Source organism: Kangiella marina (assembly GCF_039541235.1).
Classification (GTDB): domain Bacteria; phylum Pseudomonadota; class Gammaproteobacteria; order Enterobacterales; family Kangiellaceae; genus Kangiella; species Kangiella marina.
In genome coordinates this window covers 460,207-517,877 of record NZ_BAABFV010000002.1, presented here as the reverse complement: position 1 = coordinate 517,877, position 57,671 = coordinate 460,207, and the positions used below count along the sequence as shown (strand labels likewise).

Sequence of the window (57,671 nt, the reverse complement as noted above, 5' to 3'; positions counted from 1 at the left end):
CCGTCATCTAATTCGTCATCATCAACATCAAGCTCTACAATTCGCTGCAAGCCGACCAATGTTTCACCGTCATCGAGACGAATAAGACGAACACCTTGCGTGTTACGGCCCATAATTCGGATATCATCAACACCGGTACGAATCAAGGTTCCACCCTTGCTGATCAACATCACCTCATCGCCTTCAATGACCGGTACAGCCGATACGACTTGACCATTACGCTCACTCATCTGAATCGAGATCACGCCCTGACCACCGCGGCCACGTAAAGGATGGTCTTCAACAGTTGTTCTTTTACCGTAACCATTTTCAGTAGCAGTTAGAACCGAACAGTCATCTTCAGCAACCAGCATTTGAATAACTTTTGCATCGTCAGGCAACTTCATACCGCGAACACCGCGTGCGGTACGGCCCATGGCACGTACGGCATCTTCACCGAATCGAATCACTTTACCAGCATCACTAAAGAGCATGATTTCATCTTCGCCTGAAGTTTCAGCCACACCGATTAACTCATCATCATCAGCAATGGTTAATGCAATAATACCGTTGGCACGTGGGCGCGAAAATTGCTCAAGCGAGGTTTTCTTAACCGTACCATTTGCTGTCGCCATAAACACAAAACGGTCCTCTGAGAACTCGCGAATTGGCAAAATAGCGCTAATTTTTTCATCTTTTTCTAACGGTAAAACATTCACAATCGGTTTACCGCGAGAGCCGCGCCCAGCATTCGGTAACTCGAATACTTTGAGCCAGTAAACTTTACCGCGAGACGAGAAACATAAAATCATGTCGTGCGTCGAAGCCACCAATAGGCGGTCGATAAAGTCCTCGTCCTTCATTTTGGTCGCAGATTTACCACGACCGCCACGACGTTGTGCTTTGTAATCTGATAACGATTGATACTTCACATAGCCTTCATGAGACAGTGTCACAACCACATCTTCTTCAGTGATTAAATCAGCAATCGTAAGGTCTAACTTACTTTCTAGAATCTCTGAGCGACGCTCGTCACCAAAGATTTCCTTCACTTCTTCTAACTCTTCACGAATCACTTCAAGCAGACGTTCTTTGCTCATCAGGATGTGAAGCAACTCTTCGATCAAGCCTAGCAAGTCTTTGTATTCACTGATGATTTTGTCGTGCTCAAGACCTGTTAATTTGTGTAGGCGTAATTCAAGAATCGCTTTCGCTTGCTCTTCAGATAACTTGTAATAGCCATCATGGAAACCAAACTCAGCCGCCAAATGTTCCGGGCGGCAAGCTTCAGTGCCGGCTCGCGCCAACATGTCCGCAACTTGTCCAGGCGCCCACTGACGGTCCATCAATTCTTCTTTTGCATCCTTTGGCGTTGGCGACTTTTTAATAAGCTCAATGACTTCATCAATATTGGCCAAAGCAATCGCTAAACCTTCTAAGACGTGAGCTTTTTCACGCGCCTTGCGCAGATCAAAAATCGTACGACGTGTCACCACTTCACGACGGTGAGTAACGAATGCATCCAGCGCATCTTTTAAATTAAATAAGCGCGGCTGACCGTTATCCAGAGCGACCATGTTGATGCCAAAGACATTTTGCATCTGAGACTGCGCATAAAGATTATTCAAGACCACTTCTGGTACTTCACCCTTACGCAACTCAATAACCATGCGCATACCATCTTTATCAGACTCGTCGCGCAGGCCGGTAATGCCTTCTATTTTTTTGTCTTTAACTAACTCTGCTATTTTCTCAATAAGGCGTGCTTTGTTAACCTGATAAGGTAGCTCAGTAACGACAATCGAGTCTTTACCATTCTTTTCATCAGTTTCAATGTGGCTACGAGCACGAAGGTAAATCTTACCGCGGCCCGTGTTGTAAGCATCGATGATACCAGCACGACCATTAATGATCGCAGCGGTTGGGAAATCAGGCCCCGTCACATATTCCATCAACTCTGAAATAGTGATGTCAGGGTTTTCAATAAGGGCTAAACAGCCATCAATAACTTCATTAAGGTTGTGTGGCGGTATATTCGTCGCCATACCAACTGCGATGCCCGAAGAGCCATTGACCAATAAATTGGGAACTCGAGTCGGTAGTACCGTCGGCTCAGATTCAGAACCGTCATAGTTATCTTCAAAATCTACGGTTTCTTTATCAAGATCGGCTAAAAGCTGATGCGCCAATTTCATCATACGGACTTCCGTATAACGCATCGCAGCCGCCGAGTCGCCATCAATGGAACCGAAGTTACCTTGACCATCGACCAACATGTAGCGTAAGGAGAATGGTTGCGCCATACGAACAATGGTGTCGTAAACAGCAGAATCACCGTGAGGGTGGTATTTACCAATTACATCACCGACCACACGCGCAGATTTTTTATAAGGCTTATTAAAATCATTACCCAATACATTCATCGCGTAAAGAACACGTCTATGTACAGGCTTTAATCCATCCCTGACATCCGGGAGTGCACGACCAACGATAACGCTCATAGCGTAGTCCAAATAGGACGTTTTTAACTCATCTTCGATGTTGACCGGCAGGATCTCTTTGGCAAGTTCACCCATTCTGAAAAACCCTTTAAATTCTGATAGTTATAGTTAGAAAGTCAAAGACATTATGCTTCGATTTAAGCAGATAATTCTAACACAGGCCTCTTTTTTACGCTAATTTTTATCTTCCTATCCGTATGTTTTTTGTACGATTTCTCAATATATTTTTGTTCGGTTAGGAATTCGACTTTTGTTGGGTATAATAACGCCAGTTAACCCCTTGAAATAACAAGTGAGAGTGCTTTGAGCAACAGCGTCGAGCAAATCATCAGTCCTGAGTGGATTATCCCAGTTAGCCACAACGGTAAACGCCAGTTAGAGCCTTTGCAGGACTATTCTGTCGCGATTGATAAGCACAAGATTGTGGCTATCAAGCCGACCAAAATTCTACTTCAAGAGTATCAGTCAGAAAGCCACCTATCGTTACCCGGACAAGCGCTAATTCCAGGCTTCGTAAACTGCCACACTCATGCCGCTATGAGCTTGTTTAAAGGGCTTTCCGACGACTTGCCGCTTATGATGTGGCTCGAAAACCATATTTGGCCTGCCGAAAAAAAGTGGGTTGACGATAAGTTTTGTGAAGATGGCGTTACCTTAGCCATTGCCGAGATGTTGCTTTCAGGCACCACCTGCTTCAATGATATGTACTTTCAGCCCAATATGACGGCGAAAGTGGCGCAAACGGTAGGCATGAGAGCCATGGTTGGGATGCTGGTTTTCGACTTCCCATCCGTTTGGGGTTCTGGCTGGGAAGCTTATCTCAAAAAAGGCTTAAGTCTTAGAGATGATTACAAACACAGCGATTTACTCAGTTTTGCCTTTGCTCCACATGCGCCGTATACCGTGTCTGACGAGCCACTGAGTAAGATTGCAACATTGAGTAACGAGCTGTCGATCCCTGTTCATATGCACATCCATGAGACAGCCCATGAAGTAAAAGAAAGTTTATCTGAGTACGGCAAACGTCCACTGAAACGCTTGCAAGAGCTGGGGCTAGTTAACCCCAATCTTATCGCTGTTCATATGACGCAACTACAACGCAATGAAATCGAAATGATTGCCAGCCATGGCGTCTCTGTTGTCCACTGTCCTCAATCCAATATGAAGTTAGCCAGTGGAATCAGTCCAATTCAAGACCTGTTAACAGCTGAGGTCAACGTAGCTCTTGGCACCGATGGCAACGCCAGCAACAACGATCTCAATATGTTCTCAGAAATGAAGACGGCGTCATTGCTCAGCAAAGTTTACACTGGCTCAGCACAAGCTTGTTCCGCCAAGGAAACACTCTACGCAGCGACCATGGGCGGTGCTAGAGCGCTAGGACTTGAAGAGACTTGCGGTTCAATTGAAGTCGGCAAAGCAGCCGACTTAACGGCAATCAATTTAGACACGTTACAGGCCCAACCGATGTATGATCCTGTGTCACAAATCGTTTATACTGCCGGGCGTGAGCAAGTTAGTCATGTCTGGGTTAATGGCAAACTGCAAGTTGCCGAAGGCAAGCTGACCACTATGGAGCACCAAAAGCTGCTCCACATGGCGAAATCTTGGCGCAATAAAATTCAAACCTCTTAAGGCCGATCCTATGTCACAAACAGAACATCAAGACGCACCTAAAGCAAACGTTGATCCCCATGAGATCAATAAATTTGAGCAGATGGCTTCTCGCTGGTGGGACAAAGAAGGTGACTTTAAACCGTTACACGACATTAACCCGCTTAGACTAAAGTTCATCATGGATCGTGTCGGTACCTTACACGGCAAAAAAATTCTCGATGTTGGTTGTGGCGGTGGTATCTTGTCTGAGTCACTAGCTAAAGAAGGCGCCATCGTTACCGGTATTGATATGGGCGAAATGCCGCTGCAAGTTGCCAAACTTCATAAGCTAGAGTCTGGCGTAGAAGTCAATTACTTGCAGACAACCGCGGAAGAGTTCGCTGAACAGCATGCGGGAGAGTTTGATCTAGTCACTTGTTTAGAAATGCTTGAGCATGTTCCTGACCCAAGTTCAATTATTCAAGCATGCCGCAAACTGGTTAAAGATGATGGCGATGTGTTCTTCTCTACCATTAATCGCAACCCTAAAAGTTTCTTATTCGCGATTGTTGGCGCTGAGTACTTATTGCAAATGTTACCGAAAGGGACTCACGACTTTAAAAAATTCATCCGCCCTTCTGAACTTGAAGCCTGGAGCCGACCTCAAGGTTTAGAGTTCAAAAGTATTGAGGGTATGCACTACAATCCACTGACTAAAAAATACTGGATGAGTGATAACGTGGATGTTAACTATATCGTTCATACCGAGCCAAAACTACAACCATGAAGCCACTGATTAAAGGGGTGCTGTTTGATCTTGATGGCACGCTTCTGGATACGGCTCCAGACATGGCGCTGGCGCTTAATATTCAAAGAGAGCTTCATAACTTAAAGCCGCTCGCATTTTCAGACGTTAGACCTTTCGTTTCTCATGGCGCTTTGGCCATGCTAAAGATTGGCTTTGGTATCATTCCTTCCGATAAAAACTTTGATGCGATGCGCGAGCAGTACCTTCATATTTACAGTGAAAACCTCGCTGTCAAAACAACTTTGTTTGACGGTTTGGAAGCGTTTCTAAAGCAGCTGAAAGCGCAGTCTATAAAATGGGGGATTGTGACCAATAAACCGGCCTTTCTGACTCAACCATTGGTTCAGGCATTAAAGCTCGATCAGTCAGCTTCCAGCGTTATCAGTGGCGATACCATAGAGCCGAGAAAACCCAACCCCGCCCCGCTCTTTGCAGCCTGCAAAGAAGCAGGTTTAGTTCCCGCACAGTGTATTTATATCGGTGATGCCGAGCGAGACATTGCCGCTGGGCGTGCAGCAGGTATGAAGACTATCTTGGCAAACTGGGGTTATATTACTCCGCAAGACTCGCCCGAAAAGTGGCAAGCAGATACCAGTATTGAAAACTCAACGGAGCTGGCTGACTACTTTTGGCAGAACTTCAGTTATTGACCCGACTCATGAGTCGGCATCTTTCAATGCTTTGAGATCAATATAGCCCTGCTCAATAACTGGCTTGAGCGTTTCCGCCGTAACAGGACGGCTGAAAAGGTAACCTTGAGCCAAATCACAGTCAAACTCTTTGAGTAACTCAAGCTGCTCAACGGTTTCCACCCCTTCAACCAATGAGGTCAGATGAAAGCTTCTCGCTAAACGAATAATATTTTGGATAATCAATCGACTATCATGCTTTGCATCTTGAGGACGCTTATCAAACTGTCGAATAAACGACTGATCAATTTTAACGATATCAACGGGCAATGAGGTTAAGTGGCTTATTGACGAATAACCTGTTCCAAAGTCGTCTAAGCTAACAGACATGCCCATCTCTTTAACTGATTGTAGTAGCGATATCGACTGCTCAGTATTGACCATTGCAGCGCTTTCGGTAATCTCTAAGTCGAGTAGCGTTGCATCAACATGATAACGGCTCAATGTATCCGAAACTTTTTGCTGCAAATCATTACGCATCAAATCTTTTACCGATAAGTTGATGGAAACTTTAATCTCTAAACCTTCTTCACGCCATTGCGCAATTTGCTTTACCGCCTGAGTCACAACCCAATCCGTAAGACGATATATCAAATTGCTCTCTTCAGCGATGCTAATCGCAAGTTGCGGCGAGACAGGCCCCTTATGAGGGTGATTCCAGCGTAAGAGCGCCTCTAAAGAGTCTATCCTACCACTTGCCACTTCAACCTTAGGTTGATAATGCAGCTCCAAAGAGTCGCTCTGAATAGCGTTTACTAAGTCTTTTTCGAGCAATAACTTATCTCTAGCAGCTCGTGTATCGGTCTCTTGATAAAAAGCAAACTGAGTAGCAATCGATTTTACGTGTCTTGTGGTAATTTCAGCTTTGTTAATCAACTCTTCGGCATTATTACCATCTTCCGGATATCTGACGATTCCTGCACGGATCGAAATTTTCACTTCAGCGTCGCCAAAACGTATCAGTGAATCGAATTTTTCGACAATACTTTCAACAAGCTTTGTGGCCTCAAACGAATCTTTTTGATTCAAAACTACCGCAAACTCATCATCGCCGGTTCTGGCAATAAAATCGAACTCTTCAGTATGACGTTGCAACTGCTCGACAATATAAAGCAAAACCTTGTCGCCAATTGAGTGCCCCCAGGCATTATTAATTAAGTTGAGCTGTGTTACGTCAAAATAAATTAATGTTAAGAAACCTTGGAAAGCCTTAGCTTGTGATATGTAACGACGTAATTGCTTTTTTAGGAAACCCCGATTTGGCAGTTCCGTTAAACTGTCGTAATTGGAGATGCGGTATAGTGATTGCTCTGATGACTTTCGTTGACCAATGTCTCTAAAGTTACTGATAATTCCCGCAACATTCCTATCGTCGAGTAAGTTAATAAAGGTGTTTTCTACCCAGATAGACTCACCCGTTTTGGTTAACAATCTATAATCTGGAATACGGTACACTTCCCCCGGGTGCTCAAGTAGCCAGCGCCAGGCATTGATCGCTAGGTCCGCATCCTCTTTATGCACAAAATCCAGACCGTGCATTGTTAAGACTTCCTCTTCGGTATAACCCAGAAGTTTTGAAGCACTGCCTGAACAAAACGTGACACAGCCTTCGGCATCATAAAGCGCAATACCATCAAACGCATTCTCGACCAGTGCTCTATAGTAGTTTTCACGTCGAGCTAGCTTGCTTTTTAATCGGTTTTGTTCGGTAATGTCACGAAGCGAACCTAGCTTTGACACTGGACTTTGGTCTGGGTTTCTCTGAAAAATCAAACTACGGCTTTGTATCCATCGATAATCACCATCGACATGCTTGAGTCTAGCCTCAACTATATGCAGACGTCCTTCCTGACACTTAAAGACATCATCCACATGCTTTTTTATGGCTGCGACATCGTCAGGGTGGGCTAGCTTCGCGAAGTCTTCAAATGAGTCAAACTGCTCATCTTCATTGTCATAGCCGAGCAGTTGCGAGAGACGCGCTCGACCAATCATCAGCTTGCCTTTTAGAAAGTCATAGGCATAGATGACGTCTGGTGACGTTTTAATGACTTCTTGTAAGAATTTCTGACTGTCCTCAAGCTCCTTAAGAACGGTTCTCCTCGCCGAAATATCGCGTGCTACCGCAATGATATTATCGTCTTCCAAGCAAGCCATCTTAATTTCAACGAAGAAACGCGAGCCATCCTTTCGAGTATGGATACCTTCAATAATTAAAGGGTCATTGTACTTTATGGTTCTGTAGATCAGCGCTGAGTTCTCTGCATTGATTATTTGCTCAAACTTCTGGGCTCTATGTCCGATAAGCTCGCTCTTAGCATAGCCTAACGATAATACCGCACTTTGATTAAGGTCTATGACTTTTCCTGACGGGCTTAAAATAAATACGGGGTCACCCAGTTGCTCAAGAACCTTAGAAAAATATGAATCTTTGCTTTTAGCGCGCTCTTCAGAGTAATCAACCTGTTCCAGTCTAAATAATCGGTGTTCACTTAAAATCTGTTGCTCTAAAAACTTGCCGACCAATAAGGCGACTTCTTCAATGCAGTGTTGCGCTTCTTCGCTGAAAAACCCTTCTCTATCATCTTCAAGATCTATAACGCCAATTAACTCGCCATCCACCACTACCGGTACTGTTAGCTCAGATGTATTAGATTCATTATACTCAAGCCAGTAGTCACACTCTTCTTTACGAGTAATGCGCTGAGTCTCTTGTTGCTCTGCAGCATGGCCAACAACACCGACGCCAATCTCTATAGGTCTTAACTTAAACGAGCTCAAACCTTGTGCTTCTCGACTGGCATAAGAAATACAAATCAGCTGGTTATGTGAAGGTTCAAAGCGAAAGAAAGCACAATCAAAGCTTTTTATATGTGAGTATAAAGCTTTGACGATAATATCAGCCGTCTGCTCAACGTTTTCGCTTTTTAATAAGTTTCGCGAAATATCAAACAGCAACTCTTGAGATGATGAGACGTAATTTACTTTATCCATTAAGCGTTCCTCACACCATCATAGTTGAGTTGGCTCAATCGGTAAAATATTTATTTTTCCAGCTAATAACAATACTGACTCCACCCTGATCATTATGATTCTTTGCAACGATGTGCCCATTATGGAAGTTAGCAATAAGCTTTGCTAAATATAAACCCAAGCCTAGATGCCCCCCTGAATTTTTTCGACTTGAATGCATCAAACTAAAAACTGATTTAAGTGCCTTATGCTCAATCGGAGTACCTCGATTACTGACCTCAAACAGCAACCGCCCCTCCTCCAAGGCAAGTTTAAGTCGAATCGGTTGCGATTGATCATCAAAGTCAACAGCATTGGTAATCAACTTATCAACCATCTGGACAAATAAATCGCGAGACCCTTTCAATTCTACCTCATCAACATTCGTCTCAAACTCAAACTGGTGTTCAGGCCAATTAGTAGCATAAGCGCGCGTCAAATCTCTAAGCACCACGACAACATCAAAGTTATGTTTATCAGCGCTTTTTATGGCTTGCTCCAAGCGGGTTGCTTCGCTCAAACGACTTAACGTCTGACTCATCCTACTCGCACCTGACTGAGCCGTATGCAGCATTTGCGCATCGAGCTCGGATAAGTTTTCAACGCTTAAATTATCCAGAGAACTTCGAATAATCGCGATGGGCGTGCGTAACTCATGATTCAGTCTCGCTACCAGCTTTTCTTGATAGTCATGGTGCTGTTTTAATCGAGTCGTTAGGTGTGAAAAAGTATTGGTTAAATCTGCAACTTCATCATCATAATACTCTTCTCGCTGTATGACATGACGAATTTGTCCCTGCTCAGAGACAGCCTCTTCCGTAATATCACGTAACTCAACAATGCGTCGGCTATAATCTTTACTGGAACGGTATAGCCACCACACCATTAAGACCCAAAACAGTAGCATCAATAGCAACATACGGAGCCAAAAGTCACGCAAGTAAAGTTTTTGATTAATCGCTGACGACTCAATAATCAAAGCACCAACTACTTGCTCTCCGTCATACAAAGGTTCCAAAATTCTTGAGTAGGCGGTTAACAGTCCTTCGTCAACCAACTGTTCTTGAGCTTTACCTATCAAGGTTTGATCTAGCTCATCACTAGAGAGGCTGACTTTACTGCCGCGGGTTTGAATCGGGCTCAAATCACTCAACCAGAGTCGATTCCGCCAGTGGCCCTTGATGTCTTGGTGAGGCTGACCATATCCATAAACAATATCACCACTTAGATTGGTGATCATCACACGGTAATCATCTGCGCTAAGTCTCGACAAGGCTCCGACACTGAGCATGCTGTTTAGAGCGACTTGCTCAAAGTTGGTGAATGAGTATAGCCCTTGCAGCACAGGAGCTGAATTTACATTCTTATCAACATCATGAATCTCGGCGCTGAATAGAGTACCAATTTGATTACGCGGTATACGTATTTCGAGCTGGTATCCTTCTGTTAACTCCTGCCATACGGCATAAACTGAAGCGACCTCTCGAAAACCATTACTGGTTTGTCGCAATGCGGCCACTCTGCCCGGAGCCAGTGGTGCAAACTGTAACCGATATCCATCCAGTTGTAACTCAACCTTATCGGACATGCCTGTCATATCGAGATTTTGTCGATAAGCAATATCATCATCCTCAACCGTCACCAGTAAAAACATATGTTTTTGGTCTTCAACTAAGCTGAGCTCAGCCGTTTGTCCGAAGTTTTGAATGCGCTTGGTAAAACCATGGTAGGGATACCATTCATCAGAAAACCCATCAACCAAGATCCCTGTTTCACGCAGTGCAACTTGCAGCGTGGGTTTAACACCGTTGGTATCCAATTTCTGTCTAAAGTTATTATCGTGCTGAATGAGCTGCTCAAAAAAGCTGCGAAGATTGTTTGCTTGCTGAACCGTTTGCTGGAAGTTATCACGCTCTAAATCACTTTCAAATTTACTATCAATCAACCAACTTGCGAGTGGAATGAGCAAAAACACGCAGCTGATCAGAAGAATTCGCCATTTGAGTGATAACGACTTCATAGCGGTTTACTAAGCCTGATTCCAGCGATAACCCATACCATAAACCGTTTCAATAGAATCAAACGTTTGATCAATACGCTGGAATTTTTGACGTATCCGCTTAATATGTGACGTAATGGTGCTGTCATCAACCACAGCTTTTACCGCCTGCATCAGTTGCTCCCGGTTTTTAACATGGCCTGGACGGGACACTAAAGCATTCACAATCCAGAATTCACTGACGGTTAAATCGACTAATTGACCATTCCACTTGACGCTCAAACGCTCATTGTCAATTTCTAGCGAACCCACTTCATGGATAGCGTTTGCGTTAGGCGACGTTTGTAAGGAATCTAAACGTCTGAATAATGCAGAAATCCGCGCTAATAAATGCGGCAAGCTGATATCCTTGGTTAAATAATCATCAGCGCCAAGCCTGAGACCGGAAATAATATCCAGATCACTGTCTAAAGCTGTTAAGAAAATAATCGGCAGCTGGGTCGACTTCTGGCGCAAGCTACGACAAATTTCAAACCCCGCTTCCTGCTCATTTCCTAGGCCAATATCAAGTAACACCAGATCGGGTAAGCGATTAGCAAAGGCTTTTTCCGCCTCTTGCTTGGTTTCATAAACCACAACTTCATAACCAGATTTTTTTAGTGCCATGCTGTAGTTTTGTTGCAATAGTGGCTCATCTTCTACAACTGCGATTCGCTTGCCCATGAATTGTCCTATTGTTATTTATTGACTCATTAACCAATTTGCTAATTACCTCCACCTCAATAGGCTTTCGAGGTACTTTGGCCAAAACCTGGCCGAAGGAAATAGCGATTTTCTTGCTAAAATCAATAGCGCGGTATAAAGTTGCCTGAATCTACTTTTTATAAGTAGATTGGGTATACGCCCTAAGTAAGGTAAAATATCTTTACTGAATAATCCAACCATTTTAAGACTTTTTTGATGCAAAACTACCAACCAAACGATAATTTTCTTAACGATAAAATCATTCTAGTGACCGGTGCAACCGACGGTATAGGCAAAGAAGTGGCGTTAGAGTACGCAAAATATGGCGCTACCGTGGTTTTATTATCCCGCGACACTCGCAAGTTGGAGAAGGTCTACGATGAAATAGAAGCACTGGGTTACCCTCAACCAGCACTTTTACCGGTCAACTTGCAGGATAATAACCCAGAGACCTATCAGCGCGTCGCAGACGTTATTGAGGAAGAGTTCGGTCGTTTAGATGGTCTCTTGCACAATGCTGGGGACTTAGGCTTGCTAAGCCCTTATGAGCACTTTGATGATGAGACTTGGTTCCGAGTCATGCAGATCAATGTTAACGCACCGTTTTTACTCACAAAATACTGCATTCCTCTACTCAAAAAGTCACAAAGCTCATCGCTCGTATTTACCTCTTCAGGCGTAGGACGACAAGGTCGTGCCTATTGGGGCGCTTATGCCGCATCAAAATTCGCTAACGAAGGTATGATGCAAACACTCGCTGATGAACTGGAAAACAGTGTTATCCGAGTAAACAGTATTAACCCCGGTGCAACTCGCACTAAGATGCGTGCTAACGCTTATCCTGGAGAAGATCCTGAAACCTTACCAGCGCCTAAAGACCTGCTGCCCGCATACTTATGGTTGATGGACTCAGCGTCTAAAGAAACCAATGGGCAAGCGCTTAATGCTAGAGATTTTATACAACAATCTTAAGTCATACCACCAAGGATTCGTGCTTGAAGAACCTCAAATCAACTAACGTCGCAGCCATGGGTTCCCAGACCTCGGAACCGATGACTCCGGTTCAATTTGCTGCGATTGATTTAGGTTCTAACAGCTTTCATCTTGCCATTGCGGAGTTCGATGGCCATACGCTTAGAGTAATTGGTCGTTTAAAGGAAAAAGTTCAGCTAGCAGCAGGCCTTGACAACAACGATGTCTTATCTGAGGAAGCTATCCAAAGAGGACTCAACTGTCTACAACTGTTCGCAGAAAGAATCCAAGATATTGATCATCAATTCGTAACTGTCGTTGCTACCTACACCCTACGTAAAGCGGTCAACGCCTCAGACTTTGTCAAAAAAGCTGAAAAAATCCTCAATCATGCTATTGATATTTTACCTGGCCGTGAGGAAGCACGTCTTATTTATGATGGTGTCTCCCATAATCACCCCGACTTACAGAGAGCCTTAGTCATTGATATCGGCGGTGGTAGTACTGAAGTTATTCTTGGCGAAAAGTTTGAGCCAGAAGTACTCGATAGTTTATCGATAGGCTGCGTCACGACAAAAAAGTTTTTCCCTGATAACAAAATTACTGAAGAATTTTTTAACCAAGCCGTCATCAATACATCGATTGAAGTTTCTGAAGTTAAAAAGTTCTATCGTGCTGGTAACTGGGAACACTGCTTGGGATCTTCCGGTAGTATTGAATCGATTTATAAAGTACTGTCGAATCTCAATTTAGCGCAAGGCTGTATAACTTTCGAGCACTTAAAGTTCCTCAAACAAAAGCTTATCGATATTGGTGACTTTGAGGGAGTAAATTTTTCAGGGCTAAGTGATAGTCGAAAGAGTACTTTTACTTGTGGTGTCGCGATTTTGTACGGTCTATTTGAGACATTAAACATTGAGAAAATGCACATCGCAGACGCATCGTTACGCGAAGGCATTTTACTGGAGCTCGCTGAAGAACTTAAAGGTAATGACATTCGCCATCAAACCTCGGTGAGTTTGATGAAACGTTTTAACGTTGATTTTGATCACGCTCAACAAGTTCAACTCAGTGCGCAATCCATTTTTGATCAAACTGCTGATAAATGGGGAATCTATGATCCAATTTATAAAAACTACTTGGATTGGGCTTGCCAGCTCCATGAAGTGGGCTTATCCATTAGCTTCTCTAAACTCAGAATGCACAGCGCTTATATAGTGCAATATGGTGATATGCCAGGGTTTAGCCAGCAAACCAAAGATTCGCTTGCAGCTATCATTGCCAATCAAAAAAAGAAATTGTTTATCGAACAGCTCGATAATAAATATGACCCACAGGCAGCGCTCTTATCAATTGTACAAATTTTACGGTTAGCTATTCTGTTTAACGTCAAAAGAGACCCACACAATATTGAGCCTCTGACATTCACCGTTCTTAAAGGACATGACTTGAAGGTTTCTATTCCCAAAGAGTGGGCCAACGAGCATCAACTCATCCTCGCTGAATTACAACGTGAAGCGGCCTATCTGGACTATCATGGAATCAAGCTCGAAGTTGAGCTTGTTTAAAGCTTAAGAGTTAAAGCTTAAAGGTGTCATTACCGCGAAAGGCGGTCCAATAAAAGCTGCTGTACTTTCTGCTTAGGCTTAGCGCTAGATTGAATTTGATACTCTCCGTTCGGCTGCAAGATCCAACTTTGCTCGGTGTCTTCCAGCATCATGTTCAACTCTTTAAGCATTCTCGCCTTTAGGTCGTTTTGCAAAATAGGAAAGCATGTTTCAACTCGATGATACAAGTTCCGTTCCATCCAGTCAGCCGAAGCAGCATACAACTTTTCATCGCCATCATTATAAAAATAATACACTCTAGAGTGCTCTAGGAAACGACCAATAATGGAACGAACTCGAATATTTTCCGATACACCCTCGACGCCTGGAGACAAGCAACAAACACCGCGCACGATTAAATCAATACTGACTCCAGCAATTGACGCACGATACAGTGCCTCGATTAAAGACTGATCGGTAAGTGAATTCAGTTTAATGATCATACGAGCTTTTTTGCCGGCTAAAGCATTCTTAGTTTCGCGATCGACGGCTTTGAGTAAATTTTTGTGTAAGGTAAAAGGTGCATGCCACAACTGATTGAGTTCATACACTTTCCCCATTCCTGTAAGCTGCTGAAAAACCTTATGCACATCTTCACAGATTTCTTGGTTAGCCGTTAGCAAGCTATAGTCAGTGTACAAGCGGGCATTTCCCGCATGGTAATTTCCCGTCCCAAGATGCACAAAGCGCATCAGTTTTTTGCTTTTTTCTTCTTTACGAACGACCAGTGTCATCTTGGCGTGTGTTTTATAGCCGACCACACCGTACACCACTAAAACCCCAGCCTCCTGAAGTTTTTGTGCTAACTCAATATTATCCGCCTCATCAAATCGTGCTCGCAGCTCAACCACGGTCGTGACTTCTTTTCCGGCGTGAGACGCCTCAATCAAGGCCTCTACAATAGCCGAATGACTCCCCGACCGATAAAGGGTTTGTTTGATCGCCATCACAGCAGGATCTGCCGCAGCTTGTCTAATCAAGTCTACAACAGGCTGGAAGCTTTGATACGGATGATGGAGCAAAACATCCTTTTCACTGATAACTTCAAAAATCCCTCGACGAACCATATCCGCAGGGACTTTAGGCGTAAAACCACTGAACTTCAGATCCGGCCGCTCGACCAGCTCAGGCAACGACATTAAGCGATTTAGATTGACCGGGCCATCAACGCGATACAACTCATCAGCGGTTAAATTACATTTTTGTAGTAGGAAGTTTACAATCTTATTGGGGCAAGACTTCCCAACCTCTAATCGAACCGCTGCTCCAAAATTACGAGACTGCAGTTCACGCTTAAGCGCGCTGGCTAAATCTTCAATCGAGTTTTCTTCGAGCAGCAAATCACTATCTCGAGTCAGGCGAAACTGATAACAACCGTGGATTTCCATCCCCGGAAACAAGTCTTCGGCAAACTCCGAAATCACCGATGATAAATAGACAAAATTATGCGCTTTAGTGCCACCGACATTGTCTGGTAACTCAATGATTCGAGGCAATGAGCGAGGCATATGAAGCACTGCATACTCTAAATCACGGCCAAAAGCGTCATTGCCATGGAGATGCAAAAGAAAGTGCAAACTTTTGTTTACCAACCGCGGAAATGGATGCGTTAAATCAAGGCTGATAGGACTAATTACTGGCATCACTTGATGCTTAAAATACTTTTTTAGCCACTTATACTGATCATCGTTCCATTCATGAGACGGCAAAAACTGAATCGACTCTTGGGCTAACTTGGGCAACAGCTCTTCGTTGAAAATCCGGTACTGCTCGTCTACTAGCTCATGCGCTCGAATATTAATCTCACGTAATACTTGTTCAGTAGAAGCACCATTAAGGCTGGGCTTTGTATCGCCGCGCGCTAAATTGTGGCGCAAGCCTGCGACACGAACTTCAAAGAACTCGTCGAGGTTGTTGCTACAAATAAAGATAAAGCGAATCCGTTCCAGTAAAGGAATGCTCGGATCGAGAGCTTGCTGTAACACACGCCAGTTGAATGCCAATAGGCTCAGCTCTCGATTGAGATAGTGCGTAGGATTAGTCAGATTCATCCCCGTAAGCTTATCAAACGTTAATTCCCTGCTCTTAGCCGGTATAGCTTGCTGTGAAGGTCGTGCTAAAGCTTTATTCATCGAGATCTGCCGCTTCAAAAATGACTTATGAATATAGCAAATCTGCATTACAGCCACGTCTAGCTAATGTGACAGTTTTGTGACTTTAGCCTCTACCCCTTTTTCCAAATATTTTTGCGTTTGCTGCTACTTGGCTTTGGTTGGGCTTTTCTCGGCTTAACTTCTAATTGCACCAAGTCAGCAACTTTCTTTATCTGCTCTTCATTCAAATCCATCCAACGGCCTCGGCTCAGACTCTTAGGAAGCTCCACGGGGCCGTACTCGATCCGAATGAGGCGAGAAACATCAACCTCTTGCGACTGCCACAATTTTCTGACCTCGCGATTCTTACCTTCGGACAGACCAACTTCATACCACTGGTTAGCGCCTTCACCACCGCCCGGTTGAATGTAATTGAATTGGCACATATCACCATCAATCAAAACACCGTCTTTCAAGTTCTTAAGCATTTCATCGGTGACTTCACCATGAATTCTCACGGCATATTTACGCTCCACTTGGTAGGACGGATGCATCAGTCGATGAGCCAGCTCGCCATTGTTGGTAAATAGCAGCAATCCCGTGGTGTTAATATCAAGACGGCCAATACTAATCCAGCGGCCAAAGCTGGTTCGTGGTAATTTATCAAATACTGTCGGCCTGCCCTCAGGATCTTTCTGAGTAGACACTTCGCCCAGAGGTTTGTGATACGCAATCACTCGAGTATAAACCTCCTCCGATGGCATAATCTTAATCACCCGGCCGTCTACGCGGATCGTGTCTTTGTCAGTGGCGCGTTCACCCAATTGAACAATCGAACCATTAACACTCACGCGGCCATCAGCAATCCACTTTTCAATTTCACGACGTGAACCGAGTCCCGCATTGGCTAGGATTTTTTGTAACTTTTCTGACTTGTCATTTTTGCGCTGTGAGTCAGCTCTCTGTTTAGACATAACGGCCTTAAAACATGAATATTGGTACAATTTTAGGGGTTTAGAGACGTGCAGTCGAGTATAACTGCACTTATTTTGGTGTTTAACTAAGAGGCTAGGCGTCGAATGCGCTTATCCAAGCCAATAAAATTTTCTAATCGATGGAACACTTCATAGCGCGAGAAAGGTTTTTTCATAAAATCATCGGCACCAATACGTTCCGCATAATACTTTTCTGTCGCTAGAACGTTACCGCTGATCATGATAACCGGAATATTCTTAGTTCTATTATCCTTGCGCAGCTCTCTTAAAACCTGGAAGCCATTGATTCCAGGAAGCACGATGTCTAGGAAAATCAAGTCCGGCTGATGCTCTAAAGCCAGTTTTAGTCCCGTTTCACCATCAAGCGCGACTCCGACTTCATATCGATTCTGAATCAGCATTTTCTTCAGCAAAGTACAGATCGTTTTAGAGTCATCAATGATCAGCATCTTTGTGCCTGGACGGGCATTAATACGCTTATTTCTTCGGCGCTCTCTTGTAACTTCATCTTGCTCCGCTTCATCATCGACACGAGATGTCGACAAGGATGAGCGGATTTTATCAAATATACTCAAGCCAACCCCCATAGTTACATCTTAGGTAATATCGTTATTATCGATTAATTATATAAAAATCAGTAAATCAATACCTAGATGGGCTTTGCAAATATGTTCTTTTTTATAGGTTTTACTAATGAAGCTCTGTAGGCTTTAAGCTAGACTCGCTTTCTTCCTCGCCTTCAGAAGAGCCCGTTTCCTGCTCATCAGTATCAGCCGGAAACTGCTCTGGCTGCTCAGCTGCCTCGGATTCTAATTCGGCTTTATCGTCGCTAGTTAATTCTTCTGCCTCACTAGACTCTTCACTAGCATCAGCTCCATCTGCATCGCTGTCTTCTTCGACAGAAGCAGACTCCTGCTCTGAATTTTGTTCAGGTACTTCTACGCCATCTTGAGCGGCTGAACTTTCATCGTCAGCAGTCTTATTCTCTTCAACAGTATCTTCATCACCATCAAACTTAAGCTCAGGATTTAAGTTGTCTAAATCTTTAATTTCAGCCAAAGACGGCAATTCATCCAAGCTCTTTAAACCAAAGTAATCTAGGAAGTATTTGGTGGTAGCGTAAAGCGCTGGCTTGCCCGGAACATCACGATGCCCAACCACCCGAATCCACTCACGCTCAAGAAGCGTTTTAACAATCGAGGAGCTAACGCCAACACCGCGCACCTGTTCAATATCACTACGAGTCGTCGGCTGGCGATAGGCAATCAATGATAAGGTCTCAAGCAAGGCCCGTGAATAGCGTGATGGGCGCTCTTCCCATAATCTGGCTATCCACTCGGCGTAATCTTGTCTCGCTTGATACCTGAAGCCGGTAGCAACCTCAACCAACTCTACACCACGCCCAGCAGTTTCCTGCTCTAACATCTCTAAAGCTTTGGTGATATCAGCGGTCTTCACTTTTTCTTCTTCCGCAAACAACTCCACCATTCGATCTTTCGATAAGGTACTACCTGCGGCTAACAAAGCAGCTTCAATGATGCATTTGATCTTGTCTATATTCATACTCATGCTTGATCACTTGTGGTTTCAACTTCAGCCAACACGTCCTCGATATCCTCTTCACCTTCGAGACTTCCGCTAGTTTTCGCTCTAACATGGATAGGACCATAATTGTCGCTTTGAATGATTTCTAGCAACGACTCTTTTGCCAACTCCATAATGGCCAAAAAGGTCACCACCACGCCTGCTCTCCCCTCTTCCGGGTCAAATAGCTTAGCGAAATCAGTAAACGTTTGTGCCGAAATTCGGTCGAGCACCTTACCCATACGCTCACGCACAGACAAAGCTTCAAATTTAACCTGATGGCTTGAAAACATTTCAGCACGCTTAAGCACATCTCTCAATGCAAGCAGAAGCTCTTTCATCTCAACTTCAGGCTCAGGCTTGATGATGTTCATATCAGGTTTTTTGGCACTAACCTGATAAGTGTCGCGCCCCATTCTAGGTAATTCGTCAATATCCTCAGCAGCTTGTTTGAACTGCTCATACTCTTGGAGGCGGCGAATCAAATCCGCACGAGGATCATCTTCTTCCTCTTCATTAGAAGGCGGTCTCGGTAACAAGACGCGACTTTTAATCTCCGCCAACATGGCAGCCATCACCAAATACTCTGCTGCAAGCTCAAGGTGTAACGCCTTCATCAACTCGACGTACTCCATGTATTGCTCAGTAATATGAGCAATAGGAATATCACGAATATCGACATTCTGGCGCTTGATTAAATACAGAAGTAAGTCCAAAGGCCCTTCAAATGCCTCTAGAAACACCTCCAACGCATCGGGCGGGATATAAAGATCCTGAGGAAAATCTTCAACTTGCTCACCGTCAACTAAAGCAAACGGCATCTCCTCCTGAACATGGTCAGCACTAGGATGCTGCTCTTGCTCAGTCGTTTTAACCTGTTCTTGGCTTTCGCCGTTTTGCTCAGTCATTATCGGTTCTCAATATGTAGAATTACTTGTACGAAAGCCCCATGGCTTGGCGGACATCATCCATCGTCTCGCGAGCCACATCACGGGCTTTATCACAGCCCTCCGAGACAATATTGCGAATAATCTCTGGGCTCTCTTCATATTCTTTTGCACGCTCTAGGAATTGCTGCTGCTCTGCACAAACGCCATCAATCACAGGTTGTTTACACTCAACACAACCAATGCCCGCAGAAGTGCAGCCTTTTTTCACCCACTCTTTCACTTCGTCAGAAGAATAGATTTTATGGAACTCCCACACAGGACACTTCTCAGGATCACCCGGATCATCGCGGCGAACACGTGCCGGATCGGTTGGCATCGTACGAATTTTCTTTTCCACAGACTCTCTTGGTTCGCGCATTGAAATAGCGTTGCCGTAAGACTTCGACATTTTCTGTCCATCGAGCCCTGGCATTTTCGATACTGGTGTTAGCAGAGCTTTCGGCTCAGGCAATATAACTTTTCCTGCGCCATCTAAATAGCCATACAGGCGCTCACGATCGTTCAACGAAATATTGGCCTGACTTTCCACTAAAGCTTGAGCAGTTTCTAAAGAAGACTGATCGCCTTCCTCTTGGAATTTCTTGCGTAAGCTTTTGTATAACTTAGCATTTTTCTTGCCCATTTTCTTGATGGCTTCGATGACCTTTTCTTCAAAGCCCGGCTCTTTACCAAAGAAATGATTAAACCGGCGAGCTGCTTCACGCGTCATTTCAACGTGCGGCACTTGATCAGCCCCTACTGGAACATTGCCAGCGCGATAAACCAAGATATCAGCCGCTTGTAATAATGGGTAGCCAAGGAAGCCATAAGTCGATAAGTCTTTATTTTGAAGCTTTTCCTGCTGCTCTTTGTAAGTCGGAACTCGCTCTAACCAGCCCAAAGGAGTCGTCATCGACATGAGCAGATGCAGCTCAGCATGCTCCGGCACCTTCGACTGCACGAAAATAGTCGATGCACTCGGATTAATCCCCGCCGCCAGCCAATCAATCACTGTGTCCCAGACATAGCCTTCAATTTTCGACGTATCATCGTAATTGGTGGTCAAGGCATGCCAATCAGCAACCATGAAAAAGCACTCATACTCATGCTGCATTTGTGCCCAATTCTTTAAAACCCCATGGTAATGCCCTAAATGTAATGGTCCCGTAGGACGCATGCCGGATAGAACGCGCTTTTGGCCAACAGATATAGAACTCAATGGATATCCTTTGAAGTAACTTTTTATATAAATTTATAAGACTGTCCATTATAACGAGAACATTCCAAAACGCTATATTTCTGTATTTCAACAGGTTTAAATTCAACTAAACGTCAACCTGATTGCAAATATTGATTATAAAACAATCAATTCTTGACATAAGCAGATGCGTGTATATACACTTAAAAAATGAATAGTCCCTCTAATCCCGAAATGCCTAAGTTTTATGAAACGAAGGATTGCTACTGCTTAGAAGCTCGACGACAAGCTAGAGCCATTACACGCTTGTATGAAGAAAAGTTAAGGCCTCACGGTCTTCGAGCAACACAGTTTTCAGTGCTGGCGACGTTAAAGCTTAAGGGTCCAACACCAGTCACTGAGTTGGCGGACTTTCTGGTTCTGGAGCGTACCACGATGACGCGAGGAGCCGCTGTTATGGAAAAGAAAGGCTGGATTGAGCCAGCGGCCACAGACGACGCAAGGGTCAGGGCGTGGCAGCTTACGCAGTTAGGCAAAAACAAGTTGGAGGAAGCGTATCCTTCTTGGAAAGAGGTACAGCAATCCCTCAAAAACCCTGGGACAGTGCAAACAGACAAGGAGACACCATGAAACTGTATTACGAACAAACCGCAAATTGCTACAAAACCTGTGCCGTGGCTAAATACCTACAGTTGCCCGTTGAATTTATCCGAGTTGATCTCGGTCAAGGAGAGCATAAAAAGCCTGAGTTCTTAGGTAAGAATCCGAACGGTAAAGTACCGCTATTAGAAACTGATGATGGCTTTCTTTGGGAATCCATAGCCATCATGTGTTACTTCGCTCGGCAGGCTAATTCTGAATTGTGGCCCACTGATGAGCGTCAAGTCGAAGTGTTACGCTGGCTCAGCTGGGATATGGCTCACTTCTTACCGGCAACTGGCGTTTACTACTTTGAAAATATCATCAAGCCTAAATACGGTCTCGGAGAGCCCGATGCCCAAGCTATCCAAAACGCAGGAAAAGATTTTAAATACTACGCCACCATTCTTAATGACCATTTACACGATAAAGAATACCTTGTCGGTAATGCATTAACATTGGCTGACTTTTCGGTGGCAGCGTTACTTCCCCTCGCTGACCAAGCACAAATCCCACTTGATGATTTCCATGAGATCCAACGTTGGCACAACACTATGATGCAACTGCCAGCGTGGCAAGAACCTTTCCCCAAAACGTAAACAAAAGGAGTACTACTATGTCACTTTATATTGATGGATATGTTTTACCAGTCCCCAAAGATAAGCTCGACGAGTATATCGAAATGGCGCAACGTGCCGGAAAAGTCTGGAAAGAATACGGGGCATTAAAAGTTGTCGAAGCAAAAGCCGACGATGTTCCTGATGGAAAAGTCACATCATTCGGTCAAAGCGTTCAACTCAAAGACAACGAAATCGTCATCTTCTCATACATTCTTTATGAATCTCGCGAAGCGCGTGATGAAATAAATGAAAAAGTCATGAAAGATCCTCGGCTCGCTGACATGATGGATCCCAAGAATTTGCCGTTCGATGGGATGCGTATGTTCTGGGGCGGCTTTACTCCAATCGTTGACATGTAAGGAGTGAGTGATGAGTGATGAAAAAATTGAGTTAAAGGCTCCGATCGCGCACCTTGTTTGCGATCCATGTTCAGAAGCTATCGAGTTTTATACAAAAGCTTTCGGAGCTGAAGAGTTACAAAGAGTTCCGGGGCCTAATGGCGAAAAAATCATGCATGCCTGTTTGAAAATTGATGATGGCTACATCTTCTTAGTCGACGATTTCCCAGAGTTTAACCCTGACGGAAAATCACTCTCACCAAAATCATTAGGCGGCAGCCCGGTGACCATCCATCGTTATGTTGAAAACTGTGATGATGCGTTTAAGCAAGCGATTGATGCCGGCGCGATCTCTAAAATGGAGCCACAAGATACGTTTTGGGGTGATCGCTACGCAGCTTTTGAGGATCCTTTCGGTCATAACTGGTCAATCGCACACCGCGTAAAAAATGTGAGCGATGAAAACCTTAAGAAAGCCATGAAAAATGAGTTCAACGGCGAGAAATGTTAAGCCAGTGATACCGCGGGTTAACTGCGGTATCCGGCTTTTCAAGTATTACTCAAAAACTTCAGTGTCTCCAGCACCATCACGAACCACTTCGGGGTATCCTGAAGTTAAATCAATTACGGTGGTCGGCTCGTGGCCGCAATATCCACCATCAATGACTACGTCCACACGCCCATTGAGTAATTCATGTATTTCGTAGGGCTCAAGAATCTCACCATCTTCCTGCTGTGGCAAAATCAAACTCGAACTCATCAAAGGCTCGCCCAAGTCTTCTAGCAATGCCTGTGTAATAGGCGTTTCGGGGACCCGGATACCAATGGTTTTCTTTTTAGGATGCTTTAAACGATTCGGCACCTCGTTAGTCGCACGTAAAATAAACGTATAAGGCCCAGGGGTATTGTTTTTAATTAAGCGAAATGCCGCGTTATCCACGCGCGCGTAGGTGGCTAACTCCGATAGATCACGGCAGACTAACGTAAAGTTGTGAGACTTATCTAAGTTGCGGATACGTCGAATACGATCTAGGGCGTTTTTGTCACCAATATGGCAGCCCAACGCATAGCCAGAGTCCGTTGGATAAGCAATCAATGCCCCTTGACGGATCTTTGCTACTACCTGACTAATCAGTCTTGGTTGTGGCGTTTCATTATGAATTTCAATCAGTTGTGTCATATTTTTATTTTATCCGTTATGCATGATTTAACCTGCACTCGACTTCCAAGCAGTCGACTCCCACACAGGGGTGACTCGCTCTGGTAGTGGCGCAAATTTACCGAGAAGTGCCCACGGCTTGTTTGTCGAGTGAAAATCCGATCCCTGAGAAGCATACAGCTCATAGCGGTTACACCAATCCAATAATAAATTCCGCTGCCCAGGGTGGATATTGGGGTAGCTGGCCTCTAGACTCAAGCCACCCGCTTCTTTGAACTCTTCTATCAATTGCTGCAGTTTATTAGACCCCATACCGTAACGGGTCGGGTGCGCCAACACAGCTATACCACCGGCTTGTCGAATTATCGCTATAGCATCTTCCATCTCAAACCACTGGTCTTTAACGTAAGCCTTACCGCCCTTGGCTAGGTATTTTTTAAAGGCATCACCAAAGTTTTTGACCACACCCCGCTCCAAAAGATACTGTGCTAGGTGCGTACGGCAAACCATTGGCTGACTGTCGACTAGGTACTCAATATCAGGCTGCGCCCCTTTAACACCAGCCTGCTCTAATCGCTCTCCCATCGCTAACGCGCGCTCTTTACGTCGGCTTTGAATCACGCCAAGAAAACGTTGTAAGCTTTCCTGCTCAGGGTTGACCTGCAACCCCACGATATGCACCGTATCCTGCTTCTTATTCGGAACGGTGGCGGAGATTTCAACGCCAGGGATTAGCTTCACGCCATAATCTCCAGCGACTTTGCTGGCTTCTCTAAGAGAATCGATTGAATCATGGTCAGTAATCGCCAACTCATCAACGCCACGCTCTGAAGCCAGTTTTAATAGCTCAGATACGGTCAAATCACCGTCTGAGGCGATTGTGTGGCTGTGCAAATCTCTCAACATTGGACGAGTCTATCTTTTATCGAAATATTCATTACTGCTAGTTTGCCTACCTTTTGCGATAAGGTAAACTTAGCGGGCACTTAAATAGGTATATTTATGACATTTTTGAAAGAAAACTACCCTATCGTAGGGTTTATCGCAGCTTACTTAATTACTAAAAACCTGATTTTGGCCGCAGCGATATGGAGTGGCTTAACGCTGGTGCAAATGGTACTTCATTACTTTACCAAAAAAGAAATCAAGAAAAGCCATGTAGCCCTGTTTTTCGTCGGCTTGGCGCTAGTCGCCCTTGCTTATTATTTCGATGACGATGACTTCATCAAATGGAAAACCAGCATCGCAGTATGGGCTGGTGCGATATTCATCCTCATTCGTCAATTAGCGTCTAAGAAATACGTTATTCAAGATTTAACCAAGTCGAGCGGTCTAATAAAAGACTCAGCGCCTCAGCCACTACTGGCCAGAGTCAATTGGCTTTGGATCATCAGCCTAGCGCTTTACGGCGGACTCAACCTCTATATTGCGTTTAACTTTAGCACCGACTTTTGGTTTTACTTTAAACTTATCAGTATGTTTGTCATGCTATTTGGACTGCTTATCATCAGTATTGTGATGCTTAAAGAGCATATCCATCTAGAGGATGATCAACCAAAGCCATAACCCTTACCGGTATGGAAAACTAGGAAAACTTATGCTTTACATGATTTACTCAGAAGACGTTAAAGAATCGCTTCCATTAAGGGCAAAAGCTCGACCAGCACATATCGAACGCTTACAAACGCTTAAGAGTGAAGGACGACTCATTATGGCAGGTCCTCTTCCCGCAATTGATGCCGATGATCCAGGAGAAGCTGGCTTCACCGGAAGTTTGATTGTGGCTGAATTTGAATCGTTAGACGCTGCGAAACAGTGGGCTGATGACGATCCTTACATTGAAGCTGGCGTCTACCACAACGTCACCGTAAAGCCCTACAAAAAAGTATTACCATAAGCTGGACAAAACGAAATTGGACAAGAGAATGACACAACAAGCACCTGACAACTCAGCGCGAATCGAAAGAATGCAGCAATTGATTTCTGACGCGCTACAACCCGAGCAATTAGACATCATCGACGACAGCCATAAACATATTGGCCACGCCGGTGCCAAAGGCGGCCTAGGTCACTTCACCGTTATAATCAAAAGTGAAGCCCTCGAAGGCAAACGTATGATCCAACAACATCGCATGATCTATGACGCCCTTGGCGACATGATGCAAACGGATATTCATGCGCTAGCGATAAAAGTTATAAAATAATAAACAAAAGAAAGGACTCTAATGAAAAGATCGTTCATAAAACTTAAAAACATCAAGTATCTATTGATAGTTTCTTGGCTATCTTTATGCCTGTATTCGCTACTTCACCTTTACTTTAATATCAACAATAATGAAGCACCGCTGTTATTTTTCCTCTCAATGATAATTCTTACATATCCAATCGGATATTTACTCACCTTCCTAACTTCCTTATTAGATGTTTTATTCGGTATATCGATCCCTGAAAACCAATTTACATACCCTTTTTTCTAGATAGCCTTTGTCTCTCTTGGATACTACCAATGGTTTGTTTTAGCCCCAACACTCTTCCAGTGGCTGAAAGCTAGGTGGTAATACGATTCTAAAAAGCCCAACCTATTGGGCTCCTTCAAACTCACACTCTTGGCAGCCTAACAAATACTCTTTGTCGCCGCAGATTAAACCCGCTGTAGAGCCCGCCCAGATCGTAAATTCACAAGAAGACGCTTTATAGCTGACAGTCCCTTTAACAAAACAATCCAAGTGCTCATATTCGTTGTGATACTGGTTCGCGCTTAGCTCCTCTGCGTTACTGAAGAACGCATGAGCTTGCTCAGACGTTAAGTTGAAGTCACTGCACCACTCACTGCCTTCCTCATAGCCATGACTTTTTACTACCACAGCGTCAAACTTTGAATCTGCGCCAGCTCCACAAGCTGAAACAAACATTCCAAGGACTAATAAACCACTTATTTTATTAAACATATTCTTTACCATTTGGCTGAACTCGCTTCTGATGATTGTTTATAAGACACCTCTGGGTGGCGATACACATCATTATCCTCGAGGCATAAAAGTTTATTTAACTGAGCCACTAACCACTCCAAGGATGTGTTTTGTAGAGCATTAACGGTTTCATAACCGTTTTTAGTCGAATGGTCACCTACAATTTCGATCCCTATAGACTCTGTATTTGAGGGGTATCTATCAGGGTAATTCTTGCCAAGCTCATGCTTGTGAAGTTTTTTCACTCTTATGCCATACGACTCGCCTTTCTTTAAATAAATAGCATTCGCTTTTGCTAGCTCAGCTTTAGAGCAGTCATTTGTTTCAATGCAGCGCGAACGCAATTTTCCTACATGGTAAGTGTATTTATTGATAAGCGCTGTTTGGTAAATTTTACCTGTTTTGCTAATGAGGAAATGAGCACCATGGGGAGAGGATGTATATGAGTTAAAAGTGTGTTGCGCGGTAGCGGCGCCGGTTTGATGAACGACAATTGCTTTTGGTGAGTTCATATCTCCTTTGTGGAGGCCTTTATATACCTTATGTTCGACTTTAGAGTGGAGCAATTTTCCTGATTCGATTTTGGCATCGTTTTGATCAACCATTAAACATGTCCTTATAAGATTTAATACAAGGACAAAATACTATAAATCAATCTTAAATATAACCCAGAACCAAAAGGCTTTATCGAATAATGATACCTTGCTCACATTAACTGATATTAGCGTTTCGGCAGATACCGCAACGGATCCACAGGCTTACCCTTAAATCGAATTTCGAAGTGAAGTTTTGGAATTTCAGAGTCAGAACTACCGACTTCTGCAATCTTTTGACCGGCTTTGATGATTTCGTTTTCTTTTACCAGTAAACGCTTGTTGTGAGCGTAAGCACTGATGAAGTCGTTATTGTGCTTTACGATGATCAAATTGCCGTAGCCACGCAATCCTCGTCCAGAATAAACCACGAGGCCCGGAGCTGCGGCTCTAACTGGCTCACCCATATTGCCCGCGATATCAATACCACGCGATCCTTTGCCGCCTGAGAAGCGAGTGATAATTTTGCCCATATTTGGCCACATCCAGTATTTTACCGGACGACTCGTAAAGCTCTCGGTTGTCGCGGCTTTTGCTACAGGCTTCTTTTTAACGGCCTCAACCTTTTTGGGCTGAGAAACAGGCTTTTTAGGTTTAGGCTGGGGCTTTTTGCTTTCAGTCGGTTTGCTCTTAGCCACTGGTTGATGACGACTTCTATTGTCGCTAGTGTCTACTTTTGCAACAGGGGTAGAAGTCGTAGGACGCTCAACCGTGGTTACTGCCGTTCGACTGACCTCCTGCACGCCTCTTCGGCTACTGATAGGATTATTCTCTGGCTCTCGCTGCGCAACTCGAGAAGTATCTACTTCATGGCGTTGCTCGTATTGGCGAGTCTTCTCTAAATCTAACTTTTGTCCCGGAAAGATGGTGAATGTAGCATCGATATCATTGGCCTGCGCTAGCACTTTATAGTCAAAACCATAGCGAAAAGCGATGGAGTATAGGGTGTCGGCAGGTTTAACGATGTAAAACTGCTGGCTATTATCGACTTCTGTCGGGGGGTAAAAACTGTGTAAGCTCGCGCCATTACCTGTGGCCTTACGTTCTTCCACTGGCGCCAATCGCGGATTACCACAGCCTTGCAATAAATACAGACCTAAGACAATCGCAACGATCCATAAGGAACGAATCGCGGAGCGTTTCAAGATGTCTTTAGTTTCTTTTTGCATTAATCGGCTAATCCCTATCGCAACAAGCTTAACTCAACCTTTTGAAAAGTAAGACTATTTAGCCATCAATTGGCTATATTGTAAATAACGTAAGCTAAAACGCCTAAAATAAGCACGCCCCAGCCAATCCACTCTACATATTGACGCAGTTTATGCTCCATTTGTTCCCCACCCCACTTCACTAATCCACCGATGAGGAAAAATTGAGCGCTTCGGGCAATGATTGAAGCTATCAAGAAAGGGACAAATGCCATGCCTAAAGCACCAGCGGTTAACGTAAACATTTTATAAGGCACTGGCGAAAAACCGGCGACCAGAACGACCCAGACACCATATTCAGCAAACCAATCTAGCGCTCGCTTGTAAGTTTCTTCGTAACCCAGCTCGACTATCCAGGGTAAAACCCATGACTCAAAAGCGACGGCACCAATAACATAAGCCACCACACCACCAAGAACCGATGTCACTGTGGCTACAAAAGCCAGCCACAAAGCTCTATTTGGCTTTGCCAGCGCCATCGGCGCCAACATCACGGCAGTTGGAATTGGGAAAAAGATCGACTCAATAAAACTGATAAAACCTAAGATATAAACGGCATACTGATGACGCGCCCAACGCAGGCAAGCATCATACATTTTGGTAAAGATTTTCATCGAGCGACACCGTTCACTAATGGCACAAACTTCACTTTCTCAATAAAGGTTTCTTCTATCTTAGTGCCCTTACGCTGAACAAGAACTAAATCTTGCGATGTTTCTGTCGAACCCACCGGTATCATCATGCGACCACCATCTGCCAACTGGCTCACCAGCTTCTCTGGTATACTCGGCGGCGCTGCCGTGACGATGATGCCGTCAAACGGTGCATACTGATGCCAGCCATTAAAGCCATCAGCAAATAAATACTGGATGTTATGTTGACCAATCCCGGTCAAAGTCTTGCGAGCCTGCATGTGAAGCGCGCGAATACGTTCAACGGTAAATACGGTTTTAGCGACTTTAGCTAAAATGGAGGTTTGATAGCCACAACCAGTACCGATTTCCAGCACCTTATTCATGCTACCCGTTTCCATCAACATTTCGGTCATTCGAGCGACGATATAGGGCTGCGAAATGGTTTGCCCCATACCGATTGGCAAAGCCGTGTCTTCATAAGCCCGATGTGACAAACCTTCATCAATGAACAAATGGCGAGGCGTTAACGCGATGATTTTTAATAGTTCTTCGTTCTTGATGCCTTCGGCTCTTAACCGCTCCACAAGGCGAGTGCGCGTTCGCGCAGATGTCATGCCAATTCCCGAAATGTGTGTTGCATTCATATATTTATTATCTGTATTAGTTATCGATAGTTTTCAAAAAACCCTCGAGCTCATCAAAACTGTTGTATGCCGTTAAATCGACATTGATCGGGGTCACAGAGACATAACCATTTAAAACCGCATGAAAATCAGTGCCTTCCCCTATATCTTGGCCTTCAGGCAGCGGTCCCAACCAATAAACAGGACGACCTTTTGGATCTTTATCGGGAATTATAGTATCAGCACGGTGGCGATTTCCCAAGCGCGTTAATTTAATTCCTTTCAATTCGTCATAAGGAAGATCAGGCACATTAATGTTCAGCACCCGGTTTTTCTCCATCGGATGGTCTTTGAGCCCTTTAATTATCTCAACCGCCACTTTAGCTGCGGTCACATAATGCTCGCAATTATGCCCCACCAACGACACAGCAACTGCCGGGTAGCCAAGCGCTCGACCTTCCATCGCTGCAGCAACCGTTCCCGAGTAGAGCGTGTCATCGCCAAGATTCGCGCCAGTATTAATCCCAGCCACAACCATATCGGGCGGCTCTGGCATCAAGTGGTGCGTACCGAGATGGACACAATCGGTCGGTGTGCCTGTTACGGAGTAAAAGCCTCGCTCCGTTTCATTAACGCGGATAGGCCTATCTAGAGTAAGTGAGTTACTGGCGCCGCTACGATTTCTATCGGGAGCGACCGTAGTGACTTCGGCTATTTTGGATAGGTAGTCAAATAGCGTGCTAATTCCTGGGGCAAAGTGTCCGTCATCGTTACTTAATAATATTTTCATACGACTCATTTAGTAATTTATGTATTGAAAGGCGTCTTATTCTCGACCAACGAAACAATCTCACGTAAAAAACTGGTCGCAAAAGCGCCTTTTGGCAAATCAAAAGATAAGGTTAACTCAGTGTCATTATGCCAGTTTGAAGTGACATTTTGGGGAAAACACATTGCAGCTCGCCGTTCTTCGTTGAAGCGTTTATTTGAAAGCTTTTCTATCAGCACTTGGTAGTCAGACAATACCTCGCTCTCAAAAGACTGCGCTTCATGTTTCGACTGAGACCTTGAGCCTGCCAGTGGCGCTGTCAGCAAGATATCTTTTTGCTCAAAGCGCTCTTGTTCAGCGATTAAGTCTTCCACCACAAATCCTTTCTCAGAACCACTTAACATCATATAATCGCCCTCAAGCAATTGTGATGATAAGCCTTTTTCGATCCGGCAGGAAACGACATGGTTAAAAAGGTACGATCTCACGGCTGAGAATAACAGGCCTTGCAGATTACGATTTTTGAGCTTTTTGTTATTGATCAATAAATCAATACCACGAGTTAGGTTCGCTCCCTCATTGCCAAACCGCTGCTCACCAAAATAATTCGGGAAACCTGACGTTACAACCGTATCGAGTCTTTGCTCAAAGCTGTCTTTATTCGTATTAAGATCTTTTAATCGAACCTTAAAGTGGTTCGATTTAACAGCACCAATTCTTAACTTTTTATCGTGGCGACTAGTCTCTAGCACAGTAACTTCATCGTCGTTAAACTCAGACCAATCAATAGTCCTTAATAACGGTAACTGCACACTAAACCACTGCCGAGCGATAGCAAATCGGTCTTTTTTACCCGCATACCCAATATCAGTGGACTTCACATCGGCAAAGCGTCTGAGTTTTTGAACCACGATATCCGTGTTCACGTTTTGCTTTTGGATATATAGAAAATGATGAGCACCTTCGCCAGATAATTCAAAGCGAAGCGACTCTTCTACCACGAAATCACTCATTTGCGACTTGAAGGTGGCGGTGGATAGTGGCCCACCATGCAAGCGCTTCCACTCATAGCACTGAGTTGCCGCTAACCCGACACTCTCTGAGTTACTCATGAGGCTTTCTGCAACAAACAGACTGCATGAACCGCAATACCTTCTTTGCGACCAACAAACCCGAGCTTTTCTGTGGTGGTCGCTTTTAGGTTTATCTGCTCAAAATCAGCATCACACACAGCACAAATGACGCCTTTCATGCCTTCGATCTTATCCGCCATTTTTGGCTCTTGAGCAACAATGGTCACATCAAGATTTCCGATTGAGAATCCGTCTTTTTTGACCAGTTGCATCACTGTCTTTAATAATTCTTTGCTATCCACACCAGCAAACTCGTCGCTGCTATCGGGAAAATGATGACCAATATCGCCTTTAGCAATAGCGCCAAGTAGCGCATCACAGACGGCGTGCAGTACAACATCGCCATCCGAGTGCGCAAGCAAGCCTTGCTCGCCCTCAAACAAGACGCCGCCTAAGATTAAAGGCTTATCACCACCAAATTTATGGACATCGTATCCGTGACCAATTCGAAACATAGCAAAACCCAGTTATTCAATTAACTGGATCTTACCGTCATACTCTTCTGATGCCAAACCAATTGCTCCGCTTCGGCAATTTTCTGACCAATATCTGAAAGCTTCTGCCGACCTATCTCACTCACCGCTTGCACCGATTGAACTTTGAGAAAACTCAACACACTTAAACCACTAGAGCGGTTGGCTGTGCCCATAGTAGGTAACGTGTGGTTAGGACCTGAGCAATAGTCACCATAGGCGACAGCGCTGTTTTCACCAATAAACAGTGAACCGAAATTGATTAAAAGATCTTGGTTGATTCGCTGATCAGCCAATAGCAGGTGCTCAGGCGCATAACGGTTACTAAACTCAATCATTTGCGCCGTTGAATCTGCTAGCAGCAAGATAATTTGTTTATCTTCTAGCAGTTTAGCCAGCTCGTCATCTGCCGCTAAGGCCATTTCTACAGACTCTAAAAGCTCAAGGCTATCGCTAATCAGTAAGCTTTGTGCCTGCGGATCATGCTCAGCTTGTGCTGCCATATCGGCAATAACCCACTCTTGATTGATGTTGGCATCCGCTAAAATCAACAACTCGCTAGGCCCCGCCGCCGCATCAATTTGTACCTGCTGACTTAGCCCTTGCTTTGCAGCATTAACGTACTGGTTACCCGGGCCTACGACCATCTGAACCGGCTCAAGCTCTTTATAGCCATAGGCCAAAGCAGCTATCGCTTGAACACCACCGATTTTGAGGAAACCGGTTGCTCCTGCAAAACTCGCTGCGGCTAAGACCGCGGGATGATCTGACGGCGAACAAGCAATACGCGACTGGCACCCTGCAAGCTTTGCTGGAATCAAGGTCATCAGTGCCGTTGAAATCAACGGAAAACGTCCGCCTGGAATATAAGCACCAATCCGCTCAATCGCTTGATAACGAAACCCAAACTCACCGCAATCATCAAGATAGGTACTGTCGGTAAGCTTGTCTCTCTGGAACTGAGAAAATGCTTCAATGCGCTCACCCGCAGAAGTAATCGCATCAACCAATGACGCCTCTAAACCGTATTCATCATAAGGTTTCAGTTTAATCCATTGCGGCGAAAAACCATCAAACTCTTGGCTCAGCTGCTCAATCTTTTCGTCGCCCTGCTGTGCGATTTCTGCCAAAAGTTGACGTACCTTAGGCTCAACATCAGACTGACTGTTACTCGACTCTCTTTGCCACTGAGAGCACTGAGTAATTTGTGAATCGTTTTTAGTCTGCATTACGCGCCCCCAGTTCACTGATAATTTCGTTTGCCGACACCCCTTTCGCTTTGGCATTAACTAGCGCAAAGAAAATCAAGTCCGCAGCTTCCCAGCGAACCTCGTCATTATCGCGCGCTTCGATCAATTCTTGGCACTCTTCATTAAGCTTTTCGATTTGCAAATCTTCGCTCGCGAATAGCTTTTGAGTAAAGGACTTTCCGTTGACACCACTCGATAAATCCTCTAGTCGCTGCTCGAAAACACGATCTAAAACGTTCAGATCGAACCCGCGATTTTGTGTCGCAAAACAACTATAGCGCTCGAAGTGGCAAGCATTTCCAGACTGCTTCACCTTAAACAGTAACGTATCACCGTCACAGTCATAATCAATATTGACGAGCTCTTGGATGTTACCGCTGGTTAAGCCTTTCTGCCACAACTCCTGACGTGAGCGACTATAATAAATCCCTGCTTTTTTGATCATAGCTTGCTGTAAAGATTCTTTGGTTGAGTACGCCAGCATCAACACTTGATCCGTTTCCGCATCCTGCACAATGGTCGGCATTAGTGGCGCTTTATCGAAATCAACACAGCTTAATAACGCATCGTCTAACTTTAAGCGACCGGTATACACCGACATTCCTATTTGGCTATTCGACCCCAGTTTATTGATGAACTGAATGTCGTCCAATGTGGTGATGCCACCAGCAACGGTGACGGGAATTTTGGAAGTCTTGACCACCTGCTGAATTCTTTTTTCATCAATACCACCCAGCATGCCCTCTTTTTGCACCTGCGTGTACAAAAACTCGGAACAGTTGCCTTGAATCTCTTGAATGAGATCGAGTACTTTCACCGTATCTGTTGATTGCCAACCATGCGTCACCCAGTCATCACCTTTTGCATCAATCGCAAATATCAGCTGCGAACTTGGAAGCTTTTTCACAAAGTCAGAACGACACGAAGTACCCAAAATCACTTTCTTTGCGCCAGCCGACAGATACTCGCGTGCGGTATCATAATCACGGATACCACCGCCAACTCGGCACGGATATTTTTTGATGAGTTGCTTGATCAGCTGTTTATTGCTGCCTCGTCCCAATGCGGCATCTAAATCAATGATAGCCACCTCACCAAAAAGCGAAAAACGTTCAAGTAAGCCAAAAACATCGGCTTCTTCAACAATCTTTCTATCAGGATTGCCCTGCTCCAACTGCACAGCTTTACCGTCTAATAAATCAATACTTGGAATTAACATCTCACTTCACTCCTAAGACTCGCCTCAGCGAGTTAATATATTCTGTTTCTTGAGCGCTTGCTTTACGTCATCAACACAGTACTCACCACGATGAAACATACCTGCCGCTAAAGCTGCATCACTGCCCGCCTGATAAGTATCGACAAAATGTTCGGCATTGGATGCACCACCCGAGGCGATAACTTGAATGTTGCGCTCTTTTGCCACACGAGCCATCAGCTCATTATCAAAGCCGATGCCAGTGCCATCCCGGTGCATTGCCGTCAATAAAATTTCTCCAGCGCCTCGCTGCTCAACCTCGGCAAACCAGTCAAAAGCATTGGTTTCTGTTTTAACATGGCCGCCGTTAACGTATACCGCATAATCATCGACCTCGTCTTTATTCACATCGATCGCCACCACCACACACTGAGAACCGAAGCCATCGGCTATTTGATTAATCAGTGAAGGATTTTTCACAGCGGCAGAATTTAGCGCCACCTTGTCAGCCCCAGCATTTAAAAACTGTGCAACGTCGTCATAATTATTCAACCCGCCACCTACGGTAAAAGGTATGGATAAATTTTGTGCCACACGAGTGACGGTTTCGAGGGCATTGGCACGATTTTCCAAAGTTGCTTTAATGTCTAAAAAGACGATTTCATCAGCGCCCTGTTCTTGGTAACGTAAAGCCAGCTCTACAGGATCGCCCATATCAGCCAACCCTTTAAAGTTAACCCCCTTGACGACACGGCCATTGGCAACATCGAGACATACAATCACTCGAGGTATCAGTCCGACTTGTTGATTTAACGTAGACATTGCTTAATCATCTCCTCGCCAATTGGCCCCGACTTTTCGGGATGAAATTGAAAGGCCCATAAATTGCCTTGATTAATGGCGGCAACAAACTCTTCCCCATAAGTCACCGTAGCCACAGCTACAGGGGATGACTTAACGCCATAACTATTTACGAAGTAAACAATCTGATTCTTAAATCTTGCTTCTTGTGAATCGAGTTGGCACCAACCAACCATCGGCTGCTTAGGACTTTGCAGTCGCGTCACTTTTCCTTCAAACAAAGCTAACCCTTCAACACCAGGGTCTTCGTCAGATTGCTCAAACATGACTTGTAAGCCAACACAAATTCCCAATAAAGGCTTTCCCTGCTGGCTCCACATTTGAATCGCTTGGTCCAGCTTGGTGGCCTTTAACTGTTTCATCACCTGACCAAAACGTCCCTGCCCCGGGATCACCAGAGCACATAATTCATTAAGCTCGAGGTCTTGCGTGGTGTTCACGGTAATTGGCTCAAAACCTATTCGTCGCAAGCAAGCAAATAAACTAAAAAGGTTCCCCGCTTTGGTATTGACCACGCCCACCTTTTTTATGCCCAACGCTGAACTCATAACACACCCTTGGTACTATTATTACGCTCACTGACTTGAAGCGCCTCACGCAAAGCAAACGCCAAGCCTTTAAAACTCGCCTCCACTAAGTGGTGATTATTGTCAAAGTACTCGGTTTTAATGTGCAGCGTTATGGCGCTATTGATGGCGAAAGTGTAGAAAAAGTGCTTCCACATTTCCGTTCCAATGCCGCCCAAACTTTCACGCGAAAAAGGTAAGTCAGTTATCGCATAAGCACGACCACACACATCAACAGCAACCATTAACAAGCTAGCGTCCATTGGTAATAAACGCTGACCATAGCGCACGATGTTTCCTTGCTGTCGCCACGCTTGATTAAAGGCTTGGCCTAAACAAATCGCCACATCTTCTATTAGGTGATGATCATCAACCTCTAAATCGCCTTTAGACTTTAACTTCAAATCCCAGCCAGCGTGCGTCGCTAATTGATTTAACATGTGATCAAAAAAGGGTAACCCTGTATCTATTGATACCTGCTGCTGGCCATTAATGTTAAGCGCCAGCTCAATCGTGGTTTCCTTGGTTTCACGACTTAAAGTGATGGTATTACTCATAGCAACTCCTCCAATTGATTCACAGACTCTAGCACTAAATCAGCACCGTACTGGTATAAGCTATCGTGACCAATGCCTATAGCCATAGCTCCGGCGCCATTGGCCGCAGCCATATCATCAGGCGTATCTCCTAACATCCAGCAGAGTTCTTTGCCATAAAACTGCTTCGCTTTGAGTACTCCCTCTGGATTTGGCTTTGACTGCTCAACGTCATTATCACTAATGACTAAAGTGTTTCGCGCACCAATAAATTGTGAACCTTCAACCGCCTCATCTTTTGGTCTTCCAGTCACAATTGCCGTCTTTAACGTTCTTGAGCGTGTAATAAAAAGAGTCTTAAGGAGATCATTGTTGATGAGTGGCTTCTCTAATGTTTTAAACCCTTTCTTCTCCTCGGTGCCTTGGTAAAAATCCTGAAACGTTTCCGTAACACTCTCTAAATCAATATCTTTACCTAGCTCACGGATTAATGCCTGCGTTAATACCCAATCATTATTAAAGCCGCCTTGACTGCGTAAACGCTCGATATCTGTTTGCGCGATGCTTGTATCGGTAAAACGTCTCACGGTTGATGTTATCGCGGCATCGTAGCTTTTACGGGTATCAATCAAGACACCGTCCATATCAAAACAAATCAGCTCAGGCTGTAATGCCAAACGCAGGGCTGTTAACAATGATTTGATATAAAAAGGAATGGTTATCCGAATAGCTTCAATATCATCCCGCGCCGCAGAAAGACCCGATAACTGTGTTTTAATGGTGATATTGCGTTTTTGACAAGCTGCTTTTATCAAGCGTAGTTTAGCCGAACTTCCTTGAACAAAAACAAAGTTCGCGCTGCTATCAACTAAGTCTAACCCTGATGAAATCAACAGTTCTGAAATCTGTTCGCGATTCTGGGCGATGACCTGCGCGTAATTAGACACCTCCAGCTTGGCACTCTCAGTAAAGGCTTGCTTTGCAATTTCTATGGTTGGCGATGGCAGATTAAAAGGCATCGCCAGTTGTTGAAACTGCCTAATCATAACTTGCTGCCCTAATAAATAACCACAACGAATTCCTGCTAAACCAAAAGCTTTAGACAGCGTTCTTAGGATCACCACATTATCGAACTGACTGATTAACCCTAAGCTTTGAGAATCATCGCCCGCGAATTCAATATAGGCTTCATCCAAAAATACAGACGCGCCTACTGCGTTGGCCTTTTTACATGCGCTCACTAAGTCATCGTAAGGTATGAGCTCACCAGTAGGGTTATTGGGGCTGGTTAAAATCAAGATAGAATTGGATGCTAACGCTGCGAGTGCTGATTGCAAGTCAATACGCATATCCTCTAAAGGCTCTATCAAATCGATGTCGCTGCCCCAATTATCTTTGCCCACTATATACTGGCTAAAAGCAGGTAACGGCAGTATCAACTTCTTTTGACGCAAACATGCTAACTTGAATAGTAATTCGATAGACTCGTCACCACCGTTGGTTAACATAACCTGCTCAGGATCAAGCTGATAAAAGTCTGCTGCCTGTTGCTGTAAACCGCTTTTATCCGGATACTGCCATAAACAGTCGGTTGAAATTCCTAGCTCCGCCAGCCACAAAGGTCGGCTATCTGAACGCTCATTAAAGTCTAGCTTTAATGGCTTAACCGAGCTTCCGCCCGCAGCGTCTAAATCTAGATTATTTTGATACATGGGCTTCATAGTGCTTTCCGAATAGGTGTTTCAAGAATGTCCGTCGCGCCAGCGCTGATAAGTTTAGGCAACAAATCTTTGATGAGTTTTCGCTCAATCGCTGCTTTAATGGCAAAACCGTCGGCGTTATATAGCTCACTAACCGTTGGTGCTCGCATCGCTGGTAACAAGTTGACCACTTGCTCAATGGTGTCCTTTCCGCAATTCATTTCAAGTAAAACACGCTTACGTCCATTCATAACACCGCGCATCAACAGTAGTAGATTATCAATTTGTTCTTTCTTCGCTGGGTCCTTTAATATCTCTTTGTTAGCAATAAACTGTGTCGAGCTTTCAATCACTGTATCAACAATCTTCAGACGGTTCGCGCGGATTGTCGATCCTGTACTGGTATTATCAATGATCATATCGGCGTCTTCAGGCGGAAAGACTTCTGTCGCACCGTAAGCACGCAATAACTTAAATGGCACTCCAAGCTTCGTTAAGTAATCATTCGCAATTTTTTTATATTCTGACGCAACGATAATCTTTCGCTGTTTAACGTCCTCCCAGTCCCACTCTTCTGGAATACAGGATACTAGCTTTACAGGGTTGAAGCCCAAGTCCTCTAAGACTTCGACATCCGCTTCCTGCTCAAGAATCCAATCCATACCCGCAAAACCAATATCGTGTTGTCCTAACGCCACCATTTCTGGAATATTCTGGCTTTTCAATAGCTTAACCTCAATGTCACAGCCGTATAGTTTCGGTCGATAATTTCGGCTATCCCCTATTAGGGTTAAACCCACTTCCGATAATAGCTCCGCCACCTTGTCGTAAAGCTTGCCCTTTGGAATTACCATTTTCAAAGTCATTGTCTTTCTCCTAAGTATCAATATTTAAAAAATTTAAAGCCTAAAAACGAAAAAACCCGCTGTCCTTTCGGAGCAACGGGTTTGGAATTCTTTGTTGAGAGTTATTTAGCCATGTACAACTCATCCCACCGTCGCTCGCGAAGTGTATGATGGTGATGATGTAATTGACTGATTAAATTCATAGTTCTTACTCTATCTCGACTCTTTCACTTAATGGTTGATTTGCTGTATTAGTAAAAGGCAAAAAAAAAGCCCCGCTCAATGGCGGGGCTTTACAAAATTCTTTAATGATATCTACATTATTAAAGACACTAGCTCACCGCCAACACGTTTGTGTGATGGTGATGATGGTGCAATGTGTTTAATAATGTTTTCATAGACTGTATTAAAACCTGATTCTCACACTCTGTCAACCGAGCTTTATGACAATTTGGTTATATACCCCGATTAAGCCAAATAGAGGCTAACATTAGATCTTCCGGCTCAGTCACCTTAAGATTTTGCCTAGAACCAATAACAAGGGCTGGATGATAGCCTGCCACCTCCATTGCTGAAGCTTCATCAGTCACTGTCGCCTCACTGTCCAGAGCCACGCGGATAGCTTTACGTAATGTCTCGAGTGGGAAAAACTGTGGTGTTTGGGCCAACCAAACGGTTTCCCTATCAATAGTGGCCTCAATTGACTGATGGTTATTCGCAATCTTAACGGTATCTACAGCGCCTATTGCCAGTATTGCACCATCGGGGGAAGTCGCTTTGCTTTCGACTAAGTCATCAATATGGCGCGGATTGAGGCACGGCCTAGCCGCATCATGAACCATAACCCAGTCATGCTCAGTACCCTCAAACTGACGTATCTGATCCAACCCCGACAAAACAGAGTCCACACGATTCTCACCACCTTTGGTGGTAATGACTCGCGAGTTCTCTTGATAAGGCAAGTCTTGCCAATTTTTATCGTTCGGGTTAAGTGCCACCACCACTTTATGCACTTTAGAGTGTTCAAGAAAGCGGTTTATGGTGTACTCAAGGATGGTTTTATCTTCGATCTTAATGTATTGCTTTGGGGTACCCGAGTTCATACGAGAGCCGATACCCGCTGCTGGAATAACCACCCAAATACGTTCAGAACTCATGTTCATTGCTCAACTAATGGCTATCCAAAATTCGAATAAAGACTTCACCCTCTTTTATCATTCCAAGTTGATAACGGGCTCGTTCCTCAATAGCATCTCTGCCATCCCTTAAGTCGGTAATCTCAGCGACAATTTTCTGGTTTCTAAGCTCCAACTCTTTATTCTCTTGTCGGATATTGTCACCTCGCTCCTGCTGTAGCTTTATTTCACGAAAAGAAGACTCCCCGAACCAAATTCGGTATTGAAGCGTCGTTAAAATCACGACCAATGTTAGAGCCACCCATTTCATAAAATAAACAATGCCAGAAATTTATCCGTTAATAAAGCCTCAGCGTCATTCCCGCGAAAGCGGGAATCTCTGGAGACCAGTCAATAGAACGTAGATTCCCGCTTTCGCGGGAATGACATATTCTTATTTTTTAAACTTAAATGCGCCAGAACCAGGATAAGGCGCTGAACCATTTAACTCACCTTCGATTCTTAGTAGTTGATTGTATTTAGCTACACGGTCTGAACGACACAATGATCCCGTTTTGATTTGTCCCGCCGCAGTTGCCACCGCCAAATCCGCAATAGTCGTATCTTCTGTCTCACCACTACGGTGTGAAATAACCGCTGTGTAGCCAGCTTTATGCGCCATATCAATCGCCGCGAGTGTCTCTGTCAAAGTGCCGATTTGGTTCACTTTAATCAAAATAGAGTTAGCGATACCTTTATCAATACCTTCTTGTAGGATCTTAGTGTTGGTTACAAACAAATCATCGCCAACTAGCTGACACTTGTCACCAACTTTATCCGTTAGTGCTTTCCAGCCATCCCAGTCGCCTTCATCCATACCGTCTTCAATAGAAACGATGGGATAACGCTCAACCCAGTCCGCTAAATAATCAGCAAACTCTTCTGAGCTTAAGATTTTATTTTCAGAAGCTAAATGATACTTACCGTCTTTATAGAATTCGCTCGACGCGATATCTAGCGCTAGAGCAACATCATCACCTAGCTTATAGCCAGCCTTGTCGACTGCTTCAACAATAGCCTGAATTGCTTCTTCATTAGAACCTAAGTCTGGGGCAAATCCACCTTCGTCACCAACCGCAGTGTTTAAGCCTTTTGCTTGAAGTACTTTGCGTAGGCTGTGGAAAATTTCTGCGCCCATACGCAAACCTTCTGAAAAAGTCGGAGCGCCAACTGGCATAACCATGAACTCTTGAATATCAACGTTATTGTCGGCGTGCTCACCACCATTGATAATGTTCATCATCGGTACTGGCATGGAGTATTTGCCATCACGGTTAATGTGCGCATAAAGCGATTTACCAGAAGCTTGTGCCGCTGCTTTCGCGTTTGCTAGCGATACCGCCAAGATAGAGTTGGCACCAAGCTTTTCTTTGTTCTCAGTACCATCCAAATCAAGCATCACCTGATCGATAGCAGCTTGATCGGAAGCGTCTTTGCCCACTAGAGCATTTTTAATGTCATTGTTGACGAACTTAACAGCTTTCAATACGCCTTTACCTAAGTAACGCGACACATCACCGTCACGAAGCTCTAAGGCTTCACGAGAACCTGTAGAAGCACCTGATGGGGAACAAGCAATGGCCTTAACCCCATTCTCCAAAACGACTTCTGCTTCTACCGTTGGGTTACCACGAGAATCTAGAACTTCACGTCCAATAACATTTTTGATCTTCAAAATCACACCCTCTATCTTCAAAGTAAATAGTGTTCAAATACAATTAAACTACAAATAACTTAAAACAGTTACAGCAAGTCACCGCTGCCAAAGTCAGTAATAGAGTCTTCGGCAAAACCTGCTTTTTTAACAATGGTATCCAGCTCTTTCATGACCTTTAAGGTTTCTTCGATGCGGTACATTGGGAAAGAGTTTGGTCCATCACACTTGGCTATGCTTGGATCTGGATGACTTTCCATAAAGACCCCCGAAACACCTGCTGCAATCGCAGCACGCGCTAAGACTGGAATCACTTCGCGTAAGCCACCGGATGACTCACCTTGCCCACCAGGTAACTGAGCGGAGTGAGTGGCATCGTAAACAACTGGGCACCCGGTTTGACGCATAATGGATAACGAGCGCATATCCGAAACCAGGTTGTTATAACCAAACGACGCTCCACGCTCACAGACCATGATGTTGTTGTTGCCCGTTTCACGAGCCTTTTCAACCACATTATTCATGTCCCATGGCGACAAAAACTGACCTTTCTTGATATTAACGGGAATACCGGGTTCACATACTTTGCGTATAAAGTTAGTCTGACGCGATAAAAATGCGGGCGTTTGCATCACATCAACCACAGCAGCAACTTCTTTAATCGGCGTATCTTCGTGGACATCGGTCAACACAGGCACACCAACCTGATCTTTTACTTTCTGTAAGATTTCTAGGCCTTTCTCTAGACCTGGTCCTCTAAAGCTTTTACTCGATGAACGATTCGCTTTATCAAAAGAGGACTTATAAATAAACGGGATGTCTAAACGCTCCGTCATTTCCTTCAGGTATCCTGCGGTATCGATAGCAAGTTGTTCGCTTTCAATAACGCACGGACCACAGATCAAGAAAAACGGCTGATCAATACCTACTTCCCAATTTAATAACTTCATATAACTACCTTTGGCTTATGCCAATGTTGCACCGCAGCTTAAGCGTTACTTTTTTCAGCGTGATAATCTTTTGCTGCAGCAATGAATGCACTAAATAGTGGATGACCATCACGTGGCGTAGAGCGGAATTCTGGGTGGAACTGACACGCCACAAACCAACGATGATCTTTTAACTCAATCATCTCTACTAATTTTTTCTCGCTTGAAGTACATGATACCACAAGGCCTGCTTCTTCAAGCTTTGGTAGTAAGTTATTGTTAACTTCATAACGGTGACGATGACGCTCATTAATCACATCAGTTTGATAAATATCATGCGCTTTAGTTCCTGACTTTACATTGGCAGGTTGTGCGCCAAGTCTCATGGTACCGCCCAGGTCAGAATCATCCGTACGCTCTTCGGTTGAACCATCACGGTTAATCCACTCAGTAATTAAACCAACTACAGGATTCGGCGTAGCGCCATCAAACTCAGAACTATTCGCATTCTCTAATCCGGCTTTATGACGAGCATATTCGATCACCGCAACCTGCATACCTAAACAAATACCCAAATACGGAATATCGTTTTCACGCGCGTACTTAGCAGTTGCAATTTTCCCTTCAACACCACGCTCGCCGAAGCCGCCAGGGATCAAGATAGCATCCATATCTTTAAGCATGTCTGTGCCACGTTTTTCGACATCCTGTGAATCCACATAATGGATATTCACTTGTTGACGATTGTGTAAGCCAGCGTGCTTTAGCGCTTCGGTTAATGATTTGTAGGCTTCCGTTAAATCCATGTACTTGCCGACCATGGCGACATTCACTTCACCATTAGGGTTTGCTTCACGGTATAAAACTTCTTCCCACTCAGCCAAGTCAGCTTTAGGCGCATCAATCTTGAAACGCTCACAAATTAACTGATCGACACCTTGGTTCAATAAGATAGATGGGATTCGGTAAATACTGTCAACGTCTTGCAGCGAAACTACCGCGCGCTCTTTAACGTTAGTGAATAAAGCCACTTTCGCCTTCTCACTAGCAGGAATCGCGCGATCAGAGCGACAAATCAACATGTCTGGCTGAATACCGATAGAACGTAATTCTTTTACCGAGTGCTGCGTCGGTTTCGTTTTTAACTCACCAGCAACCGCGATATAAGGTAGAAGCGTCAAGTGCACGAACATGGCGTTTTCTTTGCCAACTTCAAAACGCAGCTGACGAATCGCTTCCATAAACGGTAGCGACTCAATATCACCAACCGTACCGCCAACTTCAACCATGGCGACGTCGGCGCCTTTTGCGCCTTCTCTGACCTTATGTTTAATTTCATCCGTAATATGAGGAATCACCTGAACGGTGCCACCCAAATAGTCGCCACGACGTTCTTTGCGCAGCACATCAGAATAAACTCGACCTGTGGTAAAGTTATTGCGCTGGCTCATGCTATTACGCACAAAACGCTCATAGTGGCCCAAGTCCAAATCAGTCTCTGCGCCATCATCGGTCACAAACACCTCACCATGCTGGAAAGGGCTCATAGTGCCAGGGTCAACGTTAATGTATGGATCAAGCTTCATCATAGTAACGTTAAGGCCACGAGACTCGAGAAGAGCCGCCATAGAGGCCGCCGCGATACCTTTACCTAAAGAAGAAACAACACCACCGGTTACAAATACATACTTGGTCATAAGCCTAATCCAACTGCTGAACTTTATGAAAACTGCTATTAAATACAACAAATCGCAAAATACTTGCCTATGGTTAACGCCATACAAGCTATTTTACGATTGATGAAACCTAATTCTTTGAAAATCAATGCTTTAATTTAACTTTTCGCGTAAAAATAAAGCATACTGCCACTGCTAAAGTGACTAAATTACATACGTATGTCTTAGAGAAGAAAGGACTCCCAGGACGGGAAAACAGTATATCAAAAAGGTCCGATGATTGGCGAGGAGTTTTTTATATTAAATTACCCAAACACAAGGACATCACAGCAACAATTCTATATGATCCTAATCAATCGTTCCTATCTAAGAAAGCACCATGAAAATTTGGGTTGATGCAGACGCATGTCCAGTGGTCATCAAGGACATTTTATTTCGAGCAGCGCAAAGAGCTGAGATCCACACCTGTCTCTTTGCAAACCAGTATATTAAAGTACCCCCCTCACCTTTTATCAAGTCAGTACAGGTCGAGTCAGGCTTTGACGTTGCGGACAATGAAATTGTTCGTCGCGCCAACTCAGGAGACTTGGTTATCACAGCCGATATTCCTCTGGCTGATGAAGTCATTGATAAAGGTTGTACCGCGCTAAGCCCACGAGGCGAACTGTTTACCAAGGAAAATATCAAAGGCCGCCTGACGATGCGTGACTTTATGGAAACCTTGCGCTCCAGCGGCATTCAAAGCGGTGGCCCACAGCCATTAGACCATGGAGACCGAATGAAATTTGCGAATCATCTCGATAGAATTATCGCCAAAGCTCCTAAAAACTAGTACTTTAAGCGCTTGGCTTTCTGCCAAGCCGTTTCAAGTTCCTCTAAGCTTGCAGTCTCTACATTCATACCGTCACTACTAATAATGGCTTCTAGAGTTCGAAATCGCTGCTCAAATTTACGACAACTTTTTCTTAACGTAGCTTCGGGATCAAGTTTTAAGTGACGAGACAAATTAACGCAACTAAATAGCAGATCGCCCAACTCTTCTTCAATATGAGCTTTATCGTCGTTGTTTATAGCTTCCTTTAACTCAGCAACTTCTTCCTCAAGTTTTTCTATCACCCCATTAATTTCTGGCCAGTCAAAACCATGTCGCCCTACTCTTTTTTGCATTTTTTGTGCCAGCGATAATGCGGGAAAGTAACGGGGCAAATCGTCTAAAAGGCTCGTGTTTTCATGGTTTTTAGACTGACGCTCCTGTTGCTTAAGCTTTTCCCAATTTTGCTTAATCGCTTCGTCCGACTCCAAAGAGGTATCCGAGAATACATGCGGATGACGTCGCACCAACTTGTCACACATTGCTTCGGCAATCGACTCAAAATCAAATAAATTCTGCTCTTGTCCTAATTGCGCATAAAACACTACCTGAAACAACAGGTCTCCAAGTTCGCCTTGAAGCTCTGCCATATCGCCGTTTTCAATGGCATCAGCGACTTCATACGCCTCCTCTAGGGTATGAGGGACGATCGTTTCAAAGGTTTGCTTCTTATCCCAAGGGCAGCCTTGATCAGGATCCCGCAGTGTCTGCATGATCTCTAATAAACGTTCGGTATGCTTCATCATTAGTTCGTCTTCCGCTCCACCGAAAAGATATTCGGCAGTTGCTTGATTAATGTCATGACACGATTTAAGTCATCAATCTGACTGAGCTCTACCTCTATCCGCAGTTCGACTTGCTCATTTCGCTTGTGCGTTGATAAGTCGGTGATACTCGCCTGCTCGTTAGCTAGGATAGTGGTAATGTCTTTCAGTAGTGATTTACGATCCATAGCCACAATATGCAAATCTACCGCGTAAGCATTGGTCGCCTCACCTTCCCAGCTCACAGGAATTAACCTTTCTGGACGATCTTTATGAGCTTTTTTAACATGGGTACAACTTTGTCGATGAATAACAATACCGCGGCCTTGAGTGATGTAGCCGACAATCTCCTCACCGGGCACGGGTTTACAGCATTTCGCAATCTGCGTCAGCAGATCGCCAACGCCTGAAACAGAAATATCACTGTAAGACTGGCGCTTAGTTTTCTGTCGCAATGTAGGCTTAATATCACGACGCGGCTTTTGAGTTTCTTTGAATTCCTTGGCACGATTAAGCGCTTGGGTGATACTCAGATCACCGGAGCCAATCTTAATATAAAGTTCCTGCTCACTCGCCAAGTGCAACCGCTGGGCTAACTCACGGTGCTCGACATCGGATAAGTGGGCGCGACTTAGTTCTCTTTCGAGCAAAGTTTTGCCCGCATTGGCGTTATCTTCTTTATCCAGCTTATTAAAAAACTGGCTGATTTTGTGGCGCGTTCTAGCGCTGCTGATGTACTCGTTGTAAGGAATCAACCAGTCTCGACTCGGCAACTCCTCACTTTTGGTCATTATCTCTACGACTTCACCCGTACTCAGTTTATGGGTCAAAGGCACAATACGCCCACGAACTTTGGCACCGATACAGCGGTGACCGACAGAGGTATGAATCCGATAAGCAAAATCAATCGGCGTACTACCCGCGGGCAAGTCAATGACTTTACCTTGCGGAGTGAACACGAAAATTCGATCTTCCGATACCGAACTTTGGAACTCCTGCAACAAATCATCACTCGCCGTATCCGCCAGCTCACTCTGCCACTCAAGAAGTTGACGCATCCACTCAATCTTATCGTCGACGCCAACACGGTGAAGGTTTGTTCCTTCTTTGTAGGCCCAGTGAGCCGCAATCCCTTTCTCCGCCTCTTCGTGCATCTGATGGGTGCGTATTTGAACTTCAAGAACCTTGCCTTCAGGCCCCACCACCGCAGTGTGAATCGAGCGATAACCATTTTCTTTCGGTGTCGCCACATAGTCATCAAACTCTTTAGGGATATGCTGCCAACTGCCATGCACAATGCCTAAGGTGGCATAACAATCCTGGACTTTATCCACTAAAATTCGCACCGCGCGAACGTCATAAATCTCTTCGAAAGTAACCTTTTTACGAGTCATCTTCTTCCAAATGGAGTAAATATGTTTTACGCGCCCTGTGACATCAGCTTTGATCGACTCTTGAGCCAGTTTATTATTCAGTAACTCAAGGACATCGCTAATATACTGCTCGCGGGCCACCCGTTTCTCACGCAGGTTTTTTGCTATATTTTTATAGGCTTTCGGCTCTAAATACCGAAAAGCTAAATCTTCCAACTCCCACTTTAACTGACCAATCCCTAAACGGTTCGCCAATGGTGCGAAGATATCCTTGGTTTCTTTGGCAAAGACGATTTGTAACTCACGCTCAGCATCTTTGATGTGACGCAAAGTCACCACGCGATCAGCCAATTTAAGCAATACAACACGAGCATCATTAACCATCGCCAACAACATCTTGCGTAAGCTCTCAACCTGCTGCTCATCATTCTCAGCGCCCGATGACTGCTGTAGCGAACGCATCGCTTCCATCTGGCCTGCACCATTAACCAATTCTGTAATGTTGGTTCCGAAGTGCTTCTTCAACGAATCTGAATCAATAGACTGACTGATCACTGCCGGTAGTAAAATAGCTGCGGTTAACGTTTCGTTATCGGCATTGAAATGTGTCAACACTTCTGCCAACTCAAGTCCAGCTGCTAAAGTATTTAAACGAATAATGGGTGTGATAGAGGCATGTTTTTCGGCCAGCTTAACGGCTTTTTCCATTTTCGCTTTCGCTTTATCCGCCAGAGTTAGCTCATTCAGATCTAACCATTGGTCAAAGTCAAAGTGACCGGACTTCACTATATCAAATATATCGTGCTCTTTCCGTTTCATGCTAGCTGGTCTTTAATTTTTTAATCGTTATTAATCTAAAGCCTCGTTAAAGCTGACTTTATAATCCATGAAAAGACCATATTAGCAGTATCAAAAAAATTTGGAAGGTCGTTTCAGGGAATTAAGCCACAAACCAGAATTTGTCATATTTCAATGACTAAGAAACAACCTGAGGCTCATCACAGAGCTCATCCCGACTCTAGTAAGTCGGTATCCATAATCTAAAAAAACAACTACCTTCATAGAGCATTTCTATAAGTAGAATCATCACGAAGTAATTGAAAAAAGGTGTGCTATAGTAAATTTTTATTCAAATGCTTAGCGGTTAAACGCTTAATCCATAAGCTCCGAAGTAAGCATGAATACTTAGATAAGGAGATACTCATGTCTGACAAAAAGTGTCCAGTAATGCATGGTGCAGTCACTAAGAACAGTAATTCGAATACTGACTGGTGGCCCAACAGCCTAAACCTTAATATCTTGCACCAGCACGATGATAAAACAAATCCCATGGCTTCAGACTTCAATTATCGTGAAGCGGTCAAAACTCTCGACTTTGATGCCTTAAAGAAAGACTTAACAGCATTAATGACTGAAAGCCAAGACTGGTGGCCTGCCGACTGGTGTCATTACGGTGGCTTAATGATCAGACTGACGTGGCACGCGGCCGGCTCCTATCGTATCGCCGACGGTCGTGGTGGCGCATCGACAGGAAATATTCGCTTCGCCCCTCTTAACTCATGGCCTGATAATGCAAACCTAGACAAGGCTCGTCGCCTTCTTTGGCCTATTAAGAAAAAGTACGGCAATAAAATCAGCTGGGCAGATTTATTGGCTTATGCTGGCACTATCGCTTATGAATCCATGGGGCTTAAGACTTATGGTTTTGCCTTTGGTCGAGAAGATATTTGGCATCCAGAGATCGACACTTACTGGGGTTCTGAAAAAGAGTGGTTAGCCCCAAGCACCAACGAACATAGCCGTTACTCAGGCGAGCGCGAACTCGAAAACCCTCTTGCAGCGGTCATGATGGGCTTAATCTATGTTAACCCTGAAGGCGTTGATGGAAACCCTGATCCGCTACGCACGGCCCATGATGTGCGTGAGACATTTAAGCGCATGGCGATGAACGATGAAGAAACCGTCGCGTTAACTGCTGGCGGACATACTGTAGGTAAATGTCATGGTAATGGCGATGCAGACCTATTAGGAGCAGAGCCTGAAGCGGCTGACATTGAAGAGCAAGGCTTAGGTTGGAACAACAAAACCAAGCGCGGGATTGGTCGAGACGCCGTGACAAGTGGTCTCGAAGGCGCTTGGACGACTCACCCTACTCAGTGGGACAACGGCTATTTTCATATGCTACTCAACCATGAGTGGGAATCGAAGAAAAGCCCTGCAGGTGCATGGCAATGGGAGCCGGTAGATATTGCCGAAAACGATAAACCTGTTGATGTCGAAGATCCATCAAAACAGGGCAATATCATTATGACCGATGCCGATATGGCGATGAAAATGGATCCTGAGTATCGAAAAATATCCGAACGCTTTTACAAAGATCCCGAGTATTTTTCAGAAGTCTTTGCTCGCGCCTGGTTTAAACTAACCCACCGCGATATGGGGCCAAAACAGCGCTACATTGGCCCTGATGCACCACAGGATGATCTCATCTGGCAAGACCCTGTTCCTAAAGGCCCTACCGACTACAGTATTGATGCAGTCAAAAATGCCATCAAAGACAGTGGATTATCCGTTAGCGACATGGTTACGACGGCATGGGATAGCGCGAGAACCTTCAGAGGCTCAGACCTTCGCGGCGGCGCCAATGGAGCGCGTATTCGATTAGCCCCGCAAAAAGACTGGGAAGCTAATGAGCCACAGCGTCTGTCAAAAGTACTGACCACATTAGAGTCTATTTCAAAAGAGTCGGGCGCAAGCCTGGCCGATACCATCGTACTCGCTGGTAACGTCGGTATTGAGTTAGCTGCGGAAAAAGCTGGCGTTAAGGTTGAGGTTTCATTTACTCCAGGACGCGGTGATGCCACTGATGACATGACCGACATCGAGTCATTCGAGCCGCTCGAACCCTTGCATGACGGTTACCGTAACTGGCTGAAAAAAGACTACGCGGTTAGTGCCGAAGAAATGTTACTGGATCGGACACAGCTGATGGGGCTTACAGCACCAGAAATGACAGCTTTAATCGGCGGGATGCGAGTTCTTGGTACAAATCATGGCGGAAGCAAACATGGTGTTTTCACAGACAATGAAGGCGTACTCAGCAATGACTTCTTTGTGAACCTTACCGACATGAATTATTCATGGAAACCCGCGGGTAACAATCTGTATGAAGTTCGTGATCGCAAAACCGACGCCGTCAAATGGACCGCTACGCGTGTGGACTTGGTCTTCGGCTCCAACTCGATTCTACGAGCCTACGCCGAAGTCTATGCTCAAGACGACAACAAAGAAAAGTTCGTTAACGACTTTGTTGCCGCTTGGACCAAAGTCATGAATGCCGATCGATTCGATTTGGAGTAATGATATAACGTTTAATCAAACTTGCTGGATCCCGCGGTCACTATATGATGTCATTCCCGCGAAAGCGGGAATCTCGTCATCAATAGTATAATGCCTTACTTCGATTGTACTTAATGGTAAGCCCTAATTCTTTTACTGCTTCTTATCGTCATTTACCGGGGGCAGTGGCTTAAATATTTTGGTTACTTTTCTTGGGCACACAAGAAAAGTAACCAAAAGAAAGGCACCCCGGACGTTAGGTGCTTCGCACTCCCCTCTCTCACCAAAGTTACTCACGCGCCGCTAAACGAAACCTCCATGTTTCATCTTAGCTAAATTAGGCTCCATGCCTAATTTACGCTATAACTTTACCTCACTCGGCTAACTTTGAGGGGTAATTGGAGCAAGCTTGAAAATCCGCACATTGCAATCTAAGCCTAAGAAAAGTTAAGTTCTGGCTTTAAAGCAAGCGTAGCCTCGAAGGAATAAAGTGACTTCGAGGTTTGAGCCTATAAACAACTTAACGATTATTTCATGTAATGTGACCAGTATATTAGACGAAGAACTGCATTTCCTTAATAATCATAAAGGCTAAAAGATAGCGGGAAATATTACTATGAAAACCTTTATCTGTTTTATGATGTCAGCGGTACTGCTCAATGCCGCAAGCACAAGCATGGCTAACTCTATACAGCAGCCAACTAAAACCAATCTCAACATTAAAACGGACTCAGTCATTGAGAAGAAACAAATCCAGCCTTTAAGTAAAACTTATATAAATAAGACAAAGCTAACCCGTTGGAACACCAACCTAAACAACGTTTACTCGATAGTCGACAAAGATAAGCTTAGTAAGAAGAAATATGCTCATATCAAAAGAGACATACAGAGAAGCGATTATTTAATAAAAAAGGTTTATAGATTACAAAGTGAATCGAAGTCGCAAAGACCAAAACTCTTAAAAGCCGCCGCCGACTTAGAGAAATATTCAGAACGCCTCGAAAAGGCACTATCAGAGCTAGAAAATGATAGTGAAATGATGCAAATCAACTTACAGTCTGCAAATCAACAACGACAACAAATGATGACACTTATCACGGCCATGACAAAGGTGATGCACGATACCAATAAAGCTATCATTAAAAATATCAAATAATTTAGAAAACCGACTGAATGCCTATGAACAACAAGAGCCTCCTTCTTGTATCGGTGGGCACTTTACGGTTCCATAAGAACAATATACGCAACAATCACCTTTCAACGGTTTAATTAGAGTATTGCAAGATTCACACTCATAAAACCATTGGCAAGCATCCGTTGGCATTTCTTCAGTTTTGTTATGCCCACACTTCGGGCATGTAATTGTCGACTTTAATTCTATATTTTGCATGATGGCTCCTTAACGGGTTTAATAATATCAAGAACCGACATGATAACCATTAGCAGTATCCCGCAATAAAATAGATAACTACTCCAACCATAAGCCCACAAAGGGTACAAAGTAAGTAAGACAGCTAAAGGCCCTAAAATACTGAAAAACCCTCGAAAAAGATTTTTATATTTATACCAATTATAGATATTGGCCAACAATGCAATTGATGCAAAAATTGGTAGCAATATATTAATAGCAATACCTTCAAACGTGGATAAAAAACCTAAACCAAGCGCTGAAGCTAATGAACCAAGAGCTGGAAAACAAGCCGTGCAGCTTAGAGCAGCTAACCAAACACCACCCGAACCTACTTTATCTGCAACTTTTGTGATCATAAATGAACCTTACAAATCGAGTTTAAACTACTCGACAGTATAGAGGCAGTACTATGGTACCGAGTCAAGAGTTGCTTAAAGATTCAATGATTGGACAAGATGTAGCGTCTTGATTATTTTGACAATTCTCGGTCAAGCGCTTAATTACAGTTTCTAACTTCCTCAAATCATTGATTTTTTCCTGTATAACTGCCAGTTTTTTTAAGCCTATACGCTCAACTTCCTTACAATCATTGCTTAACCTTAATAGCGATGAGATTTCATTTAATGTAAACCCCAACGTCTTAGCTTTCAAAATAAACTCTATCCTTTGTGTGATAGTGTGATCATAAACTCGATACCCACTTTCTGGCTTAACGGGTTGTTTTATTAAGCCCTTTCGCTCATAGAACTTAATTGTTTCAACGCTGATTCCTAACTCTTTTGCAACGAAACCAATGGTTCTCATACTAAACCTTAAAGTAATGGCAACTATAAAGAAGTTTAACGCTTTCTAATTTTAGAGCAAACTATCAAAAAACCGGCATACAGAGATAGAATCATAAAACTGCTTTAAGTGAACAAGCGTAGCCTCGGAGCAATGACACGCCTTCGAGGTTTTATTAAAACTTTTATAAAGTCACTGGGTTAAACGTCTTTATCACTTCTCTTGTGCCACCGGCAATTACTATGGCCTCTCACCGCACAAACCTGAATATCCAACTTGTCATTCAGTACTGCGACTATGAGGAATACCTTCAGGTAATACGGAATCCAGTGTCTTCAGCACACTACCTATTATTAATGCAAAAAAACCATTCTTAACGTTCATTTTTTGTACGAGCAAAAAACGAACCAAAAAACTCGCCCCAGACGTTAGGTGCTCCGCACTCCCCTCGCTCACCAAAGTTACTCACGCGCCGCTAAACGAAACCTCCATGTTTCGTCTTAGCTAAATTAGGCGTCCTGCCTAATTTACGCTATAACTTTGTCTCTCTCGGCTAACTTTAAGGGGTAATTGGCGCAAGCAAACAGTTAAGGTAAGCCCATATTAATTATTAACTATCGGGTAACTTGTATAAAAAGTCTCACAATATTAAAGTGTTACATACTAAATCGGATAATATATCTAATTATAAATAAATGGAGAGCTTATGAAATTAACTTACACAATATTCTTTGCAGTTCTTTCACTAACTTTCTTATCTTGTACGGACGGCAGCACTAAGTCACCCAACACTAACTCAACAACAAAACCAGAGGGTGAGTTAATACCTAGAAGTAGCCAAGAAAGCGCCAAGTATTACCTTATTTCTGTAGAAGCAGATGGTGAATTTTTACGCTCAACACATAGCCGCGTAAGCTCTATGAGTCACGGGTATTCGATTACACGAATTGATTGTAAGGCTAAACGGTATCAAGATTTAGGTTACGGAGAAAACAAGCAATCTAATATTAAAATATACAAGAAAACTCAGTGGGCGAACTTAGTTAATGGCTCAAGTAAATATGACTTGGTTTCGTTTGTTTGCTCTAGAAATAATCAATAGCAAGCGTAGCCTCGAAGAAGTAAAACGCCTTCGAGGTTTTCCTCTCACATTGAGCTAAGCAATGACACTGGATTATGAAATACATCCCCCAAAGGGGATTCCTTTCATTCACCTAACAATTAAGTTATAACTGAGCCTCACTAGTATAATTTAAAGTGGCAAGTAAACCATAGTCAGGTATATAGTATTAAAATTTAGAAACTACGTACGTTAACCTCAATAAACTGGGAGACATGCAATGAAAAACATTAGCTTCTTAGGCATCTTATGCGCTATTGCTTTACCAGCAATGGGACAAACCACTCTTTTTGACCCTTCAATCAAACACCAGCCGAAAGACAACGTGGTAAAACTCTATGGCGCAGGGGGGCCTCATACTGCATTTAGAAAAGTTGCCGAGGTTTGGGAAAAAGAAACCGGGACTAAAGTGGAAATAATCGCAGGGCCAGAAAGTAGATGGTCTGCGAAGGCCCAAGCAGACGCCGATGTATTATGGGGAACCTCAGAGCAATCAATGACTGCATTCCTAGAAACTTATAAGACTTTTGATCATCAGAAAGTTACCCCAATTTATATCAGACCAACAATCATAGCTGTAAAAAAAGGGAATCCAAAAAATATTAAAGGATTCGATGCACTCCTAGTGGAAGGTATGAAGATTGTCGTGACCGAAGGTAAGGGGGTTTACAATACATCAGGAACTGGAACTTGGGAGGATGTTGCTGGACGCGCTGGCTCACTAACTGACATTGCTTTATTTCGAAAAAACATAATATCCTACTCTCTAGGATCTGGAGCTAGTTTTAAAGCATTTAAGGAGTTAGAAGCTGATGCTTGGATCACTTGGCCAAATTGGCCCATTTCACACCCCGATGAACTGGAACTCGTCCCGTTAGGAGCAGAGCGTACAATCTGGCGTGATGTCAATGTAGTCATATCACCAGGAGCGGACCCAGAGGCACAAAAGTTTCTTGATTTCCTAATTACAGAAAGAGCGCAAAAAATCATGGCAACTGAAGGTTGGCAAAGATAGAACAAGCTTAGCCTCGAAGAAGTGAAACGTCTCCGAGGTTATGTTTTCCCTTTAGAAAGACACTGGATTATGAAATACATCTTCGTATTTAACCAAAGGTCAGCTTAGCTGTTCAAAATCGCTCCCCGCGATTTTAATCCGCAGTCATCGCCGCGGGATGACAGTAGGTTATCAGAAAGGGATATAAAATTGCTTTGAGACTACTTTTTATCTCCCCGACATGGTTTTAAAGCAGGATTTTTCATTCAAGACAAGGCATAAAGTGATTTTAGAAGCTTTCAAAACCCAGAAAGAAATAAAATGCTTAATTTCGAGGCAAAGAGTCGCGCAAAAGCGGAGGTGACCTAAAAGGTCATTGAGCATTTTAAGCGACTCTTTAACAAAGAAATTAAGTATTTTAGACTTTCTGGAAAAGAGCGATAGATTCCGTGTGCGCCGTATGCGGAAACATATCCATCACTCCCGCTTTAACCAACTTATACCCTCTTTCCTTTAATTCGCCACTGTCTCTGGCCAGTGTCGCTGGGTTGCAGGAGACGTAGACGATGCGTTCAGGATTGAAGCGTGCAATGTTTTGTACCACGTCTAATGCGCCACTTCTTGGCGGGTCGATGAGGATTTTATTAAAGCCTTCTTGCGCCCACTCTTCTTGTGTGAAGTCGGCTTGTAAATCGGTGGCGTAGAATTTTACGTTGTCGAGGTTGTTGTGTTTGGCGTTCATACCACCACGCTCGACCATGTCTTCGCTACCTTCGACGCCAACGACGTTGTGAACTTGTGTCGCGAGCGGGATGGTGAAGTTCCCAAGACCACAAAATAGATCAAGAATTCGGTCATCTTTGCTCGGTTCTAACCAGTCGATAGCGCGTTTCACCATTTGCTGATTGATGCTGGCATTGACTTGGGTGAAATCCATCGGATGGAATAACAGCTCAACACCAAACTCGTCCAGCTGGTAGCTAAGCCAATCACGCTCGTCTGGGCCATAAATTTTGTGTACCGTTTTTGGGCCTTTCGGTTGTAGATAAATATACAGCCCATGCTCTTTACCGAACTCAACCCACATCTCGTGATCTTTGTCAGTCAGAGGCTCTAAATGGCGCACCACTAAGGCCACTTGGTCATCGCCCATGGCAACTTCTAATTGCGCCGTTTTGTTATTCGTATCCAGCTCTGAGATCATATTTTTCAGCGGCGTAATCAATTGACCAACACGCGGGTCTAACACTTCACAGGAGTCGATCGTCGCTAAAAAGCTGCTGCGTTTTTCGCGAAACCCAACCAACGCACCGCCCTTTTTAGGCACAAACTTAACACCAAGGCGTGCTTTACGACGATAACCGAGTACTTCTGCCTGCATCGGCTCAACCAGCTCGTAATCGCTATCGGATAAGTCATAACCGCCAAAATGCTTAAGCTGTTCAATCATGACGGATTCTTTATGCGTAATTTGCGCAGAATTGCTCATATGCTGCAAGCTACAACCACCACAAATATCGGCATGAACACAAGGAGGCGTTACTCGATCGTCAGAGGCGCGATGAATCTCTTCGGCGACACCTTCGTCGAATTTGCCACGCTTTTCGGTGTAGATAAAGGATACATCTTCACCCAATAGTGCGTTATCAATAAATACCGTTTTACCTTCGACGGAGGCAATACCTCGGCCTTCATGTGAAAAAGCATGCACTTCTGCTCTGACAGGATCTTTGGGTAATGCTTTTCTACGTCTTCTTCTCGCCATTAAATTCGGTCTCTGTTTGCTAAATTGTCGCTAAATATGACTTTAATAAAGGAAAGGCCCGACTATTGGCCGCCCCAAACCTCTAAAAATTCGTTAAAGTGTGGTTGGTTTTCTTCTTTCAGGTACTGCTTTAAGAACGTTTCTTCCGCCTCAAGCTCTTCTGCGGTTAAATTGCCACGCATAACTTCAAAGCGTAAATACACTAAGTAAGTATTCAACACGTCGGTTTCACAGTAATCACGAATGGCTTTGAGGTTACCCTCATGATAAGTTTCCCAGACTTTAGCACCGCTCATGCCCATTTTACCGGGGTAGCCTAACATTGAAGCGATTTTATCCAAAGGCGCGTTTGCACGAGGGTTATATAAAGCCAGTAAATCCATTAAGTCGATATGGCGATTATGGTAACGGCTGATGTAGTTGTTCCACTTAAACTGGTTATCGATTTCACCCGTGTCCCAGTATTTCTGAGCAACCACGTTATTCTTCATGGCGCGGTAATGCAGCACTGGCAAATCAAAACCAGAACCATTCCATGAAACGATCGTCGGCGCAAAGCGTTCTATGCCATCAAAAAATCGTTGGACTATCTCTTTTTCATCAGCATCTTCTTCACCAAGCGACCATACTTTAACTTTATCGCCATGACGAAAAACGGCCGAAATAGCCACAATCTTATGCAAATATAGCGGTTGAAACGTGGTGCCAGATTGCTGTACGCGGAGGTGCTCCATGGCTGAAACAACGTCTTCATCACTAAGTCCTTGAAAATCATTCAGTAAGCGCCCTGCTTCGACATCCGGAATTGTTTCAATATCAAATACAAATAAATTCATATAACCGCTATCTCACCACCCTATTGTCAATGTCCTTAATCAGACCCAGTGTTCGTTTTGCCTTAATCCATCCGATAAAACTCACTCTTGCCACAACCACTGAGGCAAGGTAGATTAGGCTACAAAAGACCCCGTAGTATAACGATTTTGTTACCAAAAA

At 44.1% G+C, this 57,671-nt stretch carries 56 protein-coding genes (1 of these 56 running past the window's edge); 17 read left to right on the top strand and 39 right to left on the bottom strand.

All coding sequences use genetic code 11. The features are described from left to right. Positions 1-2,555, bottom strand: the 5' portion of a protein-coding gene (gene gyrA / locus ABD943_RS10600) for a DNA gyrase subunit A (RefSeq protein ID WP_345293159.1). It extends 52 nt beyond the left edge of the window; only the first 2,555 of its 2,607 coding nucleotides appear in the window; its start codon is at positions 2,553-2,555; its stop codon lies off the left edge, out of view. Between the two features lie 228 nt (positions 2,556-2,783). On the opposite strand from gyrA, the gene ABD943_RS10595 reads away from it, so the two are divergent. Genes ABD943_RS10595 through ABD943_RS10585 form a run of 3 tightly spaced genes read left to right on the top strand, consistent with a single transcriptional unit; the run spans position 2,784 to position 5,534 of the window. Further along, complete coding sequence (locus tag ABD943_RS10595) at positions 2,784-4,115, top strand: TRZ/ATZ family hydrolase (RefSeq protein ID WP_345293158.1); 1,332 nt, start codon at positions 2,784-2,786, stop codon at positions 4,113-4,115. Between the two features lie 10 nt (positions 4,116-4,125). After that, positions 4,126-4,863 carry a bifunctional 2-polyprenyl-6-hydroxyphenol methylase/3-demethylubiquinol 3-O-methyltransferase UbiG gene (gene ubiG / locus ABD943_RS10590; protein ID WP_345293157.1) on the top strand — a complete coding sequence of 246 codons (738 nt, stop codon included), beginning with the start codon at positions 4,126-4,128 and terminating at the stop codon, positions 4,861-4,863. Continuing rightward, the gene (locus ABD943_RS10585; RefSeq protein WP_345293156.1) at positions 4,860-5,534 is read left to right on the top strand and encodes an HAD family hydrolase; all 675 of its coding nucleotides are present in this window, start codon (positions 4,860-4,862) and stop codon (positions 5,532-5,534) included. The genes ubiG and ABD943_RS10585 overlap by 4 nt, the downstream gene beginning before the upstream one ends. Before the next feature lie 6 nt (positions 5,535-5,540). Here the strand turns inward: ABD943_RS10585 and ABD943_RS10580 are convergent, their stop codons facing one another. Genes ABD943_RS10580 through pdsR form a run of 3 tightly spaced genes read right to left on the bottom strand, consistent with a single transcriptional unit; the run spans position 5,541 to position 11,307 of the window. Beyond that, entirely contained in the window at positions 5,541-8,567 is a 3,027-nt protein-coding gene (locus tag ABD943_RS10580; protein ID WP_345293155.1) for an EAL domain-containing protein, read from the bottom strand. A 34-nt stretch (positions 8,568-8,601) separates the two neighbouring features. After that, positions 8,602-10,605, bottom strand: coding sequence for an ATP-binding protein (locus tag ABD943_RS10575; protein ID WP_345293154.1), 2,004 nt, complete (start codon positions 10,603-10,605; stop codon positions 8,602-8,604). A gap of 9 nt (positions 10,606-10,614) precedes the next feature. Further along, the gene (gene pdsR / locus ABD943_RS10570; protein ID WP_345293153.1) at positions 10,615-11,307 is read right to left on the bottom strand and encodes a proteobacterial dedicated sortase system response regulator; all 693 of its coding nucleotides are present in this window, start codon (positions 11,305-11,307) and stop codon (positions 10,615-10,617) included. A gap of 237 nt (positions 11,308-11,544) precedes the next feature. Between pdsR and ABD943_RS10565 the strand changes: the two genes are divergently transcribed. Beyond that, the gene (locus ABD943_RS10565; RefSeq protein ID WP_345293152.1) at positions 11,545-12,300 is read left to right on the top strand and encodes a YciK family oxidoreductase; all 756 of its coding nucleotides are present in this window, start codon (positions 11,545-11,547) and stop codon (positions 12,298-12,300) included. A gap of 23 nt (positions 12,301-12,323) precedes the next feature. After that, on the top strand, positions 12,324-13,868 hold the full coding sequence (locus tag ABD943_RS10560) for a Ppx/GppA phosphatase family protein (RefSeq protein ID WP_345293151.1): 1,545 nt from the start codon (positions 12,324-12,326) through the stop codon (positions 13,866-13,868). A 29-nt stretch (positions 13,869-13,897) separates the two neighbouring features. Here the strand turns inward: ABD943_RS10560 and ppk1 are convergent, their stop codons facing one another. The 6 genes from ppk1 to ABD943_RS10530 form a co-directional block, all read right to left on the bottom strand. Continuing rightward, the gene (ppk1, locus tag ABD943_RS10555) at positions 13,898-16,039 is read right to left on the bottom strand and encodes a polyphosphate kinase 1 (protein ID WP_345293150.1); all 2,142 of its coding nucleotides are present in this window, start codon (positions 16,037-16,039) and stop codon (positions 13,898-13,900) included. Between the two features lie 92 nt (positions 16,040-16,131). Further along, the gene (gene rluB, locus ABD943_RS10550; RefSeq protein ID WP_345293149.1) at positions 16,132-16,974 is read right to left on the bottom strand and encodes a 23S rRNA pseudouridine(2605) synthase RluB; all 843 of its coding nucleotides are present in this window, start codon (positions 16,972-16,974) and stop codon (positions 16,132-16,134) included. Between the two features lie 86 nt (positions 16,975-17,060). Then, a complete protein-coding gene (locus ABD943_RS10545; protein WP_345293380.1) occupies positions 17,061-17,540 on the bottom strand; it encodes a response regulator in 480 nt (159 codons plus the stop codon). Positions 17,541-17,685: 145 nt separating this feature from the next. Further along, complete coding sequence (gene scpB / locus ABD943_RS10540) at positions 17,686-18,564, bottom strand: SMC-Scp complex subunit ScpB (protein WP_345293148.1); 879 nt, start codon at positions 18,562-18,564, stop codon at positions 17,686-17,688. Further along, positions 18,561-19,487 carry a segregation and condensation protein A gene (locus ABD943_RS10535; RefSeq protein WP_345293147.1) on the bottom strand — a complete coding sequence of 309 codons (927 nt, stop codon included), beginning with the start codon at positions 19,485-19,487 and terminating at the stop codon, positions 18,561-18,563. Before ABD943_RS10535 ends, scpB begins: the two co-directional genes overlap by 4 nt. Before the next feature lie 22 nt (positions 19,488-19,509). After that, positions 19,510-20,727: a tryptophan--tRNA ligase gene (locus ABD943_RS10530; protein ID WP_345293146.1), complete on the bottom strand. Its 1,218-nt coding sequence runs from the start codon at positions 20,725-20,727 to the stop codon at positions 19,510-19,512. Between the two features lie 189 nt (positions 20,728-20,916). On the opposite strand from ABD943_RS10530, the gene ABD943_RS10525 reads away from it, so the two are divergent. Genes ABD943_RS10525 through ABD943_RS10510 form a run of 4 tightly spaced genes read left to right on the top strand, consistent with a single transcriptional unit; the run spans position 20,917 to position 22,814 of the window. Further along, positions 20,917-21,336: a MarR family winged helix-turn-helix transcriptional regulator gene (locus ABD943_RS10525; RefSeq protein ID WP_345293145.1), complete on the top strand. Its 420-nt coding sequence runs from the start codon at positions 20,917-20,919 to the stop codon at positions 21,334-21,336. Further along, entirely contained in the window at positions 21,333-21,944 is a 612-nt protein-coding gene (locus tag ABD943_RS10520) for a glutathione S-transferase family protein (RefSeq protein ID WP_345293144.1), read from the top strand. The genes ABD943_RS10525 and ABD943_RS10520 overlap by 4 nt, the downstream gene beginning before the upstream one ends. Positions 21,945-21,961: 17 nt before the next feature. Further along, the gene (locus ABD943_RS10515) at positions 21,962-22,324 is read left to right on the top strand and encodes a DUF1428 domain-containing protein (RefSeq protein ID WP_345293143.1); all 363 of its coding nucleotides are present in this window, start codon (positions 21,962-21,964) and stop codon (positions 22,322-22,324) included. A 10-nt stretch (positions 22,325-22,334) separates the two neighbouring features. Further along, positions 22,335-22,814: a VOC family protein gene (locus ABD943_RS10510; RefSeq protein ID WP_345293142.1), complete on the top strand. Its 480-nt coding sequence runs from the start codon at positions 22,335-22,337 to the stop codon at positions 22,812-22,814. Between the two features lie 45 nt (positions 22,815-22,859). Here ABD943_RS10510 and ABD943_RS10505 read toward each other — a convergent pair whose 3' ends face one another. Next, positions 22,860-23,483, bottom strand: coding sequence for an L-threonylcarbamoyladenylate synthase (locus ABD943_RS10505; protein WP_345293141.1), 624 nt, complete (start codon positions 23,481-23,483; stop codon positions 22,860-22,862). 27 nt (positions 23,484-23,510) lie between these two features. Continuing rightward, a complete protein-coding gene (locus tag ABD943_RS10500) occupies positions 23,511-24,368 on the bottom strand; it encodes a PHP domain-containing protein (protein WP_345293140.1) in 858 nt (285 codons plus the stop codon). Positions 24,369-24,464: 96 nt separating this feature from the next. Here ABD943_RS10500 and ABD943_RS10495 point away from each other — a divergent pair, with 96 nt between their 5' ends. From ABD943_RS10495 to ABD943_RS10485, 3 genes are read left to right on the top strand one after another with little or no spacing between them, the layout of a single operon-like run. Beyond that, positions 24,465-25,028, top strand: coding sequence for an inner membrane-spanning protein YciB (locus tag ABD943_RS10495; protein ID WP_345293139.1), 564 nt, complete (start codon positions 24,465-24,467; stop codon positions 25,026-25,028). Positions 25,029-25,059: 31 nt separating this feature from the next. Then, positions 25,060-25,359: a YciI family protein gene (locus ABD943_RS10490; protein ID WP_345293138.1), complete on the top strand. Its 300-nt coding sequence runs from the start codon at positions 25,060-25,062 to the stop codon at positions 25,357-25,359. A gap of 28 nt (positions 25,360-25,387) precedes the next feature. Continuing rightward, positions 25,388-25,666 (top strand): BolA family protein, encoded by a 279-nt coding sequence (locus ABD943_RS10485; RefSeq protein WP_345293137.1) that lies wholly within the window; start codon positions 25,388-25,390, stop codon positions 25,664-25,666. A 375-nt stretch (positions 25,667-26,041) separates the two neighbouring features. On the opposite strand, the gene ABD943_RS10480 is transcribed toward ABD943_RS10485, so the two are convergent. The 20 genes from ABD943_RS10480 to pyrG all read right to left on the bottom strand — a co-directional run bounded on the left by ABD943_RS10480 (position 26,042) and on the right by pyrG (position 44,276). Further along, a complete protein-coding gene (locus ABD943_RS10480; protein WP_345293136.1) occupies positions 26,042-26,410 on the bottom strand; it encodes a hypothetical protein in 369 nt (122 codons plus the stop codon). Positions 26,411-26,415: 5 nt separating this feature from the next. After that, complete coding sequence (locus ABD943_RS10475; protein WP_345293135.1) at positions 26,416-27,036, bottom strand: peptidoglycan recognition protein family protein; 621 nt, start codon at positions 27,034-27,036, stop codon at positions 26,416-26,418. 116 nt (positions 27,037-27,152) lie between these two features. Further along, positions 27,153-28,193 (bottom strand): peptidoglycan DD-metalloendopeptidase family protein, encoded by a 1,041-nt coding sequence (locus ABD943_RS10470; RefSeq protein ID WP_345293134.1) that lies wholly within the window; start codon positions 28,191-28,193, stop codon positions 27,153-27,155. A gap of 65 nt (positions 28,194-28,258) precedes the next feature. Next, positions 28,259-28,846, bottom strand: coding sequence for a YqaA family protein (locus ABD943_RS10465; RefSeq protein WP_345293133.1), 588 nt, complete (start codon positions 28,844-28,846; stop codon positions 28,259-28,261). Beyond that, the gene (locus tag ABD943_RS10460) at positions 28,843-29,511 is read right to left on the bottom strand and encodes a protein-L-isoaspartate(D-aspartate) O-methyltransferase (protein ID WP_345293132.1); all 669 of its coding nucleotides are present in this window, start codon (positions 29,509-29,511) and stop codon (positions 28,843-28,845) included. Before ABD943_RS10460 ends, ABD943_RS10465 begins: the two co-directional genes overlap by 4 nt. 16 nt (positions 29,512-29,527) lie before the next feature. Further along, the gene (gene surE, locus ABD943_RS10455; protein ID WP_345293131.1) at positions 29,528-30,280 is read right to left on the bottom strand and encodes a 5'/3'-nucleotidase SurE; all 753 of its coding nucleotides are present in this window, start codon (positions 30,278-30,280) and stop codon (positions 29,528-29,530) included. Between the two features lie 17 nt (positions 30,281-30,297). After that, positions 30,298-31,371 carry a tRNA pseudouridine(13) synthase TruD gene (gene truD, locus ABD943_RS10450; RefSeq protein ID WP_345293130.1) on the bottom strand — a complete coding sequence of 358 codons (1,074 nt, stop codon included), beginning with the start codon at positions 31,369-31,371 and terminating at the stop codon, positions 30,298-30,300. Further along, complete coding sequence (ispF, locus tag ABD943_RS10445) at positions 31,368-31,847, bottom strand: 2-C-methyl-D-erythritol 2,4-cyclodiphosphate synthase (RefSeq protein WP_345293129.1); 480 nt, start codon at positions 31,845-31,847, stop codon at positions 31,368-31,370. Before ispF ends, truD begins: the two co-directional genes overlap by 4 nt. 20 nt (positions 31,848-31,867) lie before the next feature. Continuing rightward, complete coding sequence (hisD, locus tag ABD943_RS10440; protein WP_345293128.1) at positions 31,868-33,094, bottom strand: histidinol dehydrogenase; 1,227 nt, start codon at positions 33,092-33,094, stop codon at positions 31,868-31,870. Continuing rightward, positions 33,084-34,334, bottom strand: coding sequence for a phosphoribosyl-AMP cyclohydrolase (hisI, locus tag ABD943_RS10435; protein ID WP_345293127.1), 1,251 nt, complete (start codon positions 34,332-34,334; stop codon positions 33,084-33,086). Before hisI ends, hisD begins: the two co-directional genes overlap by 11 nt. Before the next feature lie 24 nt (positions 34,335-34,358). Next, complete coding sequence (hisF, locus tag ABD943_RS10430) at positions 34,359-35,135, bottom strand: imidazole glycerol phosphate synthase subunit HisF (RefSeq protein ID WP_345293126.1); 777 nt, start codon at positions 35,133-35,135, stop codon at positions 34,359-34,361. After that, positions 35,123-35,722 carry an imidazole glycerol phosphate synthase subunit HisH gene (gene hisH, locus ABD943_RS10425; RefSeq protein ID WP_345293125.1) on the bottom strand — a complete coding sequence of 200 codons (600 nt, stop codon included), beginning with the start codon at positions 35,720-35,722 and terminating at the stop codon, positions 35,123-35,125. The genes hisF and hisH overlap by 13 nt, the downstream gene beginning before the upstream one ends. After that, positions 35,719-36,297, bottom strand: a complete 579-nt coding sequence (gene hisB / locus ABD943_RS10420; RefSeq protein WP_345293124.1) for an imidazoleglycerol-phosphate dehydratase HisB — start codon at positions 36,295-36,297, stop codon at positions 35,719-35,721. Before hisB ends, hisH begins: the two co-directional genes overlap by 4 nt. Then, complete coding sequence (locus tag ABD943_RS10415; RefSeq protein ID WP_345293123.1) at positions 36,294-37,997, bottom strand: aminotransferase class I/II-fold pyridoxal phosphate-dependent enzyme; 1,704 nt, start codon at positions 37,995-37,997, stop codon at positions 36,294-36,296. The genes hisB and ABD943_RS10415 overlap by 4 nt, the downstream gene beginning before the upstream one ends. Continuing rightward, positions 37,994-38,842: an ATP phosphoribosyltransferase gene (hisG, locus tag ABD943_RS10410; RefSeq protein ID WP_345293122.1), complete on the bottom strand. Its 849-nt coding sequence runs from the start codon at positions 38,840-38,842 to the stop codon at positions 37,994-37,996. Before hisG ends, ABD943_RS10415 begins: the two co-directional genes overlap by 4 nt. Before the next feature lie 434 nt (positions 38,843-39,276). After that, positions 39,277-39,978 carry a 2-C-methyl-D-erythritol 4-phosphate cytidylyltransferase gene (gene ispD / locus ABD943_RS10405; RefSeq protein WP_345293121.1) on the bottom strand — a complete coding sequence of 234 codons (702 nt, stop codon included), beginning with the start codon at positions 39,976-39,978 and terminating at the stop codon, positions 39,277-39,279. A gap of 13 nt (positions 39,979-39,991) precedes the next feature. Continuing rightward, entirely contained in the window at positions 39,992-40,267 is a 276-nt protein-coding gene (gene ftsB / locus ABD943_RS10400; RefSeq protein ID WP_345293120.1) for a cell division protein FtsB, read from the bottom strand. A gap of 123 nt (positions 40,268-40,390) precedes the next feature. Beyond that, a complete protein-coding gene (gene eno / locus ABD943_RS10395; RefSeq protein WP_345293379.1) occupies positions 40,391-41,674 on the bottom strand; it encodes a phosphopyruvate hydratase in 1,284 nt (427 codons plus the stop codon). A 65-nt stretch (positions 41,675-41,739) separates the two neighbouring features. Then, a complete protein-coding gene (gene kdsA / locus ABD943_RS10390) occupies positions 41,740-42,600 on the bottom strand; it encodes a 3-deoxy-8-phosphooctulonate synthase (RefSeq protein WP_345293119.1) in 861 nt (286 codons plus the stop codon). A gap of 38 nt (positions 42,601-42,638) precedes the next feature. Next, a complete protein-coding gene (pyrG, locus tag ABD943_RS10385) occupies positions 42,639-44,276 on the bottom strand; it encodes a CTP synthase (protein ID WP_345293118.1) in 1,638 nt (545 codons plus the stop codon). 358 nt (positions 44,277-44,634) lie between these two features. On the opposite strand from pyrG, the gene ABD943_RS10380 reads away from it, so the two are divergent. After that, on the top strand, positions 44,635-45,087 hold the full coding sequence (locus tag ABD943_RS10380) for a YaiI/YqxD family protein (RefSeq protein WP_345293117.1): 453 nt from the start codon (positions 44,635-44,637) through the stop codon (positions 45,085-45,087). Here the strand turns inward: ABD943_RS10380 and mazG are convergent. Both mazG and relA read right to left on the bottom strand, forming a co-directional pair. Further along, entirely contained in the window at positions 45,084-45,872 is a 789-nt protein-coding gene (gene mazG / locus ABD943_RS10375) for a nucleoside triphosphate pyrophosphohydrolase (RefSeq protein WP_345293116.1), read from the bottom strand. The genes ABD943_RS10380 and mazG overlap by 4 nt on opposite strands. Continuing rightward, entirely contained in the window at positions 45,872-48,082 is a 2,211-nt protein-coding gene (gene relA, locus ABD943_RS10370) for a GTP diphosphokinase (protein WP_345293115.1), read from the bottom strand. The genes mazG and relA overlap by 1 nt, the downstream gene beginning before the upstream one ends. A 384-nt stretch (positions 48,083-48,466) precedes the next feature. On the opposite strand from relA, the gene katG reads away from it, so the two are divergent. Both katG and ABD943_RS10360 read left to right on the top strand, forming a co-directional pair. Then, positions 48,467-50,623, top strand: coding sequence for a catalase/peroxidase HPI (gene katG / locus ABD943_RS10365; RefSeq protein ID WP_345293114.1), 2,157 nt, complete (start codon positions 48,467-48,469; stop codon positions 50,621-50,623). Between the two features lie 595 nt (positions 50,624-51,218). Further along, on the top strand, positions 51,219-51,758 hold the full coding sequence (locus ABD943_RS10360; protein ID WP_345293113.1) for a hypothetical protein: 540 nt from the start codon (positions 51,219-51,221) through the stop codon (positions 51,756-51,758). A 21-nt stretch (positions 51,759-51,779) separates the two neighbouring features. On the opposite strand, the gene ABD943_RS10355 is transcribed toward ABD943_RS10360, so the two are convergent. The 3 genes from ABD943_RS10355 to ABD943_RS10345 form a co-directional block, all read right to left on the bottom strand. Continuing rightward, entirely contained in the window at positions 51,780-51,992 is a 213-nt protein-coding gene (locus ABD943_RS10355; protein ID WP_345293112.1) for a GDCCVxC domain-containing (seleno)protein, read from the bottom strand. Next, positions 51,980-52,369, bottom strand: coding sequence for an organomercurial transporter MerC (merC, locus tag ABD943_RS10350; protein ID WP_345293111.1), 390 nt, complete (start codon positions 52,367-52,369; stop codon positions 51,980-51,982). The genes ABD943_RS10355 and merC overlap by 13 nt, the downstream gene beginning before the upstream one ends. Before the next feature lie 64 nt (positions 52,370-52,433). Further along, positions 52,434-52,817 carry a MerR family DNA-binding transcriptional regulator gene (locus ABD943_RS10345; protein ID WP_345293110.1) on the bottom strand — a complete coding sequence of 128 codons (384 nt, stop codon included), beginning with the start codon at positions 52,815-52,817 and terminating at the stop codon, positions 52,434-52,436. 685 nt (positions 52,818-53,502) lie between these two features. Between ABD943_RS10345 and ABD943_RS10340 the strand changes: the two genes are divergently transcribed. Further along, positions 53,503-53,898, top strand: a complete 396-nt coding sequence (locus ABD943_RS10340; RefSeq protein ID WP_345293109.1) for a hypothetical protein — start codon at positions 53,503-53,505, stop codon at positions 53,896-53,898. Positions 53,899-54,136: 238 nt separating this feature from the next. Beyond that, the gene (locus tag ABD943_RS10335; protein WP_345293108.1) at positions 54,137-54,931 is read left to right on the top strand and encodes an extracellular solute-binding protein; all 795 of its coding nucleotides are present in this window, start codon (positions 54,137-54,139) and stop codon (positions 54,929-54,931) included. 397 nt (positions 54,932-55,328) lie between these two features. Here the strand turns inward: ABD943_RS10335 and rlmD are convergent, their stop codons facing one another. Together rlmD and ABD943_RS10325 are read right to left on the bottom strand one after the other, a co-directional pair. After that, positions 55,329-56,675 (bottom strand): 23S rRNA (uracil(1939)-C(5))-methyltransferase RlmD, encoded by a 1,347-nt coding sequence (rlmD, locus tag ABD943_RS10330; RefSeq protein WP_345293107.1) that lies wholly within the window; start codon positions 56,673-56,675, stop codon positions 55,329-55,331. Between the two features lie 62 nt (positions 56,676-56,737). Continuing rightward, on the bottom strand, positions 56,738-57,511 hold the full coding sequence (locus ABD943_RS10325) for a 3'-5' exonuclease (protein WP_345293106.1): 774 nt from the start codon (positions 57,509-57,511) through the stop codon (positions 56,738-56,740). Between the last annotated feature and the right edge of the window lie 160 nt (positions 57,512-57,671).

Bases quoted from the DNA above. Each gene is read 5' to 3' on its own strand.
- rlmD (WP_345293107.1), bottom strand. From the start codon at position 56,675: ATGGCGAGAAGAAGACGTAGAAAAGCATTACCCAAAGATCCTGTCAGA.
- ABD943_RS10520 (WP_345293144.1), top strand. From the start codon at position 21,333: ATGAAACTGTATTACGAACAAACCGCAAATTGCTACAAAACCTGTGCC.
- ispF (WP_345293129.1), bottom strand. From the start codon at position 31,847: ATGTTTCGAATTGGTCACGGATACGATGTCCATAAATTTGGTGGTGAT.
- hisD (WP_345293128.1), bottom strand. From the start codon at position 33,094: ATGCAGACTAAAAACGATTCACAAATTACTCAGTGCTCTCAGTGGCAA.
- rluB (WP_345293149.1), bottom strand. From the start codon at position 16,974: ATGTCTAAACAGAGAGCTGACTCACAGCGCAAAAATGACAAGTCAGAA.
- ABD943_RS10355 (WP_345293112.1), bottom strand. From the start codon at position 51,992: ATGCAAAATATAGAATTAAAGTCGACAATTACATGCCCGAAGTGTGGG.
- ABD943_RS10470 (WP_345293134.1), bottom strand. From the start codon at position 28,193: ATGCAAAAAGAAACTAAAGACATCTTGAAACGCTCCGCGATTCGTTCC.
- ABD943_RS10515 (WP_345293143.1), top strand. From the start codon at position 21,962: ATGTCACTTTATATTGATGGATATGTTTTACCAGTCCCCAAAGATAAG.
- ABD943_RS10565 (WP_345293152.1), top strand. From the start codon at position 11,545: ATGCAAAACTACCAACCAAACGATAATTTTCTTAACGATAAAATCATT.
- ABD943_RS10340 (WP_345293109.1), top strand. From the start codon at position 53,503: ATGAAATTAACTTACACAATATTCTTTGCAGTTCTTTCACTAACTTTC.
- hisI (WP_345293127.1), bottom strand. From the start codon at position 34,334: ATGTTAATTCCAAGTATTGATTTATTAGACGGTAAAGCTGTGCAGTTG.
- truD (WP_345293130.1), bottom strand. From the start codon at position 31,371: ATGAGTAACTCAGAGAGTGTCGGGTTAGCGGCAACTCAGTGCTATGAG.
- merC (WP_345293111.1), bottom strand. From the start codon at position 52,369: ATGATCACAAAAGTTGCAGATAAAGTAGGTTCGGGTGGTGTTTGGTTA.
- ABD943_RS10335 (WP_345293108.1), top strand. From the start codon at position 54,137: ATGAAAAACATTAGCTTCTTAGGCATCTTATGCGCTATTGCTTTACCA.
- ABD943_RS10485 (WP_345293137.1), top strand. From the start codon at position 25,388: ATGACACAACAAGCACCTGACAACTCAGCGCGAATCGAAAGAATGCAG.
- ABD943_RS10460 (WP_345293132.1), bottom strand. From the start codon at position 29,511: ATGAATGCAACACACATTTCGGGAATTGGCATGACATCTGCGCGAACG.
- ABD943_RS10360 (WP_345293113.1), top strand. From the start codon at position 51,219: ATGAAAACCTTTATCTGTTTTATGATGTCAGCGGTACTGCTCAATGCC.
- ABD943_RS10535 (WP_345293147.1), bottom strand. From the start codon at position 19,487: ATGACTGAGCAAAACGGCGAAAGCCAAGAACAGGTTAAAACGACTGAG.
- katG (WP_345293114.1), top strand. From the start codon at position 48,467: ATGTCTGACAAAAAGTGTCCAGTAATGCATGGTGCAGTCACTAAGAAC.
- ABD943_RS10490 (WP_345293138.1), top strand. From the start codon at position 25,060: ATGCTTTACATGATTTACTCAGAAGACGTTAAAGAATCGCTTCCATTA.
- ftsB (WP_345293120.1), bottom strand. From the start codon at position 40,267: ATGAAATGGGTGGCTCTAACATTGGTCGTGATTTTAACGACGCTTCAA.
- ubiG (WP_345293157.1), top strand. From the start codon at position 4,126: ATGTCACAAACAGAACATCAAGACGCACCTAAAGCAAACGTTGATCCC.
- ABD943_RS10495 (WP_345293139.1), top strand. From the start codon at position 24,465: ATGACATTTTTGAAAGAAAACTACCCTATCGTAGGGTTTATCGCAGCT.
- surE (WP_345293131.1), bottom strand. From the start codon at position 30,280: ATGAAAATATTATTAAGTAACGATGACGGACACTTTGCCCCAGGAATT.
- ABD943_RS10505 (WP_345293141.1), bottom strand. From the start codon at position 23,483: ATGACACAACTGATTGAAATTCATAATGAAACGCCACAACCAAGACTG.
- ABD943_RS10325 (WP_345293106.1), bottom strand. From the start codon at position 57,511: ATGAATTTATTTGTATTTGATATTGAAACAATTCCGGATGTCGAAGCA.
- ispD (WP_345293121.1), bottom strand. From the start codon at position 39,978: ATGAGTTCTGAACGTATTTGGGTGGTTATTCCAGCAGCGGGTATCGGC.
- relA (WP_345293115.1), bottom strand. From the start codon at position 48,082: ATGAAACGGAAAGAGCACGATATATTTGATATAGTGAAGTCCGGTCAC.
- ABD943_RS10500 (WP_345293140.1), bottom strand. From the start codon at position 24,368: ATGTTGAGAGATTTGCACAGCCACACAATCGCCTCAGACGGTGATTTG.
- pdsR (WP_345293153.1), bottom strand. From the start codon at position 11,307: ATGGGCAAGCGAATCGCAGTTGTAGAAGATGAGCCACTATTGCAACAA.
- ABD943_RS10510 (WP_345293142.1), top strand. From the start codon at position 22,335: ATGAGTGATGAAAAAATTGAGTTAAAGGCTCCGATCGCGCACCTTGTT.
- hisB (WP_345293124.1), bottom strand. From the start codon at position 36,297: ATGAGTAATACCATCACTTTAAGTCGTGAAACCAAGGAAACCACGATT.
- ABD943_RS10525 (WP_345293145.1), top strand. From the start codon at position 20,917: ATGAATAGTCCCTCTAATCCCGAAATGCCTAAGTTTTATGAAACGAAG.
- ABD943_RS10575 (WP_345293154.1), bottom strand. From the start codon at position 10,605: ATGAAGTCGTTATCACTCAAATGGCGAATTCTTCTGATCAGCTGCGTG.
- mazG (WP_345293116.1), bottom strand. From the start codon at position 45,872: ATGATGAAGCATACCGAACGTTTATTAGAGATCATGCAGACACTGCGG.
- scpB (WP_345293148.1), bottom strand. From the start codon at position 18,564: ATGAGTATGAATATAGACAAGATCAAATGCATCATTGAAGCTGCTTTG.
- ABD943_RS10415 (WP_345293123.1), bottom strand. From the start codon at position 37,997: ATGAAGCCCATGTATCAAAATAATCTAGATTTAGACGCTGCGGGCGGA.
- hisH (WP_345293125.1), bottom strand. From the start codon at position 35,722: ATGAGTTCAGCGTTGGGCATAAAAAAGGTGGGCGTGGTCAATACCAAA.
- ABD943_RS10345 (WP_345293110.1), bottom strand. From the start codon at position 52,817: ATGAGAACCATTGGTTTCGTTGCAAAAGAGTTAGGAATCAGCGTTGAA.
- ABD943_RS10465 (WP_345293133.1), bottom strand. From the start codon at position 28,846: ATGAAAATCTTTACCAAAATGTATGATGCTTGCCTGCGTTGGGCGCGT.
- hisG (WP_345293122.1), bottom strand. From the start codon at position 38,842: ATGACTTTGAAAATGGTAATTCCAAAGGGCAAGCTTTACGACAAGGTG.
- ABD943_RS10585 (WP_345293156.1), top strand. From the start codon at position 4,860: ATGAAGCCACTGATTAAAGGGGTGCTGTTTGATCTTGATGGCACGCTT.
- pyrG (WP_345293118.1), bottom strand. From the start codon at position 44,276: ATGACCAAGTATGTATTTGTAACCGGTGGTGTTGTTTCTTCTTTAGGT.
- ABD943_RS10580 (WP_345293155.1), bottom strand. From the start codon at position 8,567: ATGGATAAAGTAAATTACGTCTCATCATCTCAAGAGTTGCTGTTTGAT.
- ppk1 (WP_345293150.1), bottom strand. From the start codon at position 16,039: ATGAATAAAGCTTTAGCACGACCTTCACAGCAAGCTATACCGGCTAAG.
- ABD943_RS10475 (WP_345293135.1), bottom strand. From the start codon at position 27,036: ATGGTTGATCAAAACGATGCCAAAATCGAATCAGGAAAATTGCTCCAC.
- kdsA (WP_345293119.1), bottom strand. From the start codon at position 42,600: ATGAAGTTATTAAATTGGGAAGTAGGTATTGATCAGCCGTTTTTCTTG.
- ABD943_RS10480 (WP_345293136.1), bottom strand. From the start codon at position 26,410: ATGTTTAATAAAATAAGTGGTTTATTAGTCCTTGGAATGTTTGTTTCA.
- ABD943_RS10380 (WP_345293117.1), top strand. From the start codon at position 44,635: ATGAAAATTTGGGTTGATGCAGACGCATGTCCAGTGGTCATCAAGGAC.
- hisF (WP_345293126.1), bottom strand. From the start codon at position 35,135: ATGTCTACGTTAAATCAACAAGTCGGACTGATACCTCGAGTGATTGTA.